Origin of the sequence: Microvirga arsenatis, from assembly GCF_009910705.1 — a bacterium.
GTDB lineage: Bacteria > Pseudomonadota > Alphaproteobacteria > Rhizobiales > Beijerinckiaceae > Microvirga > Microvirga arsenatis.
Window position 1 is genome coordinate 1 of sequence record NZ_JAAAXJ010000023.1, and the last position, 41,969, is coordinate 41,969.

The 41,969-nt window shown below is 63.9% G+C and carries 43 protein-coding genes and 2 pseudogenes; 14 read left to right on the top strand and 31 right to left on the bottom strand.

The window, feature by feature from the left end:
• From GR303_RS21820 to GR303_RS21830, 3 genes are all read right to left on the bottom strand, one after another.
• Positions 1–1,273 (bottom strand): PAS domain-containing protein (locus GR303_RS21820; protein ID WP_161726208.1); only part of this gene is annotated, 1,273 nt, incomplete at its 3' end.
• Positions 1,274–1,462: 189 nt separating this feature from the next.
• The gene (locus GR303_RS21825; RefSeq protein WP_161726206.1) at positions 1,463–2,245 is read right to left on the bottom strand and encodes a Crp/Fnr family transcriptional regulator; all 783 of its coding nucleotides are present in this window, start codon (positions 2,243–2,245) and stop codon (positions 1,463–1,465) included.
• 454 nt (positions 2,246–2,699) lie between these two features.
• Positions 2,700–2,873, bottom strand: a complete 174-nt coding sequence (locus GR303_RS21830) for a DUF6894 family protein (protein ID WP_161726205.1) — start codon at positions 2,871–2,873, stop codon at positions 2,700–2,702.
• A gap of 247 nt (positions 2,874–3,120) precedes the next feature.
• On the opposite strand from GR303_RS21830, the gene GR303_RS21835 reads away from it, so the two are divergent.
• A complete protein-coding gene (locus tag GR303_RS21835) occupies positions 3,121–3,312 on the top strand; it encodes a hypothetical protein (RefSeq protein WP_161726203.1) in 192 nt (63 codons plus the stop codon).
• 59 nt (positions 3,313–3,371) lie between these two features.
• On the opposite strand, the gene GR303_RS21840 is transcribed toward GR303_RS21835, so the two are convergent.
• The 5 genes and pseudogenes from GR303_RS21840 to GR303_RS21855 all read right to left on the bottom strand — a co-directional run bounded on the left by GR303_RS21840 (position 3,372) and on the right by GR303_RS21855 (position 7,164).
• Complete coding sequence (locus GR303_RS21840; RefSeq protein ID WP_161726201.1) at positions 3,372–3,509, bottom strand: hypothetical protein; 138 nt, start codon at positions 3,507–3,509, stop codon at positions 3,372–3,374.
• Between the two features lie 133 nt (positions 3,510–3,642).
• Positions 3,643–3,804, bottom strand: a pseudogene (locus tag GR303_RS25555) (hypothetical protein); the annotation flags it as partial.
• 242 nt (positions 3,805–4,046) lie between these two features.
• A complete protein-coding gene (locus GR303_RS21845) occupies positions 4,047–4,754 on the bottom strand; it encodes a sigma-70 family RNA polymerase sigma factor (RefSeq protein ID WP_161726200.1) in 708 nt (235 codons plus the stop codon).
• 1,583 nt (positions 4,755–6,337) lie between these two features.
• Positions 6,338–6,487: a DUF1127 domain-containing protein gene (locus tag GR303_RS21850; RefSeq protein WP_161726198.1), complete on the bottom strand. Its 150-nt coding sequence runs from the start codon at positions 6,485–6,487 to the stop codon at positions 6,338–6,340.
• A gap of 242 nt (positions 6,488–6,729) precedes the next feature.
• Positions 6,730–7,164: a hypothetical protein gene (locus tag GR303_RS21855; protein ID WP_161726196.1), complete on the bottom strand. Its 435-nt coding sequence runs from the start codon at positions 7,162–7,164 to the stop codon at positions 6,730–6,732.
• Positions 7,165–7,379: 215 nt separating this feature from the next.
• Between GR303_RS21855 and GR303_RS21860 the strand changes: the two genes are divergently transcribed.
• The gene (locus tag GR303_RS21860; RefSeq protein ID WP_161726194.1) at positions 7,380–7,559 is read left to right on the top strand and encodes a KGG domain-containing protein; all 180 of its coding nucleotides are present in this window, start codon (positions 7,380–7,382) and stop codon (positions 7,557–7,559) included.
• 179 nt (positions 7,560–7,738) lie between these two features.
• Here GR303_RS21860 and GR303_RS21865 read toward each other — a convergent pair whose 3' ends face one another.
• The 3 genes from GR303_RS21865 to GR303_RS21875 form a co-directional block, all read right to left on the bottom strand.
• Positions 7,739–8,089 (bottom strand): hypothetical protein, encoded by a 351-nt coding sequence (locus GR303_RS21865; protein ID WP_161726192.1) that lies wholly within the window; start codon positions 8,087–8,089, stop codon positions 7,739–7,741.
• A gap of 83 nt (positions 8,090–8,172) precedes the next feature.
• Positions 8,173–8,640 (bottom strand): HD domain-containing protein, encoded by a 468-nt coding sequence (locus GR303_RS21870; protein ID WP_161726191.1) that lies wholly within the window; start codon positions 8,638–8,640, stop codon positions 8,173–8,175.
• An 860-nt stretch (positions 8,641–9,500) separates the two neighbouring features.
• Positions 9,501–10,412, bottom strand: a complete 912-nt coding sequence (locus GR303_RS21875; protein WP_201752187.1) for a YsnF/AvaK domain-containing protein — start codon at positions 10,410–10,412, stop codon at positions 9,501–9,503.
• Between the two features lie 394 nt (positions 10,413–10,806).
• On the opposite strand from GR303_RS21875, the gene GR303_RS21880 reads away from it, so the two are divergent.
• Positions 10,807–11,985 (top strand): YihY/virulence factor BrkB family protein, encoded by a 1,179-nt coding sequence (locus GR303_RS21880; protein WP_161726189.1) that lies wholly within the window; start codon positions 10,807–10,809, stop codon positions 11,983–11,985.
• 104 nt (positions 11,986–12,089) lie between these two features.
• Positions 12,090–12,611, top strand: coding sequence for a DedA family protein (locus GR303_RS21885; RefSeq protein ID WP_161726187.1), 522 nt, complete (start codon positions 12,090–12,092; stop codon positions 12,609–12,611).
• On the opposite strand, the gene GR303_RS21890 is transcribed toward GR303_RS21885, so the two are convergent.
• The 3 genes from GR303_RS21890 to GR303_RS21895 form a co-directional block, all read right to left on the bottom strand.
• A complete protein-coding gene (locus GR303_RS21890; protein WP_343232019.1) occupies positions 12,523–13,164 on the bottom strand; it encodes a phosphate-starvation-inducible PsiE family protein in 642 nt (213 codons plus the stop codon). The two genes, GR303_RS21885 and GR303_RS21890, sit on opposite strands and share 89 nt — an antisense overlap.
• Before the next feature lie 57 nt (positions 13,165–13,221).
• Positions 13,222–13,350, bottom strand: coding sequence for a hypothetical protein (locus GR303_RS25250; RefSeq protein WP_281351551.1), 129 nt, complete (start codon positions 13,348–13,350; stop codon positions 13,222–13,224).
• Between the two features lie 90 nt (positions 13,351–13,440).
• Positions 13,441–14,877 (bottom strand): Do family serine endopeptidase, encoded by a 1,437-nt coding sequence (locus GR303_RS21895; protein ID WP_343232020.1) that lies wholly within the window; start codon positions 14,875–14,877, stop codon positions 13,441–13,443.
• Positions 14,878–15,399: 522 nt separating this feature from the next.
• On the opposite strand from GR303_RS21895, the gene GR303_RS21900 reads away from it, so the two are divergent.
• The gene (locus GR303_RS21900; protein ID WP_161726185.1) at positions 15,400–15,690 is read left to right on the top strand and encodes an ATP-binding protein; all 291 of its coding nucleotides are present in this window, start codon (positions 15,400–15,402) and stop codon (positions 15,688–15,690) included.
• A 620-nt stretch (positions 15,691–16,310) separates the two neighbouring features.
• Here GR303_RS21900 and GR303_RS21905 read toward each other — a convergent pair.
• Entirely contained in the window at positions 16,311–16,700 is a 390-nt protein-coding gene (locus GR303_RS21905; protein ID WP_161726183.1) for a response regulator, read from the bottom strand.
• A gap of 996 nt (positions 16,701–17,696) precedes the next feature.
• On the opposite strand from GR303_RS21905, the gene GR303_RS21910 reads away from it, so the two are divergent.
• Positions 17,697–18,089: a diguanylate cyclase domain-containing protein gene (locus tag GR303_RS21910; RefSeq protein ID WP_161726182.1), complete on the top strand. Its 393-nt coding sequence runs from the start codon at positions 17,697–17,699 to the stop codon at positions 18,087–18,089.
• A gap of 216 nt (positions 18,090–18,305) precedes the next feature.
• Here the strand turns inward: GR303_RS21910 and GR303_RS21915 are convergent, their stop codons facing one another.
• The 4 genes and pseudogenes from GR303_RS21915 to GR303_RS21930 all read right to left on the bottom strand — a co-directional run bounded on the left by GR303_RS21915 (position 18,306) and on the right by GR303_RS21930 (position 21,206).
• Entirely contained in the window at positions 18,306–19,664 is a 1,359-nt protein-coding gene (locus GR303_RS21915; protein WP_161726180.1) for a family 1 glycosylhydrolase, read from the bottom strand.
• Positions 19,665–19,993: 329 nt separating this feature from the next.
• Positions 19,994–20,143 (bottom strand): annotated as a pseudogene (locus GR303_RS21920) (universal stress protein); the annotation flags it as partial.
• A gap of 33 nt (positions 20,144–20,176) precedes the next feature.
• Positions 20,177–20,812: a universal stress protein gene (locus GR303_RS21925; protein WP_161726177.1), complete on the bottom strand. Its 636-nt coding sequence runs from the start codon at positions 20,810–20,812 to the stop codon at positions 20,177–20,179.
• A gap of 181 nt (positions 20,813–20,993) precedes the next feature.
• Positions 20,994–21,206 carry a DUF2905 domain-containing protein gene (locus GR303_RS21930; RefSeq protein ID WP_201752188.1) on the bottom strand — a complete coding sequence of 71 codons (213 nt, stop codon included), beginning with the start codon at positions 21,204–21,206 and terminating at the stop codon, positions 20,994–20,996.
• A 332-nt stretch (positions 21,207–21,538) separates the two neighbouring features.
• On the opposite strand from GR303_RS21930, the gene GR303_RS21935 reads away from it, so the two are divergent.
• The gene (locus tag GR303_RS21935; RefSeq protein WP_161726176.1) at positions 21,539–22,501 is read left to right on the top strand and encodes a zinc metalloprotease HtpX; all 963 of its coding nucleotides are present in this window, start codon (positions 21,539–21,541) and stop codon (positions 22,499–22,501) included.
• A gap of 327 nt (positions 22,502–22,828) precedes the next feature.
• Here the strand turns inward: GR303_RS21935 and GR303_RS21940 are convergent, their stop codons facing one another.
• Complete coding sequence (locus GR303_RS21940) at positions 22,829–23,863, bottom strand: TerC family protein (RefSeq protein ID WP_161726175.1); 1,035 nt, start codon at positions 23,861–23,863, stop codon at positions 22,829–22,831.
• Positions 23,864–24,120: 257 nt separating this feature from the next.
• Between GR303_RS21940 and GR303_RS21945 the strand changes: the two genes are divergently transcribed.
• Entirely contained in the window at positions 24,121–24,981 is an 861-nt protein-coding gene (locus GR303_RS21945) for a hemerythrin domain-containing protein (protein WP_161726174.1), read from the top strand.
• A gap of 260 nt (positions 24,982–25,241) precedes the next feature.
• Here the strand turns inward: GR303_RS21945 and GR303_RS25350 are convergent, their stop codons facing one another.
• The 8 genes from GR303_RS25350 to GR303_RS21985 all read right to left on the bottom strand — a co-directional run bounded on the left by GR303_RS25350 (position 25,242) and on the right by GR303_RS21985 (position 32,011).
• Positions 25,242–25,706, bottom strand: a complete 465-nt coding sequence (locus GR303_RS25350; RefSeq protein WP_343038494.1) for a DUF1269 domain-containing protein — start codon at positions 25,704–25,706, stop codon at positions 25,242–25,244.
• Between the two features lie 23 nt (positions 25,707–25,729).
• Positions 25,730–28,597 carry an ATP-dependent Clp protease ATP-binding subunit gene (locus tag GR303_RS21955; protein WP_161726173.1) on the bottom strand — a complete coding sequence of 956 codons (2,868 nt, stop codon included), beginning with the start codon at positions 28,595–28,597 and terminating at the stop codon, positions 25,730–25,732.
• A gap of 156 nt (positions 28,598–28,753) precedes the next feature.
• Positions 28,754–28,999 carry a hypothetical protein gene (locus GR303_RS21960; protein WP_161726172.1) on the bottom strand — a complete coding sequence of 82 codons (246 nt, stop codon included), beginning with the start codon at positions 28,997–28,999 and terminating at the stop codon, positions 28,754–28,756.
• A gap of 70 nt (positions 29,000–29,069) precedes the next feature.
• Positions 29,070–29,474, bottom strand: a complete 405-nt coding sequence (locus GR303_RS21965; RefSeq protein ID WP_161726171.1) for an SPW repeat domain-containing protein — start codon at positions 29,472–29,474, stop codon at positions 29,070–29,072.
• Positions 29,475–30,010: 536 nt separating this feature from the next.
• On the bottom strand, positions 30,011–30,238 hold the full coding sequence (locus GR303_RS21970; protein WP_161726170.1) for a hypothetical protein: 228 nt from the start codon (positions 30,236–30,238) through the stop codon (positions 30,011–30,013).
• Positions 30,239–30,384: 146 nt separating this feature from the next.
• The gene (locus GR303_RS21975; RefSeq protein WP_161726169.1) at positions 30,385–30,948 is read right to left on the bottom strand and encodes a sigma-70 family RNA polymerase sigma factor; all 564 of its coding nucleotides are present in this window, start codon (positions 30,946–30,948) and stop codon (positions 30,385–30,387) included.
• A 106-nt stretch (positions 30,949–31,054) separates the two neighbouring features.
• Positions 31,055–31,420, bottom strand: coding sequence for an SPW repeat protein (locus GR303_RS21980; RefSeq protein ID WP_161726168.1), 366 nt, complete (start codon positions 31,418–31,420; stop codon positions 31,055–31,057).
• A gap of 132 nt (positions 31,421–31,552) precedes the next feature.
• Positions 31,553–32,011 carry an Hsp20 family protein gene (locus GR303_RS21985; protein WP_161726167.1) on the bottom strand — a complete coding sequence of 153 codons (459 nt, stop codon included), beginning with the start codon at positions 32,009–32,011 and terminating at the stop codon, positions 31,553–31,555.
• Positions 32,012–32,848: 837 nt separating this feature from the next.
• Here GR303_RS21985 and GR303_RS21990 point away from each other — a divergent pair.
• The 6 genes from GR303_RS21990 to GR303_RS22015 all read left to right on the top strand — a co-directional run bounded on the left by GR303_RS21990 (position 32,849) and on the right by GR303_RS22015 (position 35,767).
• Complete coding sequence (locus tag GR303_RS21990; protein WP_161726166.1) at positions 32,849–32,992, top strand: hypothetical protein; 144 nt, start codon at positions 32,849–32,851, stop codon at positions 32,990–32,992.
• 231 nt (positions 32,993–33,223) lie between these two features.
• Positions 33,224–33,640: a ribosome hibernation-promoting factor, HPF/YfiA family gene (gene hpf, locus GR303_RS21995; RefSeq protein ID WP_161726165.1), complete on the top strand. Its 417-nt coding sequence runs from the start codon at positions 33,224–33,226 to the stop codon at positions 33,638–33,640.
• A gap of 379 nt (positions 33,641–34,019) precedes the next feature.
• A complete protein-coding gene (locus GR303_RS24420) occupies positions 34,020–34,445 on the top strand; it encodes a hypothetical protein (RefSeq protein ID WP_201752189.1) in 426 nt (141 codons plus the stop codon).
• A gap of 120 nt (positions 34,446–34,565) precedes the next feature.
• Complete coding sequence (locus tag GR303_RS22005; protein WP_161726164.1) at positions 34,566–35,027, top strand: Hsp20 family protein; 462 nt, start codon at positions 34,566–34,568, stop codon at positions 35,025–35,027.
• A 78-nt stretch (positions 35,028–35,105) separates the two neighbouring features.
• Positions 35,106–35,414 (top strand): hypothetical protein, encoded by a 309-nt coding sequence (locus tag GR303_RS22010; RefSeq protein WP_161726163.1) that lies wholly within the window; start codon positions 35,106–35,108, stop codon positions 35,412–35,414.
• 14 nt (positions 35,415–35,428) lie between these two features.
• Complete coding sequence (locus GR303_RS22015) at positions 35,429–35,767, top strand: hypothetical protein (protein ID WP_161726162.1); 339 nt, start codon at positions 35,429–35,431, stop codon at positions 35,765–35,767.
• Between the two features lie 765 nt (positions 35,768–36,532).
• On the opposite strand, the gene glgX is transcribed toward GR303_RS22015, so the two are convergent.
• The 3 genes from glgX to GR303_RS22030 all read right to left on the bottom strand — a co-directional run bounded on the left by glgX (position 36,533) and on the right by GR303_RS22030 (position 41,496).
• Complete coding sequence (gene glgX / locus GR303_RS22020) at positions 36,533–38,722, bottom strand: glycogen debranching protein GlgX (RefSeq protein ID WP_161726161.1); 2,190 nt, start codon at positions 38,720–38,722, stop codon at positions 36,533–36,535.
• Between the two features lie 142 nt (positions 38,723–38,864).
• Positions 38,865–40,040 carry a sensor histidine kinase gene (locus tag GR303_RS22025; RefSeq protein WP_161726160.1) on the bottom strand — a complete coding sequence of 392 codons (1,176 nt, stop codon included), beginning with the start codon at positions 40,038–40,040 and terminating at the stop codon, positions 38,865–38,867.
• The gene (locus GR303_RS22030; RefSeq protein ID WP_161726159.1) at positions 39,988–41,496 is read right to left on the bottom strand and encodes an ATPase domain-containing protein; all 1,509 of its coding nucleotides are present in this window, start codon (positions 41,494–41,496) and stop codon (positions 39,988–39,990) included. Before GR303_RS22030 ends, GR303_RS22025 begins: the two co-directional genes overlap by 53 nt.
• Positions 41,497–41,969: the final 473 nt, after the last annotated feature.

Genomic DNA, 41,969 nt, shown 5'->3' on the forward strand with positions numbered 1-41,969 from the left:
GCCCGGTCGCTCCGCGATCGGCGAGCACTGTCCCAAAGCCCCGGTGGGCTGGCGGTCCCTGAACCGGTGGACCGCCACGTTCCTGCCAAGTCAGCCGGAACTGATCGTCTGGCAGGAGTTCTCCTCGAATGGTGACGTACCCTTCCGGACGCGAGAGGCTGCCGTACTTGACGGCGTTGGTCGCAAGCTCGTGGATGATGAGCGCCAGTGCAGTGCCCGCCCCAGCACCAACCGGAGCGTCGTCGCCTGCAATCGCCAGCCGGGCATCATCCGATGAGCTTCGGCCATCCTGCTCGTGCATGTAGGGATGGGCGAGAATACGCAGGAGACCCAGGACCGTCCGGCTCGCTGGATCGGCTTCGTTCAACGGGTTGTGCGGTTGGATGTACGCGTGCACATGCGCGAGACTGTTCAGGCGCTGCACCAGGGCGGTCGCAAAGGGCCTGACGGCTTCGTCCTTCCGGGACGCGAGGGCCACGAGGCTGGTAACCACCGCGAAGATGTTCTTGATCCGGTGCGACAGCTCGCGGCTGATCAGCTCCCGCTGCTCCTCCGACGTCTTGAGATCGTGGATATCCGTGCAGGTTCCGAACCAGCGCTCGATGGTGCCGTCCGGTCGACGGACTGGCAGCGCGCGGCCGAGGGTCCAACGGTATTCGCCGTCATGCCGACGCAGCCGGTACTCGATTTCATACGGCGCGCCGGTTGCGAGCGACTGCCGCCACCGCTCCCAGGCGCGGGCTTGGTCGTCCGGGTGGAACATCCCGTTCCATGCCTCGCCATCCGTCGAGCCGTAGGGGACGCCAGTGAACTCATACCAGCGGTCGTTGTAATAATCGTGGTATCCGTCCGGCCGCGCCGACCAGACCATCTGCGGCATCGTGTTGAGGATCGCCTCAAGGCGCGCCATGTCGGTCACGATTCCGGCCGAGGACTGATCCTCCCGTGAGTGAGCCCGGATCGTCCCTGCAAGATAAGGCTTGTGCGTCCGATTCCGATGATCACTCGCTTCAGGCAAAATCACTTTCCCGGCAGCGATCACCCGGACCGTGTCATCGGACTTGGAGCGCAGCAACCGAAAGCTCTCTTTAAAACGTGCTCCCATGCCATCGCGGAGGACGGCGCGCACCCGGTTGCGAATCCGCTCCCGATCCTCCGGATGTACTTGGCCCAGGAGGGTGCCCCCCGCCACGGGCCAGGGATGGTCGTCGCGGCCGGATTGGCCGAGCAGAATTTCCCGGAACACTGTGTTGCCGTCGAGACGCTCGGCCACGGGATCGAACCACCATAAGCCGACCTCCGCTGCTTCCGCGGCCAAAGCAAGCAGATGCCCTTCGGGAAGCGCATGGTCATTTCCAGAGTGGAAAGGTGTCGCAGCGGATCGGTTACGGTTCATCGTGCTTGGGGCACCTGGAGCGGGGTCTCAGAAGTTGGTGGATCTAAGGGCGATGGCGGCCCCGCATCAGCCGTCGGGCGCGAGGAGGATGCTTTGCGGTTTGACCTCGGGCAGAACGCGGTCGAAGTGCTGTTTGACCGCGGAATGGCATTCACAGGCCGCGCCTTCCAGGCGGGCCCGGTCCAGGATGACGATCTGGCCGCGCGCATACCGGATCAGGCCGCGCGCCCGCAGGGCCCGCGCCACCGATGTGACCGTGGTGCGCTGGACCCCGAGCATCTCGGCCAGAGCTTCCTGGGTCAGCGGGATCTCGGCGCTGTTGACCCGGTCCTGGGTCGTGAGCAGCCATCGGCAGCAGCGGGCCTCGAGCGAATGCAGCGCATTGCATGCCACCGACTGGATGATCTGTGCCAGGAGAGCGTCGGCGTACCGGCTGAACAGGTCGCGCAGGGTGGCCGAGCGTTCCTTGGCTTCCTCCAGCCGGGAGGTCTCAATCCGCAGAGCCGGGCCCGGGATCTGGACTTCGGCTCGGGTGAAGGCCGGCTTGTAGCCTGAAGACACGATGCCGCCGAGGGCCCCCTCGCGCCCGACGGTTGCGGCCTCGGCAGCCCGCCCGCTCTGCATCACCACGACAAAGGATACCATCGTGCTGGCGCAGGGAAAGTAGGTGCGCGTGACGTCGTCGCCCGGCTCGAACAGCACCTCACCCTGGTACAGGGTTACGGCTTCGAGATACGAGTCGAGCAGCGCCCGGTCCCTGGGCTGCAGCGAGGCCAGGAGGCGGTTGCTGACCAGATGGTGCCCAACGGATGCGTTGCTCTCCGTGGGGCGGGTCAAAGGTTGTTTCATCAGGGTCCCCATCCCGTGGCCGGGGCAGTCTCGGCGCTGCCCTTCCTCGAACCCACAGGGTGCAGCGTGGCACTGTGTCAGAAAACGTCACGCTTGTCCGTCGAGTACTCGACTTAGCCTGCCGGAAATCGCATCGGATTGATAACCGGTGAGGCAGATGTAAAGTCATGTACAGGATGAAGCGCTCGCTGGGCCAGATCCGGCTCATTGCGGCCATTGTTCAGTAGAGCGACGCGTGACGGTATTTTATGAGAGGCATCTCGAATGCGCCTGACCAAGCCCTCCCGACAGGCCGAATTGGCCGACAACCTGTCAAGGCTGTCCAAGGCGGCGATGCGCTGATCGGCCGGAGCGACCCTGCTTGAGTTCACGCCGGTGTCGTCAGATACGCTATGACGAGTGGTGCCAATCGATCTTTATCGAGGCGGTCACGGTGCAGATCCGGCAGTCGTGCTCATCCCGCACCCGGATGACGACGTCTCAGGTGTTCCCTCTTGCCAGCCGGCCCGATCTCAGCCGCCGAGCGTGAGGCCGACTGGACTGCAGCTTTCTCGCCGTCGAGCGCCGTGCCTTCGTCGTCGCGCTGGAAGTACGCTCCGTCATGTACGTCGAAGAAGTAGCGGGCCATGGCGGTCCCTCTAGCCAGTGCATCACCCGTTGCCTGGACAGCACGGGAAGGCGGGGAGCCGCCTTGAGATGGATCAGCGCGGCGGTAAAAGAAGGACCAGAGTGGCGTTTCACGAGCGGTTGGGAGCCGGGCCGGACCTCCGGACTGCGCCAGGGAGCGGTAACGGACCATTAACCATATTCGGGGATGATCCCAGGCAAGACGCATAGCCGCTGTCGGCGGGGGCGGTGTACGAGCAAGGAACCCGATGAGTACCGAGGCAAATCCAGATCAAAAGAACACGGATCCGCGGTTGGGACCCGATGCACGGGAGCACATCGGCTCCCACCTCCAGGCCATCTTCGCGGAGATTGAGGGACAGCCCATCCCCGACGAACAGATAGACCTGCTGCTCGCGTTGCGGTGGGTCGAGCGCGAACTCGGGCGCAAAGAGACCTGACCGCGACGGAGCATCCGTTTGGTTCACGCCAAAGACGGCGTGCGGCAGCGCCCGGAGACCTACTGGACCGGGTGGTCGATCGTGCAGATGACTCTCGTCGGGACGAACTCGATTCGGGCCTCTCCGCCGAGGTCCTGCGGCAGGCTGCGCTCGATTAGCCGCGTGCCGAAGGCGCTTGCAGGGGTGCGCTGGAACATATCGTCGACTAGGGCGAAGACTTGCCCGGTCCGCGCAGGACCGCCATGTGGCCGGGAGCCTGCCGGAACAGGGCGCGCAGGTCCGCGAACTCGGTCCTCAGTGCATCGTCCGTCGCCATGGTCATCGCCCATGCTACAGCGCCGTCACATGGATGAGCCGGTCGCCCCCATCGGTGCCCGCGACCGTCCAGCAGCACGCCGTCCTTAATCTCATGCAGCAGCCCCCGCGGAGCTCCGCCGCGACCTTGTCCGCGGCTCCCTGCGCGGTCGCAGGATCGGGCAGGCCGACCCCTTCCTCGTCGTAGACGAACTACTCCTTGGGTTGCAGGTGGAAATCGTGACGGGGCATCGGTCTCCCCATCGTCGAGGAGGTGGAGCCGCAGGCAGCTCAAGACTACCGGAGCCGCTCAGCGGTTGTTCGACGCCTTCGAAACTTCTGACATCTCCGGCCCCTCTCAGCTCGGGAGATGCCTGGAGGTGTGGCCACGCTCCACCTGTCCCGGGCTGAACTGCATCACGGACGCAGCGACGTCTCCCTCAGGACCCGCCGCGGTCGCTGGCGATGCCATCGGCGCCCGAGAGCCCCATGAGTTCTGCCAGACGATTCCGAGCCCGGTTCACGCGGCTCTTGATCGTGCCGACCTTCACCCCGAGAGCTTCTGCAGTTTCCTCGTAGGACAAGCCTTCCGCTCCTACGAGCAGTATAGCCTCGCGCTGCTCCTTGGGCAGTTTCGCCAGGGCCGCCTCAAGATCCTGCACGACGATCCTGTCTTCCTGGTCCGGAATCGTGATCAGCGCCGCGGCATGGGATCCATCGGCATCCTCCACCTCCCGCTGGCTCTTGCGATGGGCGGAGAAGAATAGGTTGCGCAGGATAGTGAAGAGCCAGGCCTGCAGGTTCGTGCCCGCCTCGAAGCTCTCCTGTCGGCTGATGGCCCTCAGGATTGTCTCTTGGACGAGGTCCTCGGCGCGATTAACATCGCGGGTGAGCGAGACAGCGAAGGAGCGGAGCGACGCCAGGCTGGCCATAATCCCGTCGACGAAGACTTGATCCCTCGGGTGCGTGTGGGCGCGGATGACCTGGGCAACGCGGTCAGCGAGCCGAGCGAGGCTGTGGGGCAGCTTCTCGGCGGCGGGATCACCGTACAGGGCGCGCAGCTGGAGGCCGAGATGCGCCTGGATGCGTATGTCCAGGATGGCGTTTCCGGTTCGAGCGGAACGTGCGTCAGTACTGGTCTTGTTCATTCCCAAACAGATGTAACGAGCTGGACCGTTTTCAACCGTGATCAAACTCGCCGGAGGGACAACGGCCTAGCCCCTGCCTGGTCCTGGCTTACCATCCCTTCCATCGCCGGGCTCATGCCTGGTCGAGTGTCAATGCCGGAGGAACAATCTCAGACATCGGGCTACTGTGAACTACCGCCCTATCAACTCTTCCGCCATACAAGATATCAATGCTTCCGCCCAATGAGCGGTCGCCCTCGCGATTGAGCCCGGCCCCGACATCCGTGCATGGCCGCCCATGTCCTCGAGAGCGAAGGGTTCGCGGTCTTGGAAACATCCTCGGCCTACGCGGTCGCCAGGATCATCCGGAGGCGCGTCGACATTCATGTGGTGTTACGGACGTAATTCCTCTTTGGACTCTCGACGGCTTCGATATGGCCGGGCTGGCGGAGGCCAGCGATCTGCGCATGCTGGCGATCGTTGCATCCAGCCCATTGCCGCCAGAACTCTCAAGAACGGCGCCGGTGCCTCGCTCCCTGCCGAAGCTCTACCAAATCACGGAGGTGATCCGATCGAGCCGCGCATCTGAGACCTTCACGAATCTACCTGCGGGCGAAAGGCGAACTCCACCCTGGTCCCGCCGGAGCTTGGCACGACCTCCAACGCGTGGCTGTCCCCCATCCTCTGGAACCCGTTGCAGACTGCAGGCCGGACGCAGCGGCCTGAGGTGGAGGGTGCCGACAGATCCTATGCCGCGTGGTTCTCCTCCAGGTCGCGACGCCTATCGTGCGTGGGGCCGCTCATGTCTACGGGGTTGCCGTCCGGCAGGATCAAAGGCCGTGGCAACCTGGAAGCACTCAGCTCATCCAGCCGCTTGCAGTCGAGCACGGGGAGGAGCCCGCCTCCGGCCCCACCTTCATCTCAGCCCTTCAGGACCTCGGATTCCTGGATACGTCGCCAACCGTCCTGCCTTATCCTAGGCCTCGTCTTCAACGAACGATGCTCTTTCCCGAATGTGGTCATCCAAGCTCACAGACTGCCCGTCCCTGCGTCCGGGCCAAAACCGTTCCCCAGGGGTGTCGTGCTCGGCCATTAGCAGTGGTGAAACGAAATCGCCAGATTAACGATTAGCTATTAAGCTCGGCTACAAATCTAGGTTCGAGGGGGAGATGGCATTGGCAACCCGGGGCGCCAAGGACTGGCATGAGGCCAGGGAGACGGCATGCAACCTCATCAGAGAATTGGAGGAAGCTAAAATACGTCTTGACCTCCCGTGCGCTCGGATCCTGCCGGCAAGGACTTCTGCCTTGGGGAGGGAAGTCGTCGTATCCGTTCCGATCGATTGCAGCGGATGCCCGAACCCGACGGTCGCCGAAGTTGCGCTTCTCCTTGCCATAAAGTGAGAACATCCACCCGGTGGAAGGCTACGGCAGAACGCAGCCGGACATCCGTCTCGCCATGGTCTTCGATGCGTCATGCCCGTGTGCTCGACGTCAGGCCATGCTGGTTGGCCTGAGGCGAGGGCAGGCACGGCGCCGCCCTCTTTTCGCCTCGCCCCTTCTTCCTTTCTTTAGAGGCGCATCTTCATTCGCTGTGCCGGGATGCTAGCGTCCCCTGCGGGCAACCTGGGCGATGTCATATCGGGAGATCCCGATATCCAGTAGTTCGCGATCCGAGAGGGCAGAGAGTTGTCGCACTGTCTCGCGCGAACGGCGCCACTGACGAAACCTGGCGAGAATGATGGACAGGAACATGCTGCAACCTCGATAATAAACGCACACGAATTTAGCCGCGCGGCCCGCAGGCCACGAGGAAGAGGCCACCGGACCGGTGGCGGAGTTCAGGGAGGAAACCCATCACGAGAGGCCGTGATGGAGGAGGGGCATCTACACCGCCTTTAGCCTCAGACAAACCCAGGTAAGGTCGGCCCAGCCATGCTGGAGCAGCATGGAACAGATGGGCGGCGTTTACCGATCGTTTACGGCTCCCGACCGGCTCAGACGGGAACCTTGCTGACAATCGTGGCGGCGGCCGCCGGGCTAAACCCGACCTCCATCAGCTCACCTTCCAGGTCATTGAGGCTGTAAGGTTCCAGCGTAACGAGGCGTCCGGCCCCCTCCCGCTCGACCAGGAGGGTGTCACCGTCCTCTTCCTCCGGGATTCCGGGATAGTCATCAAAGGACGTCGTCGTGACCCGCACCGCAGGGCCCCCATCATCCTCGCAGTCCACCTCACCGGTGCTTTGATAGACCTTCACCGTGACTAGGTGTCCCTCTATTTCGCCTTCGAAAACCGTGTTCCACTCACCCATGTAGCCCTCCTCGATGCCGACTCGGCTGGTCAGCGCAGAAGACAATCCTGAATGCATCAGCACCAAACCGCCACAGGACCAAAGCAGGATTGAGCCAAAGCGTGGCAATTCGACGGGCACCTGCGTCTCCACTGTATGATTATCGTCCCCCTGACGTGACATGAATGACGCGACGTTATTCCTCGGCAGTAGCTCGTAGCGGGGGTACGCCCCGCAGAAGCGCCTCCCGCCGTGGGACGCCCGAAGCAAGGGCTCAAATGGGTCTAGTCTAGCTCGAACCTGTCGCATGTATTCCGGCCTTTTGCATCTCTTCCCCTTCAGACGGAGATCAGAGCATGAGCACATGCCGACCTGGCTTCGCCTCCATGGACCCGCAGAAGCAGCGTGAGATCACCAGCCAGGGCGTCAAGAGCGTTCCTGCGGAAAGGCGCTCGTTCTCCCGGAACAGTGACCTCGTCGCGCAAGTGAGGCGCAAGGGCGGTTTGACTTCGCCGAACGTGGAGGGCACACGCTAGCCCGTGGAACCGGCCTATATGCTCAGGCAAGGTCAGAAACGATGTATGCCGGCTCCGATTTGGCGGCGGCCAAATCACCCAAATCTGGCGTATCGTCCGGCTCCTGGCCCTGCCCAGTGGTTACCTCGCAACTATGCCGCTCTAAGGGCTGCAGGCGTCGGCCGAGCCGTCCCTCTCCTTCAGGCGAGCGAGCAACCTTCGAAGGCCATCCGGTCGGCCGATGCCACGCCAATTTCCCTTCTATCGCTGCGGTCTATAAGGGCGTAGGCATGCTGGGTGCGGAACACGTGGCTGTGCAGGTTGGCGATCCACTGACGGCCCGCGCCGTCACGTTCAGGTAGCCGATGGCCTTCTCCAGGTGCGGCGAGCCGCTGGACCATTAGAAGTCGGCATAAGGCTCGACCAAGTCGTTCAGGAAGCGTAGCCCAACTGACGGTCAAAGCCGATCTACTCGCGCTCGAAAAAAGCGCATTATCCTTCTTCAGGTAGAGCCAATCGCCAAGCTGGCCGATCAGGTTGACCGCCTGCACGAGCCTCCCCTCCTGGTCCTTCCGCATGTCATTGCCGGGCTGGCATGAGGGGAAGCGGGGGAACTCGATCGCCCGCCCCCCGCTCAGCATCGAGCGGCGGTAAATTCCCAAGCCGCTCCATGCTGGAGAGCTTGGAGCGGTCGCCATGATAGGGGGCGAGCGCAGCGTCCGAGGCGCCGCGCTCCAGGGCTTACGGTCCGTCCGCTCGCGTCCGCAACGAACCGATCCTTGTCGTCACCCTTCAGAACGCCGCGGACGTAGCCGATGTCGTGCAGCAGGCAGGCGACGAGGAGATGGGAGTAGTCCAGCAGCTCAAGGCGCTCGGTGAGTATGCACCCGCGCAGGATGTCGCGGGCGACCTGGGTAGCGAGGACGGTATGACCGAGGTGGTGGCAGAGAGCATCCCTCTTGCTGAGGCATTCCAAGGCCATTTGCGCGATGCCGTCCAGCCGCTCGGCCTCATACTGACCGGGCGGGCCAAACAGGCGCCGGAAATCGTCGGCGAGAGGCTTGCCGGACTCGCCCGCCACAATTGCCGGCATCGCCATCATTCAAGTCTCCTCGCTGCAGTCCGGTTTCGGCAGCCGGTCATGGTCGAACTGCCTCCCGATGCCGCGACCAGAGGTCTGAGCCAAGCATGGGGTCTGAATAGCACCACTAGGCGCGCGTCGCCTTAAGGCCGATCAAGAGCGCCGACCCGCGCTGGGTGGCGCATCGACGAGGGCATGAAGGCCAGCAGCTTCGCCAAGCCCTGCCGCGTGACGGATACCGTGCGGATCATCCGTATGATGGGCGCCAGACATGAGGAGCGGCAACGGGAGGCAGACTCAATAGACGGGTTCCGTCGGCCCTCGTTGCCAACGGGCCCTATGGGGCAGCCGTGGACCTGAAGGGCTCGGATGACCGGGCGCCGCGTCAGGCCGGCGGCGCTGGCGAGGGCCTGTGGCCATGGGACAGGGAGCCCCGCCCCAAGGCAGGTCGCCTCCACATGAAGTCAACAGCACATCTTCATCAACGGGAACGCCGTATCCGGAAAATGTGGGGTGGACGAGAGCTTTTCACGCGTAATTTACATCTATGGGATGGCCCTTGTCGCCGGTGTAGGCAAGGCGTGCAGGCTGCCGATTTGGCACACCCTCCCAAGACCGAGACCTGGACTGAGGCAGGAACTGAGAGACGCCTAGCAGCGCCGGATCCTGCGAACGTCCCTCGAGAGGAGACCGGATCACCAATCCGTCGAATCGGGATCTAAAGCACCGGTAACAGAATCGGCAGCCTCGGACGAAGTGCGCCGTCGTAGAGCGGAGCGCGCCCGATGGTTCAACGAGTGAAGAGCAGCTCCGGCTTGCGCCTGAGGTACGAGGTGGCGAGGTGAGCTGAGGCCCAGGACCGGGCCTCAGCCTTTTCCTGATCAGCGGGTGCGGTCGGTCGAGCCTGTGGTGCCAGTGCCACGGACGTTGCGCTCGTCCTCGACGTCTACCTCGGTCTTGCGCACCGTGTCGGAGATCGTCTCGGTGCGGGTCTCAGCCTCCTTGCGCACCACCACCTCCTCGACCACGCGGGCCTCCTTGGAGACCACCGCCTCTTCGCCGCGCTCCTCCACCTCGATGGTGCGCTCCTGGAAGGGATCGCTGCCCAGCGTACCCTCGCGGTACTCACCCGAGACGGGGCGCCGCTCGACATCGACGCGCTCCTCCCGCAGGGTCACCTGTTCTTGCACCGGGCGCTCGACGACGCGAGACTGGATGCGAACCCGGCCGCGGCCGACCTCACGCTTGCCGACGTGCAGCTCCTCCTCGGCCACCGGAATGACCGTGTCCCGCCCGCCCGTGGCGGTCGAATCGGTGCTAGCCCGGGTGATGTCCGCAGATCCGGTGACGTCGCTGCCCATGTCTACGTCCGACCTTGTAGTGCTGGACGACCCCGTCAGGCCGCCGGCCAGCCCGGCCGCGACGGTGCCAAGTCCACCTCTGGTGCTGCCAGAGGCCGAGGCGTCATAACCCCGCCATCCCTCGGAACGCCAAGAGGTCTGCTGCTCATCGAGGTCCAGCACCCCATCGTCATCCAGAATGTCGACCACCCGGTCAACCTCGTCGTCATCACACTCAACGGCGACCAGCGCGTTGCCGCGGCGTACGCCTTCTGCATAGGCGTGGGCGTCGGAGCGAGGCACGCCCGCGTCCTCTAGGTCGTCGATCAGGTTGTCGGAATGGTCGGAGTAGATGTTGACGGCACCGCGCGAGACGCCGGCCTGCTCCAGGCGGCCGACGATCTCGTTGGCTTTCTGCCGGTCTTGGTAGAGGCACGTGACGGTCTTGGACATGAGGTTGGCTCCTGCAAGGCTGTAAGAGATCAGGCCCGTTCGTTCGGTTCGGCCGAGCCGGCGAAGTCCGACGGCAGATGCCCTCCTGGGCGTCGGCAGGACACCGTCTGCGCAGGAAAGCGGCCATACAGGCGATCGGCTCGGCCCGTGACCTTCCAATGTGCCGTCCCGATTCCGGTTCCATGGATCCGGCGAGCCAAGCGGACCTCGAGGCGGATGGCAGGTCAGGTTGGCGCCCTTACCCGGCCCCACAAGCGCGGCACTGCCTGAAGGGCCCGGTCCCGGTCACGCCCTAACAGTCATCGTCCTGTCATGGAACCGCTGGCCCTGGCTCAAAGTTGGATCAGCGGCCAAGCTCGGGCATTGGCCGTTCAGCCGATGAAGTGCCTTCGCCATGCCGATGACGAACCCAGCGCCACCGCAACCCGGCAAGGGGCAAGTTACCTCGCTGCTGTCGACGCTCGGAGCTGCCGTCCTGGGCTGGGCGCTACTCAGGCTTGTGGTTGGGGGCTCACGGCAACCCCAGACCTCAATCGCGCCAGCCCCGGGGCATCGCAAGAACGTATCCGCCGACCGAACGGCTGGGTTCGGCGGGAGGATGCATATGCCACCCCGGGCGGCGCACGAGCCGGGGCGCGGGCGCGAGGCGGCCACGCCTACCGAGATCCCGACGCTTGGCTGGAAGGACGTCCTGTGGCGGACCTACGAGGAATTCAGAGACGACCGGCTGATGTCGGTCGCCGCGGGTGTGACCTACTATGCCCTCCTGGCCATCTTTCCCGCCATCGCCGCGCTGGTGTCGATCTACGGCCTCTTCGCCGATCCGGCCACGATCCAAAACCACCTCAGCGCGCTCTCGGGCGTGCTGCCAGGCGGCGCGGTAGAGATTGTTGGAGAGCAGGTGAAGCGGATTGCTTCGCAGGGCGGCGGCACGCTGGGGCTCAGCTTCATCATCGGTCTGGCGATCTCGCTTTGGAGCGCCAATGCGGGAATGAAGGCCGTCTTCGATGCCCTGAACATCGTCTATGACGAGGACGAGAAGCGCAGCTTCATCCAGCTCAACCTTCAATCCCTCGCCTTCACGCTCGCCGCCATCGCGTTCGTGCTCGTCGCCCTGGCAGGCATCGTCGTGCTGCCGATCCTTCTCAACATCATGGGTCTGGGCAGCGGGGTCGAATGGCTGCTCTCCCTGGCCCGTTGGCCAATCCTCCTATCCGTAGTGGTCGCGGGGCTGGCGGTGCTCTACCGCTATGGCCCGAGCCGTGACAAGGCGGAATGGAAATGGGTGACGCCCGGCGGCGTCGTGGCCGCCGTGCTATGGCTGGTCGGCTCGATGCTGTTCTCTTGGTATGTCTCGAACTTCGGCAGCTACAACGAGACCTACGGTTCGCTGGGCGCGGTGATCGGCTTCATGACATGGATCTGGATTTCCAACATCATCGTGCTGCTAGGCGCCGAGCTCAACGCCGAGATGGAGCACCAGACTGCTAAGGACACCACCGAGGGGCCGCCCCACCCGATGGGCACCCGCGGCGCCCAGATGGCTGACAACATCGGGCCGGCCAAGGCTTAAGGCCGCGTTACAGGTAGACCACGGATGAGGCGCAGAAGAGAATGGGACATGCGGAGCCCTTGCTTGTCTGCTGGTGGGATCAGCACGGGAGGATGCGGCACTCCATGAATTTCGAGGCGAACCAGTCCGCCATTGTCGAACTCGTGCGGCAGAACCAATCCTGGGCGCCGTTCATCGTCGCCGCGCTGGCGTTCGGCGAGTCAGTGGCCTTCCTGTCGCTGTTCGTTCCCGCCACCGTAATCCTGATTGCTATTAGCGCTTTCATCGGGGTGGCCGACCTGGAGTTCTGGCCGCTCTGGCTCAGCGCTGCCGTCGGAGCCGCCATTGGCGACATGGTATCCTATGCGCTGGGCCGGCGCTTCAAGACATCCATCTATAAGATGTGGCCGCTCTCGACCCATCCGCAGCTCGTCGGCAAAGGCGAGCGCTTGTTCTGCCGCCATGGCCTCTGGGGCGTGTTCATCGGCCGCTTCTTCGGCCCGGCACGGGCTGTGGTTCCCCTAGTCGCAGGTGTCTTCGGCATGCAGGTGCCCCTGTTCATGGCGGTGAACATAGCCTCCGCCTTAGTTTGGGCGTTCGCGCTTCTCGCTCCGGGAGCCGGACTGTCGGAGTATCTGGGGTGGTGACCTGATGTCGGGCCGCAGCGGATCGGAAGTTTCCGGCGACTCCGCTGCGGCCCGTCCCTGCTTCCGTCCGGCGGCATCCTTCCGGTCTTGGTCGCGCACCAGCCAACGCACTGAGCCGAGCGCCAGGATCGCCTTGGCCAACCCAATGATGGTGAACAGCTCGGTGTTTGGTGGCGTCCAGGATAATGAACTTGCGCACAAGGGCCAGCAGCGCGATCAACACCACGGTACGCACCTGCAAGATGCACTCCTTGCGATGCAGGACGCCGATGGTCGAGTGGTTGAACTCCAGGGCGATCAGCACCGTGGAGATCATGTCGAAGACGACTTGGAACACGCCGGTCTCGGCTGGGTCGAGTAGGCCGAACAGCATTAGCATGAGAATCCGGAACGCCACGTTCACCAACGCCACCGCGATCATCAGAATGATCGGGGCGGTCAGGACGGGCGAGACGATCTGCTCGATGCGCCCGTATGGGCTCAGGCCGGGCCATGCCTCGTGGGTCTCGCGCAGGGCGTGGTCCACGGCTGCCGTGGCGTGGCCTGAGCCCATCGCCGAGCGGGGTCGGTCCTTATGGTTCCGGGGCAATCCCGTCGTCGCATGGCTGCATCATGCAGGGCCCGCGCCTCGGGTGTTGACGCCGCCCGGAGTGTTGTTCGACCCGCCGGCCCAGGGTAGGCTCGTGCTGCGCAGGGCATTGTCGAAGAGGCGGTTCATCTCGCGGGGGAACGAAAGCAACGAACCGTTCTCTCCGAGCAAGCCAAAGCTCGATCGGAAAGAAGTCAGCGGACTGCCGGCCCTCGTCTTTTCTTCCTGTCGACAGATGTATTACGCAGGAACGGCGACGAAGAGCGATTGGCCATCACGCATGATGCGCAGCAGGACCGGCCTCTTGTCCTTCTGCGCCTGCGACCAGGCCTGCGCCACATCAGCCGGCTCGGTCACATCCCGATTGTTGGCGGAGACGATCACGTCGCCGGGCCGAATCCCGCTTTCAGACGCCGGGCTGTTGGGCTGCACCCGCTGGACGAGCACGCCGCTCACGTTCGCGCCGAGTTGGCGGCGCGCTGCTTCATCGATGGGAGCCAGAGCCACGCCAAGCCGCTTGCCGTCTGCCTCGGTGTCTTGCTGAGGCCCAGTCAGGGCTGCGGTCTGGTCACCGGGGCGCTGGCCGACGATCACCGGAACCTCCTGCGGCGTGCCGCCTCGCACTACTGTCAGGCGAGCCTGAGTTCCGGGCTTTAGGCTCGCAACCGCGCGGGTGAGATCCCGACCGCTGTTGACTGTCTGGTCGCCGATGCGGATGATCACGTCGCCCGTCTTGATCCCAGCCTTCTCGGCCGGGCCGCCCGGCTCCACCGAGGCGACCAGCACGCCTTTGTCGTCCGAGCGTCCCAGCGCCTGGGCGATCGCCGGGGTGATCTCCTGCAGACGCACGCCGACGTAGCCGCGCTCGACCCGGCCCGTGCGGATGAGCTGCTCGGCCACGGACTGGGCGGTGCGCGACGGCACGGCAAAGCCGATGCCGATGTTGGCTCCCACGGGCGAGAAGATGGCGGTGTTAACGCCGATCACCTCGCCACGGGCGTTGAACAGGGGACCGCCCGAGTTTCCCCGGTTGATGGCGGCATCGGTCTGAATGTAGTCGTCCAGGGGCCCCGACTGAATGTCCCGCGAGCGCGCTGAGACCACGCCGACGGTGACGGTGCCGCCCAGACCAAAGGGGCTGCCGATGGCGATCACCCAAGAGCCCGGTTCGGCCGCGTCCGAGTCTCCCCAGGTGGTGACGGCCATGTCGGGCTGCGGATCGATCTTGAGCACGGCAATGTCGGTGGCCGGATCCCGCCCCACTAGCTTAGCCGGAACAGGACCGTTCTCACCGAAGGCGACCTGGATGTCGTCAGCATCCTCGATGACGTGGTTGTTGGTCACGATGTAGCCGTCAGCGCTGATCACGAAGCCCGAGCCGAGGCCCTGCCGGGGCTGCAGCCGCTCAGGGCTGGAGCGCTCCTCGAAAAAACGGCGGAAAAGCTCGGGTAGATCCTGATTGTCCGGCGTGGATTGCGCCCGCTGCCGCCGTTCCTCGACCCGCTGCCGCGTCGTGACCGCAACCACCGCCGGCATCTTCTGCTTCACGATAGCGGTGAAATCCGTCGGCGCCGGCTGCGCGTGGGAAGGGACGTGAACGGCGGAAGCAAGAAGCAGCAGAACACCTCCGATCACACCGGTTCGGAGGAACGCGGGCAATCTACTGTCATGCATCATGCGAACCTCGTGGCGGCTCGGCGCTCTGCATCGGCGCTCAAGGTTCAGAATGAATGCTGTTCAGAGCCTCAGGTTCCGTGTGCCTGCCCAAGGCCGCGCCCATTCGCAGCTGCACCCGTCATAGATGCGGGCAATCATGTCCGACGCCGAACCGGCTTGCCCCTCAGGTACTTGGCGAGGGCGTGATGGGAGTTGTCGCTCGATCACCTGCGTAGCGCGAGCAGCTCCATAGGAACTTCTCAAGCGAAGTCAGACATGCAGGATGACAATGGCTCGCGGTGCGGACCTTTGGTCGTACCGCTGTCATAAGGAAGTTTTGCAAGGATAGCCGCTGATAGAGCGTCTGCCGATCCGGGTGCGAGAACGCCTGATTTTCCGTGCCTCGCAGGCAACACTGTGGTGGAGTGCTTTCTAAGGCGCGCGATCTATTCGCCTTCCGAGGAACGTAGTGTATCGAGCACGCTACTCCGGATCTTCACACCGCCCCAGTCTCCATCCTCGGGCCATTCCTACAGATTGTACTTGGCGTCCTTCATCGGCTACGTCCTCGAGGAGGTCGACGGACTCAGGCCGCAGCCCGGCGTGGTGATGATCGGAGTCACCAACTTTCCGAAAGCCGTCGATCCTGCGCTCCTCCGAAGCGGATGGCTCGAACGCGTGATCCACGTTCTGTTTCCGAGCACGGAAGAGCTGGCTCAAACCTTGCGGCAGAAGCTGGCATCGGATCTGCCCGGAGCGGACCTTAAGCAGCCGCGTCTACGCCGTTTCCCCGGAGCTTCGCCGCCGGTGTGCCGCACACGAGGCTGGGCATGACGTAGCGGCGGTGGCTTCCGTCAGCGGGCATGGCGGACACGCCGGCACTGCCCGGGTGACTGGAAGGCCGGAGCAGCCGATGACCATCGAGGTCGCCCGCCAGATCCTGCTCTACCTGCCAGCCGGGTGAACGACGGAGGAGGTGGTGCTCGCGGGGCCAGCGCGGAGCGGGGGACGCCGAGGAGGCGGACTTGGCCATGGCGACCCGCCTCGCGGTGCGCATGGTTGCGGCGTCCGGCTTGACCGTCCGACGCCGCTGGTGTATCTTGTCACAAGCCTGTCGCCGTTCAATCTCCCGCCCCACCTGCTGGCGGAGGTCAAGCACGAGCTGAACGCCACCTATAAGGAGGCGATCGCCTTGGTCTGGGCTCACTAGGCTGCCGTCGAGCAGCTCGCCACCCATCTGGTTGACCATCTCGACGCGTCCGCTCGTGCGATCGTTAAGGCGCATTCAGGTACTGGAGGGTTCCCTGAAGGGGCAAGTACCCGGCACTACCGATCGTTGCCCGGCCTGCCGCAAAACGACAGTCATAGGAATTCACCGAGAAAACGACGTCTGCCGCGCACGAGCGCGTGAGGCCCAGTTTTGTTCCAGATGGCTCCCAGGGGAGGCTCAGCGGCTAGCCGATTGCACCCGATGCTGGAGCCTCAACGAGCTGAGGGGTGGCCATCTGCCGGATCAGGCTGACGACCGTCGTCGGTAGGTAGGGCTTGGCGAGAAAAGGGATCTCTTCCGGCAGCTCATCCGCCCCCGGCTGCCTGCGGCCTGAGGTGACGATCACCTTCACGCCCGGCCACCGCTCGCTTACCGTGCGGGCCAGCCCAAAGCCATCCATCGAGCCCGGCATCTCCACGTCGGTCACAATGGCCTGAATGTCGGGCCGCGCTTCCAGAACGGTCAGCGCCTCGTCGGCGCTCGCAGCCTCGAACACCTTGAACCCGGCGTCCTCAAGGAAATCGGCGGCGAAGATCCGGACCAGGATCTGGTCTTCCACAACGAGGACCGTCATGCGGGTTTCTGAAACAGCTTCGCTCATGGGGGCCTAACCAAAAAGGGGCAGCTTCGTTCCACCAGCCAAGTGGATCATCCGCAGGGAGTTTAGGTCCGTTGCGGTTACTAAACCGCCAAGTTTCTGTCCCTTCCATTTTTCGTCGCAACCGTGCAGCTCGTGGCGGCGTCGGTGCGCAGATCCCGGAGCAGAGCGTCTTTATCTCACGGCCGCCCCAAGAAGGAGAGCCCCTTGGCTCGCCAGGAGCCTTGCGAGCGACCTTTGCTGAGCTTTGAAAAGCCAATCTCATGGGGGCCGGATCCTGTCGCGCTTGGGTGCCACGCCTGCAAGGCTCCTCGGTTCGCCCCGTTTTGGCGACCAAGCAGCTGGTGATGGCGGCTCGACCCGTTTCCTGATCGAGCCCTCTGCGTCGCCCCTCACCTGACGCAGGAGTTACGTCACACAGGCGAGATCGGCAAGGTTCGCTGTCAGGACCAGAAGGGCCCCCATTGGCACGGATTTTATTGCACTCCCCGTGCGCTTCCGCGGTGGTTCAGCTGTGGTCGAGAAACTGCAGGTGTGGCGAAACGGTAAACGCTGGTTCTTGCTTAGGAGCTTCGGCTCCACGGCCCATCAGAGCGCTTTTCACAGCCTCTACCAAGGACCCATCCTCGTGGTATGCGCGCACATACCTGATCCTGTCGGGTTACCGGGCGGCCGACCAGCGGCGCAAGACGCGGACGGACCTCTACGTTGTCCTGGCCCTCCAGAGGGCGTTCGGCGTAGGGGCGGAGACCTTTATGAGTTTGCTGAGCGGCGACTGGATCGTCACCACTCTGGAATGTCTCTCGTCAGCCGCGATGATGGGCGGCACCTGCTTGCGAAGCTTCGCCGCGCCCTGCCTGGCCACGGCCATGATCGCGCTGAGCTTCGGTCCAGCTTGGCTCGGGGCTGTGTGGTCGGGTGAGCCGATCATGTTGCGAACGGCGCTTCAGATCCCCTTTCTACCTCTACGCCATGGGCCAGGCCGTCTATCGCCTCAGCGTCATCTTGATTTCCACCATACAGGCCGAACGCGACTATGAGCACCGCGTCCGGCATGACGTGCTCACCGGATTGCCAAATCGTCGCTTTCTCATGGAGACGAGAGAAGCTTTAGCCCCGCATCCGGTGGTCCTTACCATCACCGACATCGATCATTTCAAGAGCATCAACGACACCTATAGGCTTCGGGCCGGTGACGCCGTTCTGCAGGGGGTGGGAGTCCTCATGACAACCCGCTTGTCCGCCTACGGCATGGCCGGCCAGCTTGGTGGAGAGGAGTTGGCACCCATCGCGCCTAGGGCTTATGAAGAGCGAGCGCGGACCGTCGACGCCATTTGCATGCGTGAACGGGCTCAACCGCGTTGACATGCCCGCCTTCGAGCTGAAAGGGCAAAGACTGAAGCTAAGTGTCGAGTTTGAAAAGCTCAGGTTGATGGGGCCGCTCCTCCTGCGATGAAGCTGCCCGAAGAAGAGGTCTTCGAGATTGATCGCTTCGAGCGGTCAGGACTGCTCGGTGGGGACCGGCTTTCGTTCCGCATCCAAAGAGGGGCATACCGCGCTCAGCCCCTGGCGCGTTTCCTATCAATTTGCGTTCTTCGCCTTCATCTCGCTGCGGTAATAGCGACGCCAGCCTTCGCGCCGCCGCACGGCCATGGGTTCATCGTATTCGCTCGGCAACACCACCGGCACAAACAGGCAGACGCTCTGAGTCGGCAGCACCTCGCGCCACTGAGACAAAAGCCTCTTGTAGGCTTCCCCAACGGGCCGGATGGTGCGGTCGAGGTCGTACAGCCCGCGCGGGTTCACCCGGCCCCGCTGCTCGCGAAGGGCAACGTCCCAGTCGATCTGGTCGGTGAGCGAGTACCAGGTGAAGCCGACGATGGGCACGCGATTGTTGCGCACGCGCAGGACGTTGGCCCATTGCTTCCAAAGCCAGTCGACCGCCTCGTCACCCTCCGGGCCCTGGTCGAAGTTGGTCTCAGTATGCATCACCGGCAGGCCATAGCGGTCGTGGTACTGGCGCGTGATCTCGTCATAGCCGAACACCTCGCCGGCGGGCCGGATGTGCCCGCCGGGATCCACCCGGTGCTCGTTGGTGTGATAGAAGTCGTTGCCCATGATGCAGTGGTGGCGCAGGTTGTTGTCGAGGAAGAAGTGGTACTCCTCCCGCGTCATGCCGTTGTCGAGCATGAACTCGTGCATCTCCGAGTCAACCGGGCGGCCGTAGTTCAGGTCGAGCGATAGGAACCGCCGGGCGTTCTGGATCTCCGCGGGCTTGATCGCCTGCGGGTGTTCGGCGTGGAAATACTCGGTCGATTCGCTCTGGATGAAGATCGCATCGGGCCGCTCCTCCAGAATGGCATGCATGGCCAGCACGTTTGCCTTGACGAGGTGCTTGAGGGCGGTGACGAAACCCCGGTCGCTTTTCAGCTGCTCATTCCAGTACCCCGTGGCCGCAGAGAACGTGGCGCAGATGAACATTTCGTTGACGGGGGTGTAGAGCTGGACCCAAGGAAAGCGGCGCGCGAACGCGCCGGCGTATTCGGCAAACAGCGCCGGGAAGTCGGGGTTCTGGAAGTCTCCGATCCACTCCGGCACGCCGAAATGACACAGATCCGCGATGGGAACGATGTCGCGCTCCTTCAGCCGGGCGAACGTCAGGTCGGCGAACTCCCAATCGTATCGGCCTTGGCCCATAAACGTCCGGTGGAGGGGCGGGCCATAGCGCAGGAAGCGGACGTCCAGTTCCTCAAGCAGATCGAAGTCCCGCTCCCACAAGCGGTAGTGGCCGCACTCCTCCATCTGGTCCCGGCGCACCCGGCCGTTCTGGATGGTGGGATAGCTGTTCTCGATGCCGGTCGCAAACAGGAAAAGAGGGGTTCGGGTCGGCTGCCGATTGGCTCCCGCCTGACGCGAGGGGCTACGGGTGACATCCTGCATGGGCTTCTTCCCCTGTGACAGGCCGGAAACGCTCCACCTGTGCGATCGGCTCCACGCGAATGCTCAATCGACCTCGTTCATTCCGCCACGCACCGCGGTCCGCCGACCTCATTCCGGGCCAATGAGCAGCCAAGCTCAACGGTTTGGAATGATGGCGAGCTTAGGCCCTCAACCCTGGAACTGCCCTGAGAGTTCGGCGGCTCCTATCCGCCTGGACGTCGGAACGGTCTCTGAGCCATCCATGGTTGGCGCGGCAGCGTGCGCCGGATCCTCCTTGTGCCAAGTTCGGCCGGTTTTAGGGACGCGGCAGCGTGCTATTGGCGGCCGGATCAGTGCGACATGAGCACCGGCAGGGTCATGGTTTCGAGGCTTCCACGCGTCGCCCCGCCCAAGATGAATTCGCGCACGCGGGAGTGGCCGTAGCCGCCCATCACCATGAGGTCGGCTTGTACGTCAAAGGCGTGCGACAACAGGGTGCTTGCAACGTCCCCTGCGCTGGGAAGCCTGCGGAACTACGCATGGATGGCGTGGCGCTCCAGGTGGCGGACCATTCTCTCGCCGGAGGCTTCGGTCTCGCTCGGCTCATCGGCGACCGTGAGAATTTCGACCCACTTGGCTCGTTCCAGAAACGGCATCGCGTCACCGAACGCACGCGCCGCCGTGGCGCTGGCGTCCCAGGCAACCAGGATGGTCTCAAGCCGGAACGGTGTGATCGGCACGTCAGGGACGATCAGGGCAGGTCGGCCGGATTCGAACAGGACCGATTCCACCATCATCTCCCGGTCGCCCGGCGCGTCTGGGTTCGGCTGTTCGACCACCGCGAGATCGAAGTGCCGTGCTAGAGGGCCGAGCGCACGACCGGGCAAGCCAAGCGTGACCTCGACTGGCTCTGTTTCGACGGCAACGCCAAGGCCCTGGGCTGTCGTAGCAAACCCCTCAAGGGTGCGACGCGCCTCCTCCCGCGAGGCCTCAAGAACCGAGGTCAGGACGGGGACGGATGCTTCAGGCCATGCGACGCTCGTGGTCGGGTCGTGCACGAGCATCGTCGCCGTGAGGTGCGCTCCAAACAGGGCGGCCAATGAAGCCGCGTACGGTCCAACCGTTCTAGAACTCGGATCAAGCACAACAACGACGTCTTTGATAGCCATGGGAACGTCCCCTCCCGCTACGACAAGGTCTAACGACGACTGTATGATGTATTGGGCTTCCATCGACACAGCCACTCGGGGATGCCGAAATCGGACTCACCAGCGTTAGTTGTGCGTCAGCAATCTTTCACCGTTCGGTTGTTGCGGGTTTGATGTGCCTCGCACGGCACTCTGCCTTTGCTCAGGACCAGCGGTTAATCACCCACAGGACCAAGCTGAGGATCAGGCTCACAAGGATGCTGGTTGCCAACGGCACATACAATGAAAAGCCATCCCGCTGGATCAAAACGTCACCCGGAAGGCGACCGAACCCCAGCTTCTCCAATACCGGCCAAAGCAGGCCCACGAGCACGAGCAGGAGCCCCAGCCCAATCAGTATGCGCGAGATCTCCATGCGCACCTCCGATGCGAGAATCCACACCTGTCGACGTGGTGGTGCGGATGTCCGAGGTCAAGCATCGCGCCCCGCTCATGCCAACGGCCTAACTGCGCCGGATCGGGTGAGGGCAGGCGAATGTGAAGGTTTCCAACTTCACCGCAGCATCCGCCGCGGCAGCGACTTGCCGCTCGTCCGGTGAGATCCCACCGGCTGGAAGGGGGAAGCAGCGAGTGCTCTCCGCCACGCGGTCCGTGACACTTTTTCATGCGGCCCGGGTTACCGTCACGAGATCGTCCTGCCCCTGGATTCAAGAGAGCGAAGCCCTGCCGAACTCACCAGAGCCTGTCATGATCAGCCCTTTGAACGAGCGAGAGCGCCTTCGCCACAAGCGACGCAACCGCATCCAGTCATTGCTCCTGATCGGTGGCATGGGGGCACTGCTAGCGGCCTGCGGCTGGATCGTCGCGGGCGGGGAGGCGGTTGCGTGGGCGCTCTTCGCCGGCGGCATCAGTCTTCTGTTCACCCCCTACGTCTCACCCTGGCTCACCCTGCGCATGTACGGGGCCCTGCCGATCCGACCCCACGAGATGCCAACACTCTTCCAAGCTCTCGCGCTGATCTCGGACCGTGCCGGCCTCTCGCAGCCGCCCGCGCTCTTCTACGTCCCGAGCCGGATGATGACTGCCTTCGCGACGGGCACACAGAGCGAGGCGGCGATCGCAGTCACGGACGGGCTCCTGAGGCACCTCACCTTGCGCGAACTGGCCGGTGTCCTGGCCCACGAGGTCAGCCACATCCGCAACAACGACCTCTGGATCATGACCCTCGCCGACGTCATTAACCGGGTGACTGCCGCGATGTCCCTTGCCGGAGTGATCCTTCTTCTGGCGAGCCTGCCGGTCCTGCTGGTCGAAGGGAACGCCGTGCTCTGGCTCTTGGTGATCCTTCTCGTGTTCGCGCCGACGCTCGCCAGCCTGCTCCAGCTCGCCCTCTCGCGGACGCGGGAATACGATGCCGATCTCGACGCGGCGGGGCTTACGGGCGACCCGCTCGGCCTTGCGTCGGCCCTGGCAAAGCTGGAACGCTACGAGGGCGGCCTGCTGGAGACCCTGTTCCTTCCGGGCCGGCGCATTCCCCACCCCTCGCTGCTGCGAACGCATCCGGATACACGCAAGCGCATCGAGCGATTGTTGGCTCTGAGAGTAGGGCCTACCGAGCAGGAATTTGACCCGAGCCCCGTTATCCTGCCTTCCCGCTTAGATCCTCCGCACCGGAGGCCTCATTGGCACCCAACAGGCCTCTGGTATTAGGCGGGTCTCCAATGCGGTTCCGCCGGCTCGCCCGATGGATTTGACTGCCCGGCCGTTCTCCTGCAAATTCGGGGTTCAGCGGCGGAGCGCGCCGAGCAGGGGCACGTCCCAGGTCAATCTTCGCTCATTGCGCTTTCCCGTCGCCAACCGAACCGGCAGCTTCCTGCTCCCGGGCGCGGTTCCGGCCGATGGATCGCATGGCCGGCCAAGTTCTTGAACGTTCCGGTGGCGCCTCTGCCGCCTGCGCGGCGGATGGAGACCCGGCTCGTTCATGACCGATAGAACGATGTGCTCCGGCCGGTCTGACGAACCGATATGGAGCACCGCCTAGGATGACTGGGGGGCGCGCTCCGGCATCTGGCGCGCCCGCCGCTTCCCGTCTGGGTGCGACCGACTGCCCGGCACCCAACCGGTGGGCATCCTGACCTCATCCGCCAGCTCGCGACCGCGGGTCCGCAGCAGGGACAGCCCGATCGCTCCAACGATCAGGACGGCGGTGGCAAGCAAGGCAGCCTCGGTGGGGATGACCTTGCCGCCGTAGAGATGGTTCACCGTCATCTTGATGCCCACCAGCACGAGGATCAGCGACAACGCATACTTGAGGTAGACGAACCGCTTCACGATCCCGGCGAGCGCGAAATAGAGCGCCCGCAGCCCGAGAATCGCCATCACGTTGGACGTGTAGACGATGAACGGGTCCTGCGTGATCGCCAGGATCGCCGGTATGGAGTCGACGGCGAACACCAGGTCGGTGAACTCGACCATCACCAGCACGAGGAACAACGGCGTCACGTACAGCGCGCCGTTCCGCCGGACCAGAAAGTGCGTCCCTTCGTAGTCCTCCGTGACCGGCAGCCGGCGGCGGAGAAGCTTCAGCACCGTGTTGTTCTGGAGATCGGGCGTCCCCTCGGCCGCGAACAGCATTCGGATCCCGGTGAAGATCAGGAACGCGCCGAAGACCAGCGTCATCCAGGCGAACGCATCTAGGAGCTGGACGCCGGCGAAGACCAGCACGGCCCGCAGCGCCAGGGCGCCGAGCACGCCCCAGAACAGGACCCGGTGCTGGTAGGCGGCGGGCACTCCGAAGTTGGAGAAGATCAGGACGAAGACGAAGATGTTGTCGATGGAGAGCGACTTTTCGATGAAGTAGCCCGTAAGGAACTCGACGCCTGCCTGCCGGCCGAGGAACCAGTACACCCCGGCGCCAAACAGGAGGGCGAGGAGAATATAGCCCAGACTCAACCACAGGGCCTCCGCGACACCGATGGCGCGCGCCTCCCGGTGCAGGACGCCGAGGTCGAGCACGAGGAGCCCCGCCACGAGGACTGCAAACGCCACCCACAGCCAGATGTCACCTCCCATCTTCGGTCATCCTTCAGCCATGAAGAACGTAACGATCGACCGACCCATAAACTTCCCAGACCCTTCCCGGTTCATCGATGGAAGAGGGTGCAGCCCGCCGTGTCAAAGCTCTCGCGAAGGAGGGTGAAGAGAGGGCCGTCTCGGGGTCACGGGACGTGCAAAACAGCTCCGAGGCGGGCCCTTGGGCGTGGCGACCGACCGGAACTGCCCCTGTTTCGCTCCCGTTAGTACGTGCTTTCGCTCAAAGGAGTGACGCTATGGACCTTTGGCAGCTGATTGCGAACGATCACGCCAACATCGCGGACCTCTGCGGAGAGATTCCCCGGGCCTTCCCCGATGGCGGCGTCCGGAGCCGGGAGCGCCTGTTCAGCGAACTCGAGACCGAACTCCGTCGGCATCTGGAGGCGGAGGAGGAAAGCCTCTACGACACGCTTGAGGACCACGATCGCGCCGAACACCTCGCCGCCGAACTGGAACACGAGCATGAGGAGATCAAGCGCCGGCTCGCCGAGCTTGCCCGCATGCGGGACAAGGGGAGCCAGGACTGGACCCAAAGGTTCCGTGATCTGGCAGCCCTGATCGAGGGGCATTTCCATCGCGAGGAGCACGAGCTCCTGCCGCTGGCGCGCGAGATCCTGGACGAGGAGGAGGTTCGCGAACTCCGCCAAGAGTATGTGGAGGAGAACATCGAGGCGCTGCGGGCGCGGCATCGCGGCTGGGACCTGCCCTCGTCCGGCCTGCTGCTTGGAGCTTTGGTCGGCGCGGCAGCGGGGGCTCTTGCCTTTGCGGCTTGGCGCACCGGCGCTCTACGAGGTCTGACGGCGCAGACGCCGATGCAGCTTCTCCTGTCGCGGTCCCCAGTGCTCAATCGGCTTACCGGCCGCGGCATGCGAACCATGAGCCAATACGGGGCCGAGGTGTTGAAGGACGTCGCACAACGCACGCGCACGTCGGTCCAGGATGTCTCTGCGCGCCTGCGCCTGCCGCTTGGGACGACCTATTCGATCATGGCGAATCTTGAGCGGCAGGGGCTCGTGCGCTCCGCCAGACGCCAAGGGCCGGTCCGCGAACGCGTGGTGGCGATCACGACAAGGGGCCGCGAGGAGGCGCGACGCTGATCTCGTGGCTCCGTCCCCGGTGGGCCGATGGCCGGAGGATCACGGCCAGGCTCCTGGCGCCATGGCAGCGGTCGGGTCGCCGCCGGTGCCGGGAACTGCCTCATTGGTTGTCTCGGGCGCGGTGCTGGTGCGGCCGGGCATCGACCCGTTGGAACCTGACAGTGCCGCCTTGAGGCCGAGCCTCCTGCTCGGGCGAGAGGGACGAGCGAGCGCAGGACACGTGCGCGGAAACACTTCAGCTCCTCCAGCACCCCGTCCGGCTACACCTGGCGGACAAGGACAAACAGCGCCGAGATGTTGGGCTGCCCGGCCTCACCGGTGGAGCGGATGAACTCATCGCTGATCCTGTAATCGGCCCAGCTCCCGGACAGCGCTCCCGCCCGGGCGCCGAGCGCCGCGCCGGTGGCCAGGCTGATCAGCGGGTTCATGAAGATGATGCCGACGAGCGAGCCCCACATGGCGCCCCAAAGGCTGCCGGAGGCCGCGCCGGCGCCCACCACGTCGACGCTCTTCTTCAGGCGCAGCTTGCCGTCCGAGCCGCGGATCGCCACCACCGCGTCCTCCAGGGCGATGAGATACTCCTTCTGCAGGCGCACCAGCTCGGTTACGGCCCGATCCGCCTCGTACGGATCCCAGAAGCCTACTACAACAATTCTGCCATCCGTTTCCTCCGTGTCGCTCCTGAGACGGCTGGTCCGTCCTGCCCGATGGTGCCTCCTGCCCATGCGGGCACATCTGCAGCCACGGGTCACTCGGCAGCCGTCTGGCCTTTGTCGCCCGATCCACGCTGGGCCTCCCGGTCAAGCTCGACCGCGTTGCGATGGTCGCCTGCCGCACCGGCGGCCTGTGACCCACCTTCCGCCTTCGGCTGGGGCTCCAGCATGACCTTCTTCTCGTGGCTGTCCCAACGCGCAATCACACGGTCGCCCTCATGGATCTCGTTCGCCAGCATGGCGCGGGCGAGCTGGGTTTCCAGCTCCGAGCGGATCAGGCGCCGCAGCTCGCGGGCGCCGAACTCCGGTCGGAATCCCGCCGCGGCCAAGTGGTCGACGAGGCTGCCGTCGATGACGAGCTCGACTCCCTGGCCATGCGCTGTGCGCTTCACCCGTTCCAGCTGCAGCTCCACGATGGAGCGGATCTGGTCACGGGCAAGGGCATGGAAGACGATGATCTCATCGATACGGTTGATGAACTCCGGCCGGAAATGGCTGCGCAGCACGTCCATCAGCTCGCGCTTGAGGCGGGCCTGATCGTCCTCGGCCGTGCCGCGCACATTGATGTGGCGCTGGATGATGTCGGATCCTAGGTTCGATGTGGCGATCAGGATCGTGTTGGTGAAGTCGACCACACGCCCCTTGCCGTCGGTGAGACGACCGTCGTCGAAGACCTGCAGCAGCACGTTGTAGACATCCGGGTGAGCCTTCTCGATCTCGTCCAGCAGCACCACGGAGTAGGGGCGCCGGCGCACGCGCTCGGTGAGCTGTCCGCCTTCCTCATAGCCGACGTAGCCGGGAGGCGCGCCGATCAGGCGGGCCACCGCATGCCGCTCCATGTACTCCGACATGTCGAGGCGGATCATGGCGTCCTCCTCGCCGAACACGGTCTCGGCAAGCGCCTTGGCCAGCTCGGTCTTGCCAACGCCGGTAGGGCCGAGGAACAGGAAGGTCGCGATGGGGCGGCGCCCTTCGCGCAGGCCGGCCCGGGCGAGGCGCACGGCGTCGCTCACCGCCTTCACGGCCTCTTCCTGGCCGATCACCCGCTGGTGCAGGCGCTCCTCCATCCTTACCAGGCGCTGGCGCTCCTCGGTGGTGAGCTCGTTGACCGGCACGCCTGTGAGCTTGGACACCACCTGCGCGATGTGCTCTGTGCGAACTTCCGCCGAGGCCGAGCCGCGCTCGCGCCGCCAGCGTTCGGTCGCCTCCTGCAGCTCCTTGTTGCGAGCATCGTGCTCGGCCTGGATCTGGGACGCGCGGTCGAACTGCTTGCGCGAGGCAGCGTAGTCCTGCTCGCGCTTGAGCTGGCGAACCTCCGCCTCCAGTTCCTGCACTTCGACCGGCCGCGCCGTCGTGGAGATCTTTACCCGCGCCGCCGCCTGATCGATCAGGTCGATGGCCTTGTCGGGCAGGAAGCGGCCGGTGATGTATCGGTCGGACAATTCCGCGGCCGCAATGATCGCCTCGTCGGTAATAGTCACCTTGTGGTGCGCCTCCAGGGTGTCGCGCAGGCCGCGCAGGATCATGATGGTCTGAGAAACCGTTGGCTCGGGCACGAAGACCGGCTGGAAGCGGCGCTCCAGGGCCGCGTCCTTCTCGATGTGCTTCTGGTACTCGTTCAGCGTGGTCGCGCCGATCAGGTTGAGCTCCCCGCGCGCGAGGGCCGGCTTGAACACGTTGGCGATGTCGAGCCCACCTTCGCCGCCCCCCTGGCCCGCACCTACGATGGTGTGGATCTCGTCAATGAACAGGATCAGCTCGTCCTCGCGCTCGGTGACCTCCTTCAGGATCTGCTGCACACGCTCTTCGAACTCGCCGCGATACTTGGAGCCGGCCACCATCGAGTTGATCGACAGCTCGACCAGGCGCTTGTTGCGCAACGCCTCGGGCACCTCGCCGGCCACCATGCGCTGGGCGAGGCCCTCGACGATGGCGGTCTTGCCAACGCCCGGCTCGCCGATGAGCACCGGGTTGTTCTTCTTGCGCCGGGCCAGCACCTCGATGGTGGTCTCGATCTCGCGGGCGCGCCCGATCACCGGATCAAGCTTGCCCTCGCGTGCGAGCTTGGTGAGATCGCGGGCATATTTGTCGAGGTTGGGTGTGTTGGTCGGTGTGTCGACGCGGCCTTCCTCGGCGCCGCGGCCCACCACCTTGGTGACCTGCTGGCGGATCGCCTGGGGCGTGAGCCCATAGCGGCGCAGCACGTCGGCCGCGATGCCTTCGCCCTCCTCGGCAAGGCCGATGAGCAGGTGCTCGGGCCCGACATAGGAGTGCCCGAACTCGCCCGAGACGGAAAACGCACGGGAGAGCGCGTCCTTCACGCGCGGCGAGACACCGATCTCGCCGCCTTCCTCCGGATTGAAGTCGCCCCGCCGGCTTTCCTGCACGATCTGGTTGCGCAGGTCGTCAAGGGACACCTTGAACTGGTCAAGGATGGTCCGGACGACATCGCTTTCGGTGAGCGCCAGGAGGAGGTGCTCGGTGTCGACCTCCTTGCGGCCGAAGTCGCCCGCCCGACGGGCGGCGGCTTGGAGGATCTGCTCCGCATGCTCGCTCAGGCGGTCCGAGACGCTCGCCGCCGCGCCCCGGCCGCGGGCGCGTCCACGCCCTGACCGCACCGGAATGGGGGTGCCACCATCTCCCGTTTTGGGAACCTCATCCGTACCGTCCCTGGCGCTCGTGAGCGGACTCTCGCCGAAGAAGTCGCCGCCGAAAAACTCGTCGAACAGGCCACCGTGCCGGCCGAAGAGGGACTCGAGTGGCGAGCTTGACCGCTGCTGGCGGGCGAGGCGCCGGTAATCGACGTCGCACAACTCCATGCTTTGGCGCTGGCCGTTGCTCACCACCTGTGCCCGAACCGTCGCAGGCCGCACCCCACATACGTCACAGAGTCCATTCGCCATGGCTACTGCTCCCGGATCACATTTTCGTGCCCAAAGGATACGCGTTGCTGATCGAGGTAGTTTCAGCTTGGCTGACGAGAAAGCCCTCGGGAACGGACGGGTGACAGTGGTTCCGAAGGGCGGCACGTTGCGGCCGCCTGGCTGGCAGTCAGCTTGTCAGCCTGCCAGCAAACGGCAGTTGCCGCCGTGGATCGCATCGAAGCCCCTAGCCGTCAGCTTGACCGTCGACGCGTCCGGGGCCACAAGGTAACCGGCATTGATGAGCTCCCTAATGGCCACGGCGACCGCGGGATCGGTGCCGAGCCGCTCGTCAATCTCGGCGATGGTCATGCGGGCGCCGGGCAGCCGATGAGACTGACGGAACAGGTCGAGGATCTCGCAGGCGATCACGCTAAAGCTCATGGGTCCACGCCTCCGTCTCTAAGGTGTGGGTCCGCGGCTCACGCGGTGACCTGATCTTGAAGGCCCTGGCTCAGGCAGGGGTAGGCGACTGGTCGAGGTAGTTGACCCACAGGGTGATCAGCGTCATCGTCACCACGGCCAAGCCCGCCGTGATGTGCATGCCGGCCGCATTCTTGATCTCGCCGAACCCGAGCAACCAGGGGGCGAGCAATGCGCAAGTACCCAAGGCCAAGGTCGCCCAGCCCTGCCAATCCCGCGCCTCGATGGTTCGCGCGAGCGTGGTCGCCCCGAGCAGAAGCCCGATGAGAACCGCGCTCCAAGCCGCAGCTGATGCATCCGCATAACGGAACGTCCACGGTGACGCGACCAGCATGAGGGCCATCGCCGCGTTAACGGTCTCGGCTATAGTCCACTGCTGCGGAGTGCGGTACCGATCAACGGTTTCGCGTTCATAGATCCTGGGACTGAAGTTCATCGTATCACCTCCGTCTTCGAAGTCAGTGCTACGCGAGTTCGAACACCAAGTATCTGCATCTGGATGGCACAGGCTCCGCCTGCACACGTGTGCAGATGGGATCACCGGCGGCAGGTGTCCAGAGGCCGCGTTCAACGGGTGGTGAGACGGCCGCCGCGCAGTCCTCCCGATCCGCCAGTGCCGCCTTCCAGAAGCCTTTCACGGGACGGTGGTTGCTCAAACATCAGCGTTTCCGCGATCAGGAGCTGCATCTTTACGCCTGCCGGCGGCATCAACGGCCAATTGGATCCGCCTTCAATCCTTCGCGTGGAATTTTTTACCTTAGAGGAGGTCACCGGCAGTGCAGGTCATCTGGACCACTTCCGCGATCGCCTCGGTACATGTCCGCTGTCTCTCAGGAGAGCGGAGGACGGGATCCTCCCATGCGCGTTGAGCACTGTCAGCACGTCCGGGCCCGCGGCACCGGGCGCGGGAGCGGTCATTTCCGCCCCTTCGGAGTCGGCGCTTGACTCAAGGCAGCTCGCTCCCAGTGCGCATCACGAGCGAACGGGATGCTCCTCGACCAAAGTTCCGATCAGTCGGAGCAATTCTTGGTGCTCGGGCCCCGTTCCGGAGCTGAGAAACGTCCCGAGATCAATGTGCGCCACGTGACCTCCGGAGGCCACGTTGGCCTCATGCCGGATAAAGATTTCCCCTGAGGTGTCGCGGATAAGATACCAGCGGTCGCCGTTCGGACTGCTATAAATTGCACGGGCCTTCTTCATGCACAAACCTCCAGCAAGATGTCAGACGGGTCATCCGACAACCGGATGCAGTCGCGAGAGAGTTATACAGCCTGCCGGCGCGATGGCCCAGATCTTGCATCGGAAGCCGCCCGGCCTGAAGTGTGACTCCGCCTGTAGCGCCCCAGCTAATCGTTCCCGGCGTCAGGTCGGTCGAGGCCGATCACAGCCTTGAGGATGTCGTCCGGACCGAACTCGTGGCCAGCTTCGATCTGCAGCAAAGTCATCAGGTGAGTTCGAGCCCGGTTGACCCGGCTCTTGATGGTTCCGATGGCGACGCCACACACGGCCGCCGCCTCCTCGTAGGAAAGCCCCTGAGCGCCCACCAAGATCAAGGCCTCGCGATGCAGCGGGGCGAGGTTTCCGAGCGCGTGCCAGAAATCCTCAAATTCGAGATGCGACTGCTGTTCGGGACAGATCATCAGTCCGGCCGCCCGCTTACCTTCCGGGTCGTCCACCTCGCGCTGGCGCCGCCGCTGTTCGGAGTAGAACAGGTTGCGCAGGATGGTGAAGAGCCACGCTTTGAGATTGGACCCCATCTCAAACTGCTCGGCATGCGACCAAGCGCGCAGGATCGTCTCCTGCACGAGATCATCGGCCCGGGGCGCATCACGGGTGAGCGATAGGGCAAAGGCGCGAAGCTCGGGCAGGGCCGCCAGGATGAGCGTGCTGAACTGAGCGTTCGCCTTCATCGGACATCTCCTCAGCCTCGGCACCTGTCTGTTTCCGACAGGAGCCGTCCTCGGCTAGGCCCTGGCCATCAGCGCCTAGCTGATGGCCCTTCGGTGCCGCGGACGCTTAGGAGGCTCGTATCGCGGAAGCGTGGATCAGCCACAGCCCAACAGCCGCTAGGACCGCGACGGCCAGCCCGACGAGCACATGGGTCCACATGGCCGTCGTGACGCCGGCAAAGCCGAGGGCCCAGGGGGCCGCAGCGGTCCAGAGCCCGAGGGCGGCATTGACCCATTCCTCCCATTCCTGCAGCTCAGTGATCGCGAGCGCAGCCATCAGGCCGACCGCCAGGCCGCACAACCCCGCGTTCCAGGTCGCAACCTGGACGTCACGGAAGCCGACGAGCCACGGTGAGAAGAACAGGAACACCGCCAGGATGCTATTGAGGATGTTCGTTGCAGTCAGCTCACTCCTGTGTTTCAGCCCAATCATCGCCAACCTCCCTTTCTCGAAGCGAAGGTTCATGCATCGTGCCGTGCAGGCGCTGTGCGCCGGGCGAGGCCGGAGCCCTCGCCTGGCGAAATCGGTCTGACGCCGTCATGGCGTCGTTGGCACCGCCGATCTTTAAGCCTTCTCGTGCTCGATTATTTTCGAGCCGTTGCCGCGGGCAACCCGGATGCGCTTCGGCCGCATCTCCTCGGGAACCTCGCGCACGAGATCAAGCGTCAACAACCCATTCTCCAGCTTCGCTGCCTTGACCTGGACGTAATCGGCCAGGTTGAAGCTCTGCTTGAACGTGCGGGCCGGAATGCCCCGGTGCAGGATTTGGACCGGCTTGTCCTCGGGATGCTTCTGTCCGGAGACGATCAGCGTGGTATCCTGCTGGACGAGCTCGATCTCGTCCGGCGAGAAGCCAGCCACCGCCATCACGATGCGGTAGTGGTCAGTGTCGACCTTCTCAATGTTGTAGGGCGGCCAGCTGGTCGTCGTCTCAACCTGCGGGGTTTGATCGAGTATGTCAAAGAGCCGGTCGAAACCGACCGTGGAGCGGTACAGGGGGGAGAAATCGAAAGCCGTTCTCATCGCCATATCCTCCATTGAGCAACATGGGTCCGAGAGCGCCGGACACCCGCCGGCGCCCGCGCCAAGCCATTGATAAGCCTTGACAATCTTGGATTTAGGTGATCCTCGGGAGTTTTCAAGAGGCGCGAACTGCCGGGCAGAACCCTGGCATGCCCTGGTTCGCGGGGCGCGTCGTGCCTGGTCGGGAAGAGATAGCCGGCGGCCGGGTTTCCGTCGGAAACGGCCAGGCGGATGGGACCGGAGGAGAGCACCGACTCGAGTGACGGTCCTGAATGTTCGGGGCTATGCCGGAGCCTTTAGCACCTCCGCAGGCGTCGCGATCAGTCCACAGAACCCGTCCCTCAGGCTACGGTCCAGAAGCCGCCGAAACCTCCCCGAGGTGGTCTGCGGGGTGATGGAGAGCCCGGCTCAGGCTAGGAAGGGGTCATGCTCGGACGAACGGCGGAGCCGTTTTCCATCCGTTAAGGTGGTCGCTTGCCGTGAAACTCACCCCCAGACACAGGCCACAATCCGCACCACCTCGGACGACAATCCCGTCCGCTGAAGATCTTCCCTGATCGTGAGATGAACGCTGACGGGAAGAGAGGGTACAACCGGGTGACTGCCGCGTTCGTTGTTCGGCCAGCGGTAGACGAGGTTTTCCCTCGGAGAGGCAGCGGGAGGGTCCAACCTCGACCCAGAGGCCTCGGGCCTTGGCGTCACCGGAAAGTCCGATAATCACTGGCTGTTCTGTTAGCCCCCAGTGCACTGGTCCGAAGTGCATCCTGGAAACTGCCGATGAAGTACCGCGTTACCAGGATGGCACGGAGAGTGTGCTGAACCTCGTGAGGTTTCGCCATGACCATGTCGGAAATCACCAACAGGCTGAAATACGATATCTCGGATGCGCTCAAGCGCGTGACCGGCAAGCTGCCGTTCCGCAAGGAAGGGCAGAGCGGCCAGTCCACCGCTGCGAGCAATCGATCCGGGTCGAAGAAATAGGCCCATGTAGTGGGGCGCTCGGACGAGCGCCCCACCTTACAGCAGAAACGTAGGCCCGGGCTTCTTCCCCATCCCGGCGGATCCTCGGATCATCAACTGGATCAGCCCTTTAAAGGAGGTACGCGCGGGAACGAGGTGATTCCTTTATGGATTGCCGGGTGTTTCACGGCTGCTGAAGCCTTCGCATATCCGAATTGTTACGCGTCCAACCTTCATTGCACGGAGGAACGGATGAAGCTGAAAGGCGTCGATCGAACCATCCTGGTGCAAAGCTCGAACATCGATCTGGGCGACGTTCTCCCCGACTACGCCCGGACGAGGATCCTGCAGATGGCAGGCAAATACTTCGGGCATCTGAACACCGCCAGCGTCCACTTCACCCGCGAGGGTGTCCTATATAGGTGTACGGTCAACGTTCAGATGGGCGCGCTCAAGATGATGAGCGGCGAGGCCAAGAGCTCCGACATCTATGCTGCCTTCAAGCTGGCGCTTGAGAGGGTTGCCAAGCAGCTGCGGCGGGCCAAGCGCGAGCTGCGCGAGGACAAGGCGCAGCGTCTCGACAAGCATCTGGACTGGCTGGGTTCGACGCGGCGTCACCTCGCTGGCCGCCGCGTCGACCAGAGCGCCAGGCATGCCGGTGCGTATTGATCATGGCAGCACCTATCGGGTAGCTGCGGAATAGTCTGACGATCGGAAACCCACCAGGCCCGTTCGAGTGGACGGGAGCGGACGCCGGCTGTTTGCTCCCGTCCGGCACCGGCACATTGTCAGGAAGGCCGATGCCGGAGGATTCATCGCCATCCTGCACCAGACCGCGGCGCTTCTGCCACAGAGGCCGCCGGATCGATCCAGGGCATGCCAAGTCTAACCCTGCTCGACTCGTACATGGATGAATTCCGGTCAAGGAAACTATCGAGCGGATCAGGGAATTGACAGGTCAGGCCTGACCAGGCCTACATCGTTCGATAGGCCGTGGCCTGCGAAACCATTTTTCAGATTAAAACCAGAAGGGAGACCGACAGCATTCATGAATACCGAGATGCGCCGCACTTTTGTCCCTGATGAGGCTTTGACCCAAACCCGTCCAACCCTCGCCAACCTATATCGTGAGCGGCAGAGCGGGTTAGTGTCCCGTGACGCTTCCCGTATGCGCTACGACCTGTTCCGGAACCGCCATGAACCGGAGCTCTGCTGCGCCGTTCCCGAACACCGGCCCGCTCCCGCGTTCGTCCGATCCGAAGGTTGGCAGCTTGCCGGTCAGATCGACGCCACCGCCCCGATGCCACTGGGTTTCGACCGCGAAGCGGCCAGTATTGGGGCACACCTCAACGGGTTCTATCTGTTCGTGGCATTCAGTCCGCTGCCAGCATTGAGGTCCAATGCTCCTGATGATGCGCCCTTGGCTCGTGCCCGCTCACGAAGCCCGTCCGAGCGGTATGCGCAGCACTCTTGAAATTGAAAAGAACCTCTCACTAAATAAACAGTGGCTAAGGCTCCCAAAAAGCTTGGCATATCGGGCGCCGGCGGGTGTCCGGCGCTCTTGTGGTTACATTGCTCAAGGGAGGATGTAGCTATGAGGAGTGCGCTCGATTTCTCTCCCCTGTACCGCTCGACAGTCGGCTTCGACCGGCTCTTCGACCTGATCGACCAGTCCGCTCGCATGGAGGCTGCACCCAGCTGGCCACCGTACAACCTCGAAAAGCTCGGTGACGATCATTACCGCATCACTATGGCTGTGGCAGGCTTCTCGCCGGACGATATCGAGATCACCCAGGAAGAACACTCGCTGCTGGTGGCCGGACGGAAGCACCCTGAGCAGGAGAACGGACGATTTCTGCATCGCGGCATCGCCACCCGCGCCTTCAAGCAGACCTTCAACTTGGCGGACCACGTCAAAGTCCAAGAGGCGAGACTGGAGAACGGCCTGCTGACGGTTGATCTCGTGCGGGAGGTGCCGGAGGAGATGAAGCCGCGCCGGATCGAGATCACGACCGGCGGCGTTCCGAAGACCGCCAAGCATGACAAGGCCGCATAGAAACCCGATCAATCTGGAATGATCGCTGGGCCAGTCAGCTGCCCGGCCCAGCCCCTTGCTCGATGGAGGAAGGACACGATGGGTCGAGTAACCATTGACCGGCGAACCAATCAAGAATGGTCACCCCCATCCTTGCGATTGAAAGGCTACTGGCACGGTGAGCGGCTTGAGGCACACCGTCTTTCGTTCCAAGCCCCCCAGGAGGTTCTGACCCGCACGGCGTTACATACCAGCAAGAAGCGGGCGATCCTCGCCGATTGGGCTTCCGATGCCTGCGCGGTGGAGAACCTGCGAAACTGGCGCAAGCTGCCCCAACCCAGCGCTCTCGTGCTCCTGGACGACATCCGCGGCACCCTGCGGGTGCTGGACAGAGGCACGCTCCACTAGGCGGGGAGGGCGACATGACCGCGCTCGACCCACGCGACTGGCCGGGTCTGCCAGACTGGCTCGACCCGCATGAGAGGCGCCGCAGTCCGCAGGAAGCCAATCGAGAGGTGCTGGAACGGTGCTGCATGTCGGTGGCGTTCTGTCTGTGCTTTGCGGCTATAGCACCGGTTCGCCTGATGCCGTTTGTGTTCGCCGGGCTGCTGTTCCTAGCTGGAATTGCCTCTGTGAGCCTCGCGGTTTTGCGGGGTGAACGGCCGCTGGTCACGCACCTGACTGCTTGGGATGAGGCAGCCTTCCTGTTCACCGCGACCCTAGGGCTGCGCCTCTGGCTCGAGCGGTTCCCGGCCGAGTGAATGCAATCGAGAATGTTCACCAACTGACACATATCGGGAGCACTGCAATGGAGCAGCAGACGATCAGGGTCGGAGAGACCCGCTTACCACCGTTCTTTCCAAGCACAGGGCGTCTTTGGCCCGAGAGAGGGAGAAAAGTCCATCTGAAAGGTCCGGCGGATGTCTTCCATCAACCACCGGGCCAGCGAGTAGAAGCACCAAACCCCGCAGGGGTCCTGCGACGGGCTTCTTGGCTGCGTGGCCGCTCCCCACTCCTGCCGGATCTCGACCAAGCCCTTGTCAACCCGGCATCCGTCTTCGACACGCCTCAAGACGTCGTGCGCCATCCTCTGCTGACGATCGACTGCAAGCGAGAGATCCTTGGGCGCTGGGCCTGGGATGAGTATCTCCTTGAACTCGCCGATGCCGAGGGCATGTCAGGAGATTACCCCTCCCGACTGGACGAGGTTAAGGCGGCGCTGCGGCTCGTCAGCAAGGAGCACAGTCCTGACCCTGCGGCGCCCGCAGCTCCTATTATGTCTTGCTGCTGGGACGAGAATGCCCTTGCCGCTTAGCGACCGAGGTTCCCGGGAGGAGACCCGAGCGGTCTCTCAGGTATTCTGATGGCCGGAGAGATTCATGCTCTTGCTCTAATCCGTCGTGCCATCCCGTCTGGTTCGTGCTGCCGCACCGCAGAAGGCGAGGATATCTGCTTTGCTTCTCCGGTGGCCGGGACGAGGGGGCCGACACCGGCTGCCACACGAATAGTCGGCGACCGGGACGCCTTTACGGCGTCGCGGGCAGCAGTTCAAAGAGGAGGAGCGTACGGCCGAGCGCCTCGAAAGGCGCTCCTGCGGGCAGGACTACATTACTGGAACCATCGACCTGGTTGGTGTCTGTCAAACATCTCCACTTCTGACCCCCGACGACCTGTGGCAGCGTGAAGAGGACGCTGTCATGATATGCGTTCAGGACAAGGAACAGGGTGACCTCAGCTCCGCGTTTTCTGATTCCTGTCGGCTGGGCGCGCCCATCGAGGAGGATACCGAGCGCCCGTGCGTGCGGGTCCTGCCAATGCGCCGGCGCCATTTCCTCTCCCGCCGGAGTCAGCCATGTCACGTCCTTGACGCCGAGTTGTTCGTTGTAGACGCCGGTCACAAACCGGCTGCGACGCAGCATGGGCAGGGTGTGGCGCAGCTCGATCAGGCGGCGGGTGAATGAAATGAGTGCCCGTCCGTCCTCGCCGATTCCGCCCCAATCGATCCAAGAGATCTCGTTGTCTTGAGCATAGGCGTTGTTGTTGCCGGATTGCGTGCGGGCGAACTCATCCCCCGCCAGGAGCATCGGCGTGCCTTGCGAGAACAGCAGCGTGGCGAGCATGTTGCGCATCTGCCGGGACCGGAGCGCGCGGATGGCGGGATCGAAGCTGGGCCCTTCGACGCCATAGTTGGCGGAAAGGTTGTGTGCGTGCCCGTCGCGGTTGTCTTCGCCGTTGGCGTGGTTGTGTTTGTGCTCGTAAGACACGAGGTCGTTGAGGGTGAAGCCGTCATGGGAGGTGACGAAGTTAACCGAAGCGAATGGCTTCCGACCCCGCCGGTTGAACAGATCCCCGGAGGCCGTCACGCGGGCGGCGAGTTCCGGCAGCCGCCCTTCGTCGCCGCGCCAGTAGGCGCGGACGGTATCGCGGTAGCGGTCGTTCCACTCCGACCAGCCCGGCGGAAAGCGGCCAACCTGGTAGCCGCCAGGCCCGAGGTCCCATGGCTCCGCGATGAGCTTGACTTGGCTTAGCACGGGATCCTGACGGCAGGAGTCGAGAAAGCCGCCACCCTCATCAAACCCGTAGGCTTCTCTTCCCAGGATGGTCGCGAGATCGAACCGGAAGCCGTCGACGTGCATCTCCTGCGCCCAATACCGAAGACTGTCGGTGACCATCTGCAGGACGCGCGGATGGCTTAAGTTGACTGTGTTCCCGGTGCCGGTGTCGTTGATGTAGTAACGGGGATCTGGCGCAAGTCTGTAGTAGGACGCATTGTCGATGCCCTTGAACGACACCGTCGGCCCGAGCTCGTTTCCTTCAGCGGTATGGTTGTAGACTACGTCCAGGATCACTTCGATGCCGGCCTCATGGAAGTGGGCCACCATCTCCTTGAATTCGGTGATGAAGGGGGTCCCGAGATAGCGCGTATGAGGCGCAAAAATGCCGATGGTGTTGTAGCCCCAGTAGTTCCGCAGGCCTTTCTCGATCAGATGGGCCTCATCGATGAAGGCGTGAACCGGGAGAAGCTCAACCGCCGTCACTCCAAGGCGTTTGATGTGGTCGATCACCGACCGGTGCATCATCCCGGAGAACGTCCCGCGCAGCCTGTGCGGAACCGCGGGATGGCGCATCGTGTAGCCGCGCAGATGCGCCTCGTAGATGATTGTGCGGTCCCACGGCACTCGCGGGCGACGCTCGTTGCCCCAGGTGAAGGCCGGGTCGACCACCCGGCACTTGGGCATGAACGGCGCGCTGTCGCGGGTGTCGAAGGACAGGTCCCTCTCAGGCGCGCTGACAGTGTACCCGAACAGGGCGGTATCCCAGGTGAGCTCGCCGACGATCTGCTTTGCGTAAGGATCGAGCAGGAGCTTGTTTGGGTTGAAGCGGTGACCAGCCGCGGGCTCATATGGTCCATGCACGCGGTACCCGTAAGTGGTGCCGGGACGGGCGTCGGGCAGGTAGCCGTGCCAGACCTCCTCGGTGTACTCCGGAAGTTCGATGCGCTCCAGCTCGCGCTTGCCAGTCTCGTCGAAGAGGCACAGCTCCACCTTTGTAGCGTTGGCGGAGAACAGGGCGAAATTGACGCCAAGCCCGTCCCAGGTGGCCCCAAGCGGAAACGGCAGGCCTTCGCGAATAAGGGAGGATTGTGCGAGCGCCGGTGAGGCCGCCGGCGCGGGCTCGTGCTGGTCGGCGGTGGGACTCCGGTCTTGCAGGTTCATGGGGCACCAGGAGAAAGGGCGGAGGCTGGAAGCCTAGACGTCACCGGTGCGAAAGGCGAGCCCTGTGGCCGCCGGAGGCGGACAGCATGAAAAGCGGACCGCGGCCGCGCCTGACGTGACGGCTCGCCTGACGAGGGGTTTGTCATGGCTCCCAGCGCGCGGCAACGGGTGCCACCCCTCTCGTCGCATGGCCCAACAAGGGCCGCGCTGAGGAGACGGGATTGGCCGACGGAGACTGTTCCGGAGCGGGGTTCGTAGGTGCTGCCGGCAGCGGCAGCTCCAGGAAGAAGCTGAGGCCGTCGCGGTCGAAATCAAACCGGAGATCCGCTTTGCATTGGTGCTTGAGGACCTGCTGGATCAACTTCGATCCAAATCCCGTGCGGCTGGGTTTCTCAACTGGAGGTCCCTGCCGTTCCGTCCAGCGAAATGTCAGAACGCGGCCCTCACTGGTTTCAGTAATATCCCACCTCACCTCCAAGCGTCCTTCAGGGACAGCGAGGGCGCCGTATTTCGCGGCGTTGGTGGTGAGCTCGTGAAACGCCATGCCCACCGGCACGGCGAGATCGGCGGACAGCTCGACCTCGGGTCCGATCAAATGGACGCGTTCCGACCCCTCCCCGGCGAAAGGGGCCAGTTCGCTGCGGAGGATGTCAGCCAACGCCGCCGTCCTCCACGAGGATTCGACCAGGAGGCTGTGGGTCCTGGACAGGGCGAGAATGCGGTCCGCGAACACTTTCTTGAAGTCGTCGACCGTCTTTGCCGAACCTGCCGTTGCCCGGAGGAGGGCCAGGACGGTGGCGAGGGTGTTCTTCACCCGGTGATGCAGCTCGCGGATGAGGAGCGCCTGATGCTCTTCCGAGCGCTTCCTCTCCTCCAGGTACGCCTCGGCCTCGCGTTGCCGTCGCCTTGCGCGCAGGGCCGACCGGACCGCGTTCACGAGGATTGACGGGTGGAAGGGCCGCTCGAGCACGGTGACGTTCCCGAGCACTTCGGTCAGGCGGGTGCTGGCGGAGCCGCCACGGAGCGTTAAAAGGATGAATGGGAAATCCGACCACGGCGGCTGACGGACGATCCATTCGGCGAGGGCCGTGACGTTGGCGTGGGCGAGCGCCTCCTCCGCGATCACCGCGCAACCGGCCCGACCCAGTTCCTGGACAAGCGTTTCAAGATCGGGGCAGATCCTGGAGACGATCCCTGCCTGTGTGAGGACCCCCTCTGCGACGGTCGCGTCGCGCCCTAGAGGGGCAAGAATCAGAGCCGGCACATCATTCTCCGCTACTGCTGCGAGCCGCCAGGAGTGAGCTGCCGCCGCCTTCAAGCGTGGGAACGCCGGTCAGAACGCCGCGGAACTGCTCAAGCGGCTCTCCGAGACGCAGGCCCCGCTCGCCGATGCACAGCTCCCGGATGGTGTTCTCGTGGGGTCCGGTGCGCTTCTTGATGGCGGCGACAGAACGGTGGATCCGCCCGCCGGCCTCGAAGAAGCGGAGAAGCATCACCGTGTCGCTGAGGTAGGTGAGGTCGAGCGGCGACGCCATCTGCCCGACCATGCCGCTCTGGGCCAGGATCAGGATCGTGATGACGCCCTGCTGGTTCAGGTAGGTGAGCAGCTCGTGCATCTGCAGGAGCATGAAGTGCTCCTCCGGCATGGCGTTCAGGTAGCCGCTGAGGCTGTCGATCACGACGATCCGGGCACCCTCGTTTTCGACGGCATTGCGCACCCTGCCGGCGAACTCTCCCGGGGACAGGTCCGCCGGATCCACCTGCTCGACCTGCAGGGACCCAGCCTTGACGAAGGAGGCAATGTCCATGCCGATGCTGGCCGCCCGTTTCAGAATCACGTGCTCGGTCTCATCGAAGCTGACCATCAGGGCACGCTCGCTCTGGGTGAGCGCCTTGGACACGAAGGCGAGGGCCAGCGAGGACTTACCGACGCCGGAAGGACCGATCACAAGGGTGCTGGTGCCCCGCTCCAGACCACCGCCGAGGAGAGCGTCGAGTTCAGCAATGCCGCTGGTCGCGGCCTCCTGTAGGAACTCACGGCGATGATCGGCAGCCACAAGGCGAGGGAAGGCCTGAAGCCCACCCCGGCGGATGACGAAGTCATGGTAGCCGCCCCGAAAGGCCGTGCCCCGCATCTTGATGACCCGCAGGCGCCGGCGCTCGGAGCCGTAGAGGGGAGCCAGCTGGTCGAGGCGGATGACGGCATGGCTGACGCTGTGCAGGTTCAGGTCGTCCTGCTCGGAGGTCAGGTCGTCGAGGAGCAGGGCGGTCGTGTCGTGTAGCAGGAAGAAGTTCTTCAAGGCGAGCACCTGCCGCCGATACCGGAGAATGCTTTGCGACAGCAGGCGGATTTCGGAGAGGCTGTCGAAGACCAGGCGCTGCGGCTTCACCCGCTCGACTTCCGCCAGCGCCATGTTGACGGTTTCGCCGAGTTCGAGGTCGGACGCGTAGAGAAGGCTCTGCTGCTGCTTGGGATCAAGGCTCAGTTCCGGCGGGACGAGCTCATAGATCTCGACGCCGTCCAGCGCCCAGCCATGGCGCTCCGCAACGGAGAGGAGCTCACGTTTGCTCTCCGATAGGGTAATGTAGAGGCAGCGCTCGTGTCGCCGGACTCCATCCAGCAGAAACTGGAGTCCAAGGGTTGTTTTACCCGAACCGGGCCGGCCCTCCACGAGATGGGCCCGGCTTGAGGCGTACCCGCCGAGCAGAATGTCATCGAGGCCGGGCACACCGGTCGGGACCGGGGCGGCATCATTCGGGCAAAGGACGGACATAGGTTCCTTTATCCTTCATGGCCGACGCCGTTGATCGGCCTCGGGTTAGTTGGCGGTTGTCCTTCGACAGCCCTTGAATCAGCTACACTGCGCGGAGCCTCAGCCGCTCCCGTTTCGCCCGACGTAAAGAATGCCTTGACAGGTTCCTTTGTGGGCTAGTTTCGGAGAATGGTCTGTCAACTACTTTACATAGCTGGGCCATTCAGCCTTGGAAAGAGATGCGACAGTGCGGTTTAATCGGATACTCCACTTGTTGGTTGCCCCGGCTGATGTTGCTCGTACTGCTGCCTGATCAGGCCATAACATTCGCAGCAAACCTCCTCCAGGCCGTGCCGGTCGAGGATCGGGTGCCGTCGCGAGCTGTGTTGAAATTCGGGTGGCGCGATCTCCGGCATGAACATCGTATTGGGTCAGGCGGCGAGGTCAATCGTCTCCTTCGGGGCTGACGCTTGTGTCAGCGTCTTCCAGCCGTC

Excerpts from the sequence above, each read along its gene's own strand:
- GR303_RS21970 (WP_161726170.1), bottom strand. The coding sequence starts at position 30,238 with ATGAAGAAGGCCCGTGCAATTTATAGCAGTCCGAACGGCGACCGCTGG.
- GR303_RS25350 (WP_343038494.1), bottom strand. The coding sequence starts at position 25,706 with ATGGGCAGGAGGCACCATCGGGCAGGACGGACCAGCCGTCTCAGGAGC.
- GR303_RS21955 (WP_161726173.1), bottom strand. The coding sequence starts at position 28,597 with ATGGCGAATGGACTCTGTGACGTATGTGGGGTGCGGCCTGCGACGGTT.
- GR303_RS21840 (WP_161726201.1), bottom strand. The coding sequence starts at position 3,509 with ATGTTCCAGCGCACCCCTGCAAGCGCCTTCGGCACGCGGCTAATCGAG.
- GR303_RS21945 (WP_161726174.1), top strand. The coding sequence starts at position 24,121 with ATGGACCTTTGGCAGCTGATTGCGAACGATCACGCCAACATCGCGGAC.
- GR303_RS21845 (WP_161726200.1), bottom strand. The coding sequence starts at position 4,754 with ATGAACAAGACCAGTACTGACGCACGTTCCGCTCGAACCGGAAACGCC.
- GR303_RS21960 (WP_161726172.1), bottom strand. The coding sequence starts at position 28,999 with ATGAGCTTTAGCGTGATCGCCTGCGAGATCCTCGACCTGTTCCGTCAG.
- GR303_RS21830 (WP_161726205.1), bottom strand. The coding sequence starts at position 2,873 with ATGGCCCGCTACTTCTTCGACGTACATGACGGAGCGTACTTCCAGCGC.
- GR303_RS21915 (WP_161726180.1), bottom strand. The coding sequence starts at position 19,664 with ATGCAGGATGTCACCCGTAGCCCCTCGCGTCAGGCGGGAGCCAATCGG.
- GR303_RS22015 (WP_161726162.1), top strand. The coding sequence starts at position 35,429 with ATGACCGCGCTCGACCCACGCGACTGGCCGGGTCTGCCAGACTGGCTC.
- GR303_RS22030 (WP_161726159.1), bottom strand. The coding sequence starts at position 41,496 with ATGTCCGTCCTTTGCCCGAATGATGCCGCCCCGGTCCCGACCGGTGTG.
- GR303_RS22005 (WP_161726164.1), top strand. The coding sequence starts at position 34,566 with ATGAGGAGTGCGCTCGATTTCTCTCCCCTGTACCGCTCGACAGTCGGC.
- GR303_RS21890 (WP_343232019.1), bottom strand. The coding sequence starts at position 13,164 with ATGGGCTCAGGCCACGCCACGGCAGCCGTGGACCACGCCCTGCGCGAG.
- GR303_RS21875 (WP_201752187.1), bottom strand. The coding sequence starts at position 10,412 with ATGTCCAAGACCGTCACGTGCCTCTACCAAGACCGGCAGAAAGCCAAC.
- GR303_RS21975 (WP_161726169.1), bottom strand. The coding sequence starts at position 30,948 with ATGAAGGCGAACGCTCAGTTCAGCACGCTCATCCTGGCGGCCCTGCCC.
- glgX (WP_161726161.1), bottom strand. The coding sequence starts at position 38,722 with ATGAACCTGCAAGACCGGAGTCCCACCGCCGACCAGCACGAGCCCGCG.
- GR303_RS21850 (WP_161726198.1), bottom strand. The coding sequence starts at position 6,487 with ATGTTCCTGTCCATCATTCTCGCCAGGTTTCGTCAGTGGCGCCGTTCG.
- GR303_RS21895 (WP_343232020.1), bottom strand. The coding sequence starts at position 14,877 with ATGATGCATGACAGTAGATTGCCCGCGTTCCTCCGAACCGGTGTGATC.
- GR303_RS21905 (WP_161726183.1), bottom strand. The coding sequence starts at position 16,700 with ATGACGGTCCTCGTTGTGGAAGACCAGATCCTGGTCCGGATCTTCGCC.
- GR303_RS21885 (WP_161726187.1), top strand. The coding sequence starts at position 12,090 with ATGAATTTCGAGGCGAACCAGTCCGCCATTGTCGAACTCGTGCGGCAG.
- GR303_RS21940 (WP_161726175.1), bottom strand. The coding sequence starts at position 23,863 with ATGGGAGGTGACATCTGGCTGTGGGTGGCGTTTGCAGTCCTCGTGGCG.
- GR303_RS21835 (WP_161726203.1), top strand. The coding sequence starts at position 3,121 with ATGAGTACCGAGGCAAATCCAGATCAAAAGAACACGGATCCGCGGTTG.
- GR303_RS21880 (WP_161726189.1), top strand. The coding sequence starts at position 10,807 with ATGCCGATGACGAACCCAGCGCCACCGCAACCCGGCAAGGGGCAAGTT.
- GR303_RS21870 (WP_161726191.1), bottom strand. The coding sequence starts at position 8,640 with ATGATGGCGATGCCGGCAATTGTGGCGGGCGAGTCCGGCAAGCCTCTC.
- GR303_RS21925 (WP_161726177.1), bottom strand. The coding sequence starts at position 20,812 with ATGGCTATCAAAGACGTCGTTGTTGTGCTTGATCCGAGTTCTAGAACG.
- hpf (WP_161726165.1), top strand. The coding sequence starts at position 33,224 with ATGAAGCTGAAAGGCGTCGATCGAACCATCCTGGTGCAAAGCTCGAAC.
- GR303_RS21860 (WP_161726194.1), top strand. The coding sequence starts at position 7,380 with ATGAGCACATGCCGACCTGGCTTCGCCTCCATGGACCCGCAGAAGCAG.
- GR303_RS22010 (WP_161726163.1), top strand. The coding sequence starts at position 35,106 with ATGGGTCGAGTAACCATTGACCGGCGAACCAATCAAGAATGGTCACCC.
- GR303_RS21980 (WP_161726168.1), bottom strand. The coding sequence starts at position 31,420 with ATGATTGGGCTGAAACACAGGAGTGAGCTGACTGCAACGAACATCCTC.
- GR303_RS21910 (WP_161726182.1), top strand. The coding sequence starts at position 17,697 with ATGGGCCAGGCCGTCTATCGCCTCAGCGTCATCTTGATTTCCACCATA.
- GR303_RS21985 (WP_161726167.1), bottom strand. The coding sequence starts at position 32,011 with ATGAGAACGGCTTTCGATTTCTCCCCCCTGTACCGCTCCACGGTCGGT.
- GR303_RS21965 (WP_161726171.1), bottom strand. The coding sequence starts at position 29,474 with ATGAACTTCAGTCCCAGGATCTATGAACGCGAAACCGTTGATCGGTAC.
- GR303_RS21935 (WP_161726176.1), top strand. The coding sequence starts at position 21,539 with ATGATCAGCCCTTTGAACGAGCGAGAGCGCCTTCGCCACAAGCGACGC.
- GR303_RS21930 (WP_201752188.1), bottom strand. The coding sequence starts at position 21,206 with ATGGAGATCTCGCGCATACTGATTGGGCTGGGGCTCCTGCTCGTGCTC.
- GR303_RS21825 (WP_161726206.1), bottom strand. The coding sequence starts at position 2,245 with ATGAAACAACCTTTGACCCGCCCCACGGAGAGCAACGCATCCGTTGGG.
- GR303_RS24420 (WP_201752189.1), top strand. The coding sequence starts at position 34,020 with ATGAATACCGAGATGCGCCGCACTTTTGTCCCTGATGAGGCTTTGACC.
- GR303_RS21990 (WP_161726166.1), top strand. The coding sequence starts at position 32,849 with ATGACCATGTCGGAAATCACCAACAGGCTGAAATACGATATCTCGGAT.